Below are 44,204 nucleotides of genomic sequence, written 5' to 3' on the forward strand. Positions count from 1 at the left end.
GCCGGACCTGCTGCTGCTCAACGCGGGCCAGAAACGCCAGGCGAAGATCCGCGACGCCCTCCCCGACGCCCTCGACATGCTCACCGTGTGCGTGGAAGCGGGCCTGGGCTTCGACGCGGCGCTCGCCCAGGTGGCCCGCAACACCCGCGGCCCCCTGGCCGCCGAGTTCGCCCGCGTGCTCCAGGAGACCCAACTGGGCACGTCCCGCACCCAGGCCCTGCGCGCCACCGCCGAGCGGACCACCGTGGCCGAGCTGCGCACGTTCGTGTCAGCCCTCGTCCAAGCCGGCGAACTGGGCGTGCCCATCGGCCGGGTCCTGCGCGAACAGGCGAAGGGCATGCGCGTCCGCCGGCGGCAACGCGCCGAGGAACGCGCCCAGAAGGTCCCGGTGAAGATCCTGTTCCCGCTGGTCATCTGCCTGTTCCCGGCCATCTTCGTGGTCATCCTCGGGCCAGGGGCGATCAGCATCGCGCGGTCGCTGTTCTAACCCGGTCCAGCGAGGACTTTGGACCCCAATCGGGGCAGAGGTGTAACTCCGACCCGTACTCCGATCGACGTAGCGGTTGAACCTTCACATGGCGCGCTGTCACAGCGGCGACAGGAGGCATCATGACGATCCGCGTCGTCGTAGTAGACGGACACACCCTCTTCCGCTACGGCCTGACCACCCTCACCGCCACCGCGCCGGACATCAAGATCGTCGCCGAAGCGAAGACAGCAGCCACCGCGCCCGCCATCGTGGCCTCCTACAGCCCGGACGTGGTCACCATCGACGTGGCCCTCCCCGACGGCGACGGCCTGCGCCTGGCCCGGGAACTCCGCGATCGCCACGACGACCTGGGCATAGTCATGCTCACGTCCCTGGGCGAGGACGACGTCCTCTTCAGAGCCCTCGAAACAGGCACCTCGGCGTTCGTGGCCAAAACCGCCCCGGCCGACGAGGTCCTGGCGGCGATCCGCCACGCCTCGGTAGCCGCCGGCTCCTTCACGGCGGCCGGCCTGGCCGGCGCCCTGGCCCGCAAGCGCACGACGGCCGACCGCCTGGCCCTGAGCCCACGGGAACGCGAGGTCCTGCTGCTCCTGCGCGAGGGCACGTCGATCCCGTCGATCGCAAGATCCCTCTACGTGAGCCAGTCCACGGCCAAGACCTACGTCTCCCGCCTCTACGAGAAGCTGGGCGCCTCCAACCGAGCCCAAGCCCTGATGGCAGCCCTACGAGCCGGCCTGATCCGAACCGAACAAACCCACGCCTCCTAACCCCCACGCTTCGCTTTCGGCGCGCAGCGCCGGCAGGCAGTCCACCGGAGGGGACACAACCCAAGCCGGGCTTCTTGCTTGTGTCATCTCCGTATGGCCCGCCCGAAGGGCTACCACAGATTTCCCGGGTGCGGCCGAATTTTTTGTGAGGAACGAGCAAAAAATTTAGCGGCACCCGGGAAATCTGTGGTTGGCTTTGCCGGGTCATGCGGAGATGACACAAGCAAGAAGCCCCCGCTTTGGCAGTTGTGTCCATCTTCGGTGGCTCGCCCGCCGGCGAGGCTCTTTTACGCTTTGAACCGGCGCTTCGCTGCTCAAGCCCACGCTTCGCGGGTCCTAACAGGACGCGCTCCGCTCTCTTGACCTCGAACGCGCTTCGCGCTTGAGAGCGCTTCGCGCTTGAACGCGCTGGCGCGCTCTCAAGATCAAAAGCTCTAAAGCGAAAAGCGGCCGGGAGGCCTCCAGTGGGGGGAAGGGCCTGCGTGTTCCCCACCGCATGACCTGGCGGAGCCGACCACAGATTGCCGGGGTCGGTCGAAAAACTTTGCTCGTTCCTCGCAAACTTTTTGGCCCGACCCCGGCAATCTGTGGTAGCCCTTCGGGCAGGTCATACGGTGGGGAACACGAAGGCCCCTTGTGGCTGGGAGCCCAACCAAAAACACGCCGCTGCGCGGCGAAGAGCGCGCCGGCTCACGCCCACCAATAGACCCACAACACGACGGCCCCCACCACCAACACCCCGGCCCCAGCCGCCACGGCGGCCCACCGCCGGGCCCGGTCCGCCACGACCTGCCCCACCACGGCGACCACCCCGGCCACCACGTGCCCGATCACCATGTCCACCCCGGGCCCGGGCAGGTCGCGCGTTCCCGCGTACACCTGCACGCCGAGCAGCGCCAGGGCTAGCAGCACGAGACCCACGGCCACCGCGCCGCTGATGCCGCGCCACACCCTCAGCAGCCGCGGCTCGGTCTCCACCTGTGTCACGGGTCTCCTCTACGGCGCGAGCAGCGCCCACGGGTCCAAGGTCGGTGCCGCCTGCCGGCCTTCCGGGCAGCTGCGGCGGAAGTCGCACCAGGTGCACTGGTTTCCGGTCCGGGGTGGGAAGAGGATCTCCGGGTCGCCGCCCGCCGCGAGGGTGTCGCTCGCGAGGCCCAGCTCGTCCGCGGCTTCCTCGGCTCGGGAGACGTGCCGGGCGAGGCTCTCCTCCGTGTGCTCCCACACCGCCACCGTGCCGGTGGGCAGGTGGTGCAGCTCCACCCGTCGGCACGGCTTGCGCAAGGTACGTCGTGCGGCGAGCGCGTACAAGGCCAGGGCCTGCGAGCCTCGCGCGTCGTCGACCGTCAGCGCGTGCCGGCCGGTCTTGTAGTCGACGATCACCAACTCGCCGTCGCGCAGGTCGATCCGGTCGACCCGGCCCTCGGCGACGATCCGCTGCGTGGGCGTGGACACCCAGCGCTCGATCCCCACCGGCTCGATCGACGTGTCCAGCTCCGCCACGTAGTTCCGCACCCAGCCCTCGGCGCGCGTCCGGTAGACGGCGGCCTGCTCGGCGTCGCGGAAGCCCTCGTCCTTCCACTGCCGGTGCAGCAGGGCCACGGCCTGCTCCGGGGAGCGCTTCTCCACCGGCAGGTCGAACAGGGCCTTCAGGGCGTTGTGGACGACCGCGCCGAGCGTGTTGTGCGCCCAGGCGCCGCCGCGCGGCGGTGTGGGGCGGTCGAGGTAGGCCATGCGGAACCGGCGCGGGCAGTCGGCCCACGTGGCGAGCTTCGCCGGCGTCACCTTCACCAGCCGCTTCGGCATGACGCCGAAGTCGAACCCCAACTGATCCACGCCCCCAACGCTACCGAGGACCCCCGACACTCCCGGCACGGCATCACAGGCCCGGCCCAGCCGCCGACTCCACCGGACCCCGGGGGACGGTCAGCCGACCAGGACCTTGCACCCCGTGGCGCGGTCGGCCAGCGCGTCGAGGACCTCGGGCGAGGTCGTCTCCGCGCCGAGCCGCACCGTCTTGTTGGTGCCGTGGTAGTCCGACGACCCGGTCACCAGCAGCCCGAGTTCGCCCGCCAGGCCGCGCAACCGCGCCCGCGTCGCCGGGTCGTGGTCCGGGTGGTCCACCTCGACGCCGGCCAACCCCAGCGCCGCCAGGTCGGCCACCACCGCCTCGGACACGATCGGACCGCGCGACGCCGCGAAGGGGTGCGCCAGCACGGTCACCCCGCCCGCCTCGGCGATCATCTCGATCGCCCGCGCGACGGGCGTGTCCGTCCGCGGCACGTAGTAGCGCCCGCCGGTCAGGTAGCGGGCGAAGGCCTCGTCCACCGACGTCACCACCCCGGCCCGGATGAGCGCCATCGCGAGGTGCGGTCGCCCCGCCGGCGCGTCGGCCGGCATGGCCGCCATCAGCTCGTCCGGGTCGATGGGGAACCCGTCCTCCACCATGCGCAGGGCCATCTTGCGCAGCCGCTGCCGCCGTTCGAAGCGCAGCCGCAGCTGCTCCTCGACCAGGGCCCGGGAGGTCGGGTCGTACAGGTAGGCCAGCAGGTGGACGGTGATCGTCCGCCCGGAACCGTCGTCGGACGCGCAGGACAGCTCCGCGCCCCGCACCAGCTTCAGGCCCGGTGGCAGCGCGCCGGCCGCCTCGGTCCAGCCGGCCGCGGTGTCGTGGTCGGTCAGCGCCACCGCGGACAGGCCGGCCGCCGCCGCGGCGGCCACCAGCTGCGCGGGCGTGTCGGTCCCGTCGGACTCGGTCGAGTGGGTGTGCAGGTCGATGCGCACCCACCCAGTCTGACCTACGGGACCATCTTCTTCCCGCGCGCCGCCCGCTGAGCCTTGATCATCGAGAACCGCTCGGCCTGAGCCTTCTTGTCGCCGAAGGTCAGCTCCGAGATGGCGTCGTAGACCTCCTCGGGGTTCGGCAGGTACTCGATCCGGTTCAACGCCTGGATCTGACCGGCCGACTCCACGATCAGGGTGCCGAAGCCGAACATGCGCCCGAGCACCGAACGCTCGTAGGTGAGGTCGGTGACCTTGCTGATCGGCATCATGGCCACCTTGGTCTCGAAGACCCCCGAGGAGATCATGAACCGCTTGTCGGTGACGACGATGCGCTCCACCCACCACTCCATGACGAAGTAGGTCAGCCTGAGCAGCACGAACAGCGCCGCGTACCACAGGATGTTCTGCACCACGCCCAGGTTCTGGGGCAGCAGGTAGGAGATCATCATGCAGCCGGCGAGCAGCGCCGCCGCCTCCAGGAGATCCCAGAGCAGGCTGCTCCAGTGCCTGCGGACCCGGATGACCCGCCGCTCCGTGGGGAGCAGGTACTCGTCGGGGTCACGTGGTGCGAACATGCCTGTGGACCCTTCGCCGTGGGTGGAGGTGCCGGGCGCCTACCTCAGAACAATTGTTTCACGAAGGTGATGAGCGCCTCAGCGGCTTCCCGCAGCGTGCCCAGGATGTTCTGCACCAGCTGAGCCGCCTGGTTGGGCTCCGCGATGAGGAAGAACAGGAGCAAGCCGACCCCGGCGAAGGTGAGAATCTTCTTCAGATTCACGGTGATCAACCCCGTTCGCTACCGCACCCGTTTGGCGCCAGTGAAAACCGTTGTACCGCACCGCGCGGCACCTTGGGAGTTTTGTACCGCACTTGGGTCAGCGCTCTGCACCGCCGTTGAGGGGTGACTACACTGAGTCACCGTGACGGCCGATGGAGCCCCCTTGATCCGCTGTGTCGGCGGGATCGTGCATGACTCGAACGGGCGACTGCTACTCGTTCGAAGGGCCAATCCCCCAGGTGAGGGACTATGGTCGATACCGGGTGGACGAGTCGAGCCGGGCGAGGACGACCGGGCCGCCGTGATCCGCGAGATCCGCGAGGAGACGGGACTCTCCGTGACGGTCGGCGAGTTGATCGGCAGCGTCACCCGACCGGCCGTGCACGGGCTGTACGACATCCACGACTACGCCTGCCAGGTCCGATCGGGTGTGCTCCGAGCGGGGGACGACGCGGCCGAGGTGCGGTGGGTGACCGGTGCGATCTTGGACACACTTCCGCTTTCCGAAGGCCTGCACGAGACGCTCCAGGCCTGGGGACAGCTCCCCCGAGCCTGATCGACTTCGCCCGTTCGAGGGAAGTCGTCGCAGGTCGTCACGGCAACCAGGTCAGGCGCTGACCGTGCGGGGCGGTCTTGGCCAGGGCTTTTGCCGAGCGAACCTCACCTTCGTCGATCCGCACGAGCCCGAGCACCCCGAAGGCCGACTCCTCGGCCCGGAGGTCGTCCCGGCCGGGCAGCACGTGCTCCAGGCCGGCGGCGTAGCCCTCGTGGCTGACCCACCACGCGGGCCGGTCCAGGCCGCGCAGCGCCGCGACGAACTCCCCGCCCGGCACGTACGGCAGGACGTTGCTGGTGATCACCACCAGCGGCAGGTCGGCGGGCACCAGCGCGGCGGCCTTCCCGAGGTCCGCGACGGCGTCCCCGGCGACCAGGGTCGGCGGGGACTTGCGCTGCGCGGTGGCCGCCACGCCGAACATCCGCAGCCGCTCGGGCTGGTCCGCCCAGACGCACGCCTCCAGCCACGCGTAGGTGTCCTCGTCGGCCAGGTCGGCGGGCGCGCGGTCGAGGCCGACCTTCGCCCCCACCTTCACCGTCTTGGGGATCTTCGGCAACGCGGCCCCGGGCGCCAGTTCCAGCGCGCAGTGCACGCCCACGGTCGCCTTGGCCGGACCCGCGACGAGCTGGCCCGCCTCCCGCGTCTGGTACCGGTAGCCGTACTGGTCCAGGCCCAGCAGCAGGCCCGCGGAGCAGCCCACCTCCAGCAGCCCGACCGGCCCCTTGACCATCGCGACCGCCGGGTAGAGCAGCGCCGCGCGGCGGACCTCGTTGGTCTGGGTGGAGCGGGTGGAGATCAGCTCGCGCATCTTCTCGGCCCGGTCCAGCACGAAGGACCGGAACAGCGGCCACGTGCCCTCGTCGGGCCCGTACGTGCCGCCCAGCGACGGGTAGTAGTTCGACAGCTCGTGGAACGGCTCGGCCTGCACCAACCGGTGCGCCGCCGCCAGGAGCAGGGTCGCGTGGGCGAAGTGCTCCGGGGCGGCGGTCAGCAGGCCGGCGACCTCCGGGTCCTCGGCGGCACGCGTGGCCAGGTGCTCGTAGAGCGGCGAGACGCCGTGCGCCTCCCGCTGGGCGAACCGGGCCAGCCGCTGCCGCGCGAGGTCCACGGAGGTCATCTCACTCCTTCGGTTCGGGCCTGCCCGGCTGCTCGCCACCGCGGGCGTCGCCGTAGGACCGCTTGGGCACCATCACCTTGCGCCGGAACACGCAGACGACCGTGCCGTCCTGCTTGTACCCGCGCGTCTCCACGTAGACCACGCCGCGGTCGTCCTTGGACTTCGACGGGGTCTTGTCGAGCACCTCCGTCTCACCGTAGATGGTGTCGCCGTGGAAGGTCGGCTTGATGTGCCGCAGCGACTCGACCTCCAGGTTCGCGATCGCCTTGCCCGACACGTCCGGCACGGACATGCCCAGCAGCAGCGAGTAGATGTAGTTGCCGACCACGACGTTCTTGCCGAAGTCGGTGGTCTCCGCCGCGTAGTGCGCGTCCATGTGCAGCGGGTGGTGGTTCATGGTGAGCAGGCAGAACAGGTGGTCGTCGTACTCGGTGACCGTCTTGCCAGGCCAGTGCTTGTAGACCGCGCCGACCTCGAACTCCTCGTAGTAACGCCCGAACTGCACCGCTTGCCTCCGTTGGCTCTTGGGGCTTGTGATCGAGAACCCTCACGACCGGGACGACAGTGTGGACTTGGGAGGAGTACCCTCGGCAACTGGTCTGTGAGCGACTCCACCGCCGCGGACGACCGACCCGAGGAGGTGAGGGCTACCGATGAGTAACGACCCCCATCCTGCGAGTACCTCGCGCGTCCTCACCGAAGGGTCGATCTTCTAGGCCCGCAGCAGTGCCCGGTCGGGGACGTGCCGTCGCGTTTCGTCGTGCAGCCGACGCCCCCACCGGAGGACTCCGTGCCCAGCTTGCCCTCGCTCGGCGGCCTGAGAGGCCGCGTGCCCGCCCACGTCCGCCCTGCGGTGCCGATCCCGGTGCCGCTGTCGGCGTACGTCGTGGACTGCGGGGTCTACGTGGACGGCGAACGGCTGCCCGGCCGGTGGTCGCACACCGACGCCGTGGAAGAGGTGCGCAAGCGCGGCGACGGCTTCGTGTGGATCGGCCTGCACGAGCCCGACGAGGAGCAGATCCAGGGCGTGGCCGAGACCTTCGGCCTGCACGAGCTGGCCGTCGAGGACGCGGTGCACGCCCACCAGCGCCCGAAGCTGGAGCGCTACGACAACACGCTGTTCATGGTCCTCAAGACCGTTCGGTACGTGCAGAACGCGTCGCCCGACTCGGCCAACGAGATCGTGGAGAGCGGCGAGGTCATGGTCTTCCTGGGCCGCGACTTCGTGGTGACGGTCCGCCACGGCAACCACTCGGGCCTGGCCGTGGTGCGGCGCCAGCTGGAGGCGGAGCCGGAGCGGCTCAAGGTCGGGCCGGCGGCGGTCCTGTACTCGATCGCCGACCACGTGGTCGACAACTACCTCGACGTGACCGACCACATCGAGGACGACATCGACCAGATGGAGGCGCTGGTCTTCGCGCCGCGCAGCCGGGTCAGCGCCGACCAGATCTACCTGATGAAGCGCGAGGTCCTGGAGCTGCGCCGGGCGGTCATGCCGCTGGCGGTGCCGCTGCGGCGGCTGGCCGAGGGCTACACGCCGCTGATCCCCGAGCAGGTCCGGTCGTACTTCCGGGACGTGGACGACCACCTCACCGAGGTGTCGGAGCGCGTGATCAACTTCGACGAGCTGCTCACCACGCTGGTGAACGCGACGCTGGCGAAGATCACGCTCCAGCAGAACTCGGACATGCGCAAGATCTCGGCGTGGGTCGCGATCATCTCGGTCCCCACGATGGTGGTCGGCGTGTACGGCATGAACTTCGACTTCATGCCGGAACTGCATTGGAAGTACGGCTACCCCATGGTGATCGCCGTGATCCTGGTCGCCTGCCTCACGTTGTACCGAATATTCCGTCGGAACCGCTGGCTGTAGCCCCCGCCCACCCCGACCCCGACGGGATCCTCCGACATGACCCGGATGTTCACGAACCTGCGCTTTTGGATCGTCGCGTTCCTCATCGGCTGGCTGACCACGGTCACCGTGCTGATCGCCACCGGCCACTGACGCGCCCCCGGCCGGACGGGCCGCCGAGGTGGCACGTGCTCGTGCCACCTCGGAGCCTCCCGCCGGGGCGTTCCCCGACCTTCGGCCCGCGTGCGGGCGGTCACGTCCACGGTCGGGTGTGCCACTCGAACGGGATGCCGTGACCCGCTCCCGCGCCCAGCCGCAACGACACCCCGCCCGGCCACAGCTTGAGCAGCAGTTGGAACTCGTACTTCTCCGGCGCGTGCGTGCGGCGGGGTTCGAAGACGAGCAGGGCGAGCGGGGCCATCGGGGTGGCGCGGGCGGCGGCGTCGGCGAGGACCGCGCGGCCCATCGCGCGGTCGGACGGGGACGCGTACTGCCACACCACCGAGTGCCACACGACGGTCAGCACGTCGCGCTCCGGTCGGGCGAGGTGGTCGGCCAGCCACTCCGGGCCCGCCGCGCGCCGCACCGGCACCGGGTCCAGGGCGGCCAGGTCCAGGGCGGCTTGGAGGCGTTCCCAGCGCCACAGCTGGTCGGCCCACACGAACGACGACAGGTGCAGGCGACCGTCCCGCGTGGACACGTCGACCGGGTTGAGGTCGCAGCCCGCGCGGCCGACCAGGCGCAGGCCGGGCGCGAGGTCCACCGGCGGGCGGCCGGTCCAGCGGGTGTCCAGGACCAGCGGGCTGCCCGGGTCGCCCAGGACGGTGTCGCCGACGCGGTAGGCCACGCGGTGCGGGCGCAGGTTCAGGCCGCCGGACGCGCCCACCTCCAGCAGCTTCACGCAGAACGGCGTCCGCCTGCCCGCGTTCTCGGCGGCCAGCCGGGTGGCGGTGTGCAGGCCGCCGAAAAGGGGCGCGCTGCGGCCCGGCTCGTTGGTCTGCACGACGGTCGACGCGATCAGCGCGCGCAGCTCGTCGGTGTGCTCGTCGAGCACCGGCAGCGCGTCCTCCCACAGCGTCGGCGGGTGCGGCCGGCCGCCGGCGGTCGGGTAGTGCTTGGCCAGGGTCGGCGCGCGGCCCTCCAGGACCAGCCGGTGCAGCGCGCCCGCGAACCGCAGCCCCGGCACGGTCCCGCCGCGGTCGCACTCGCTGCCCGCCATGACCTTCGCCGTGACCCCGCCGCGCGTCAGGTCGTCCGCCGCCGACACCAGCAGGGTGTGGGTGAGCGGGCTGCGGTCGCGGCAGGAGGCGGCGGCGTCGAGGAACAGCTCGGCGAGCACGTCTCGAACGGTAGACCGGATTACCCCGTGCGGCACCGGGGGAAGCACCGGTTCGTCGGGACGCCGGTGCGCGCTTAGGCTCGACGGGTGCCGAAGGTGCTCGCGGTGGCGGACGAGGTGGTCGAGCGGCTGTGGACCGACCAGGTGCGGCGGCACGACGTCGACCTGGTCGTGGCGGCCGGCGACCTGCCGTTCGACTACCTGGAGTTCCTGTCCTCGGCGCTGGACCGGCCGTGCGTGTTCGTGCCGGGCAACCACGACGTGGACCTGTCCGGGTACGCCAACGTGCGGGGCCTGTGGACGCGGGCGGGGCTGCCGGCGCGCTGGCCCGGCCCGGCGGGCGGGGTGAACGCCGACGGCGCGGTGGTGGACGTGGCGGGCCTGCGGATCGCCGGCCTCGGCGGGTCCATCCGGTACAACGACGGGCCCAACCAGTGGACCGAGCGGCAGCAGGCCCGGCGGCTGCGGCGGGTGACCCGCCTCGCGGCGTGGCGCAGGCTGCGCGACGGGCGGGACGTCGACGTGCTGCTCACCCACTCCCCGCCGCTGGACTGCGGCGACGAGCCCGACGCCCCGCACCGCGGCTTCGCGTGCCTGCACGACGGCGTCCGCCGGCTGCGCCCGAAACTGCTCCTGCACGGCCACATCCACCCCCACGGGTCGCCGAAGCCGGACCGGGTGCTCGGCCGGACCCGGGTGGTGAACGTGGTGGGGTACAAGGTGGTGGAGGTTCCCTGATGCGCCGGGACACCGGTTTCCCGCAAGCCGACGCCGAGAACGACTTCCTGCGCGCCCGGCGGCGGCAGGTGCTGTCCCGCCTGGCGGCGTGGCTGCGCCGCGAACCCGACGACGTGAACATCATGCTGCCGTTCCACGAGGTCGTGGAGGCGTTGGGCGTGGTCAGCGAGCGCCGGTTGGGGGTGCAGACGATCCGGCTGGACTCGATCGTCGGCAGCGTGGACCGGACCCGCGACTTCGACCGCCGCTTCCGCCCCACCTCGGCCCGCACCCGGGAGCGCTGGCAGCGCCTGGCCCTGGCGACGCGGCGGGGCGAGGCCGTGCCGCCGATCGAGGTCTACCGGGTGGGCGACCTGCACTTCGTCCAGGACGGCCACCACCGCGTGTCGGTCGCGCACGCCCTGGGTCTGGAGACGATCGACGCGTACGTGACGGAGGTGGTGACCCGCATCGCGGCCCACGGCATCCGCCACCGGGGCGACCTGATCGTCAAGGACTACCGGCGGCTGTTCCTCGAACGGGTGCCGCTATCCGGCCAGGCCAGGGCGGAGGTCCTGCTCTCGGACCCGTGGGACTACGCCGAACTGGGCGAACACGTGGAGGCGTGGGGCTTCCGCCTGATGCAGGACGAGGGCGCGTTCCTGGACCGGGCGACGGTGGCGATGCGCTGGTACCGCGAGGAGTACGTGCCGGTGGTGGAGATGCTGCGCCAGGCCCACCTGGTGGGCGACCGGACGGAGACGGAGGCCTACATGTGGGTGGCGGCGGAACGCTACCGCCTCATTCGCACCCACCGCTGGGACCAGGACGTGATCGACGCCCTGCGGTCGCGGCGAGGCTAGCGCCGGCCGGCGAGAGGTCGCCCTCGGCACCAGGCCCGGCGCAGCGGTGCGCCAACGGTTCCTCGGCCTCGATCGCGCGGCCGGCCTGAGCGGTCGGTTGCGGGGTCAGCGTTGGCCTTCCAGTTTCGGCAGGGGGCGGGCCTGGTCCATGACGCGGTCGGTGTAGCTGTCGAGGAGGCGGGTCGCGATCTGTTGTGAGTAGCCCAGGATCACGGCCCACAGCAGCAACGCCGCCTGGGACGCCACGCCGATCAGGCCCGTCGTCACGCCGGCGCCCAGGGCCAGGATGCCGATCACCGCCAGCGCCGCCCCGAGCAGGATCTTGATCGTCGCCTGGTACCCGATCATCACGTACGGCGACAGGCTGGGCCGCCGCCGCAACAGCAGCACCACCGCCGACAGGATCGCCCCGAACGCACCGAGCACCTGGATCAGCCACACGTCCGCGCCCGCCGCCGTCCGCCCCGACGGGCACACCGTCGGCAGCCGCTCCGACCCCACGCACATCGGGATCAGCCCCGGGTTCACCAACCCGATGACGCCCAGCAACGTGTTCACGACGAACAACACGAGGGACGCCGCGATCAGCTTGTTCCGCAGCGCCCGCGAGCCGGCGTGCGCGAAGTCGGACTTGTCGAACGCCGCCCGCAACGCGTCCACCACGATCTCGCGCTCGATGGACAACGGGAACTCGCCCGGCCGCAGCTCCTCCAACGCGACCCGCCGGGGGTCGTCCTCGTCCAGGTTCTCCGCCACCCGGGCCCGCAACCCGGGCAGCCGCCCCAGGAACCCGTCCCCCGCCGCGACGACCGCGATCTCCGCCTCGTGCAACGACCGCCAGGCGCGCTCGATGTGCCACCCGGACCACCACGACGCCACGATCCGCAGCCGCGACTCCTCGCGGTTGATCATGTCCTCGACGACGGCCGCCTCCTGCTGGGCGACCTGCCGCCACTGCGAGCTCTCCGGGTCGAGCGGGTCCGGCGGGCCCAGTGCGGCGAGGTCGGCGCGCACGCGGTCCAACCGCGACTGGACCACCAGTCGCCAGTCCGTCACGCGTGGCTTGCGCGTCCCCACACCTCGATGGTGACACCGGCCGGTTGGCGTTTTGATCAGCCGTCCGAGTGATCAGCCGAACAGAGCACCGGCGCGGGCGTCCGACCGCACCCCCTGCAGGCGGTCGGCGCGCCCGTCGCCGGCCGGACCGGGCCACCGCGCGGTCCCGTCCGGAAGGGGTTCAGGCCGTGCGGCTCGGTTCGACCAGTTCGCGCAGGCGCGGGGGCATGCGCTTCTCCAGGCCGAACGGTTCGAGGTGGGCCTGGAGGACGCCGTCGAACGCGCGCTTCACCGAGGTCGTGTCCCAGGTGTCGCTCTCCAGGATCGGCTGCTTGAAGTACGGGTGGCCGACCAGGTGCAGCTGGCGGCCGTTGCAGCGCACGATCTGGCCCGTGATGCCCTCCGCCGCGTCGCTGAGCAGGAACAGCACCAGCGGCGCGACCTTGCCCGGGGTGCGGTCGGCCGGGATGGCCCGCAGGGACCGCTCGGACTTCCACACCATGCGCGTGTGGGCCACGGGGCACACGGCGTTCACGCGCACGCCCTCGCCTTCCAGGTCCAGCGCCCACGACCAGCTCAGCGAGGCGACCGCGCCCTTCGTCGCCGCGTACGTGGCGAGTTTGCGCTGACCGAAGAACGCGCCGGAGGAAATGTTCACGATGGAACCGCTGCCCTGTTCGCGCATCACGCGCATGGCGGCGATACCGGTGTATATGACACCCAGCAAGTTCACCTCGACCGTCCGGCGCACCGTTTCCGGGTCGTCATCCCACGGCTGGGTCTCGTAGTTCAGCCCGGCGTTGTTCACCAGGCCGTCGAGCCGACCGAACTCGGTGACGCACATTCCGACGATCTTCTCGGCCTCAGTCGGGTCGGTCACCGTGTGCGTGCTCGCCACCGCCCGCCCGCCGTAACCGCGGATGTGCTCCGCGACCTGTTCGGCCAGGTCGCTGTCCACGTCGTTGACCACGACCGCGGCGCCCGCCTGCGCGGCGTGCATCGCGTACGCTTCGCCCAGCCCCCGACCCGCACCGGTGACCACGACCGCTTTTCCGTCAAGAATCCCCATCGCGCGCTCTTCTCTGTGCTCGGCGGTCTCCCCTACCCCGACGCCCGTCGATCGGGGTTATCCCCGCCTTCGACCAGGGTGGTGACCGACAAGAGCGAAAGCCGCGCGAAAGCGGCGAGATGCGGTTTTGCTGCGCTGAATGGCCCACGGAGTTCGTCCCGACCGATGGTCTTGGCTGGTCAGTAACTCCCCGTGACAAGCGGCAAAAGGGGGCCACCCGCGCACGTCGGATGGCCCCCTCGCCCGATCACTGCCCGGAATACGTGAGGTTGCGCCCGGTGTCCGGGTCGAACAGCTGCACCTTGTCCGCGTCGAACCAGATCTCCGCCTGCTCACCCTCGGTGGCCGTGGAGGCCGCCGAGATGCGGGTGACCAGCGAGACGCCGCCGCCCGGCACGTCCGCCGACCCGGCGTCGGCGGCCAGCTCGGCCAGCTCCTGCGAGGTGGCCTGCTCGCCGGACAGGCTGAAGTAGGCGAACTTGTCCGAGCCCATCGACTCCAGCACGTCCACGTGGTCGGTGAAGGTCACCCCGCTGCCGCGCAGGTGCTCCTCGACCAGCCGCGCGTCCTCGAAGTGCTCGGGCCGCAGGCCCACGATCACCTCGCGGGGCACGTCGGCGCCCGCGAGCAGCCCGCGGACCCGGTCGGTGAGCGGGATGTCGCCCAGCGCCGAGCGCAGCGTGCCGTTCTCCAGTCCGGCGGGCACGAAGTTCATCGACGGCGAGCCGATGAACCCCGCGACGAACAGGTTCGCCGGGTGGTCGTAGAGGTACTGCGGCGCGCCGACCTGCTGCACGGCCCCGCCGCGCATCACCACGACCCGGTCGCCGAGGGTCATCGCCTCGGTCTGGTCGTGCGTGACGTACACGGTGGTGGTGCCCAGCTGCTTCTGCAGCCGCGACACCGACGTCCGCATCTGCACGCGCAGCTTGGCGTCCAGGTTGGACAGCGGCTCGTCCATGAGGAACGCCTTGGGGTTGCGCACGATCGCGCGCCCCATCGCCACGCGCTGCCGCTGGCCGCCGGACAGGTTCGACGGCTTGCGGTCCAGGTGCTGGGTCAGGTCCAGGATCTCGGCGGCGTCCCGGACCTTCTTCTCGACGGTCGCGTTGTCCACCTTCGCCAGCCGCAGCGGGAAGGCCATGTTCTCCTTCACCGTCATGTGCGGGTAGAGCGCGTAGGACTGGAACACCATCGCGATGTCCCGGTCCTTGGGCGCGCGCTCGTTGACCCGCTCGCCGCCGATGCGCAGCTCGCCGGACGTGATGTCCTCCAGCCCGGCGATCATGTTCAGGGTCGTGGACTTCCCGCAGCCCGACGGGCCGACCAGGATGATGAACTCGCCGTCGGCGATCTCGATGTCCACGTCCTTCACGGCCACGGCGCCGTCCGGGTACTGCTTGGTCACCTTGTCGAGCACGATCTCGGCCATTGCTTCACCCCTTGACGGCGCCGGAGGTCAGACCGGCGACGATCCGACGCTGGAAGAACAACACGAACAGGATGATCGGGATGGTGATGACCACCGCGGCGGCGGCGATCGACCCGGTCGGGTCCTCGAACTGGGAGCTGCCGGTGAAGAACGACAGCGCCACCGGGACCGTGCGCGAGCGCTCGGTGGAGGTCAGCGAGATCGCGAACAGGAAGTCGTTCCAGCAGAAGATGAACACCAGGATGGCCGTGGTGAACACGCCCGGCGCGGCCAGCGGCGCGATGACCCGGCGGAACGCCTGCCCGGGGGTCGCGCCGTCCATCTTCGCGGCCTTCTCCAGCTCCCACGGGATCTCGCGGAAGAACGCCGACAGCGTGTAGATCGCCAGCGGCAGCGCGAAGGTGATGTAGGGCAGGATCAGGCCGGGCCAGGTGTCGAACAGGCCCAGCGACCGCTCGATCTGGAACAGCGGCGAGATCAGCGAGATCTGCGGGAACATCGACACCAGCAGCGAGACGCCCACCAGGACCCGCTTGCCCGGGAAGTCCAGGCGCGCGATCGCGTAGGCGGCCATGGTGCCGAACACGACGGCGATGGCGGTGGCGATCAGCGCGATGCCGATCGAGTTCACCAGCGCCCGCACGAACTCCGTGGTGGAGAAGATCGACGCGTAGTTGTCCAGGGTCCACTCGCGCGGGATGAAGTTGCCGTCCGCGAGGGTGGCCTTGGTCTTGAACGACAGCGACACGATCCACAGCACGGGGAACAGCGCGTAGGCCACGACGAGGATGTTGAGCACCGCCCAGCGGGCCTTGCGGCCCGTGGTCTCGGCGCCGCCGATGCCGGCCATCAGCGCCTCCCGTTGTCGCTGCCCGGCGCCGCGGTGCCGAACAGCTTGATGAAGATGAACGCGATGATCGCCACGGCGATGAAGATCAGCACCGACATGGTCGAGCCGATGCCGAGGTTCAGGCCCTTGATCAGGTTGTTGTAGGTGATCATCGAGACCGACGACGTGCCCTGCGAACCGCCGGTGAGCACGAACAGGTTGTCGAAGATGCGGAACGCGTCCAGGGTGCGGAACAGCAGCGCGACCAGGATCGCGGGCTTCATCACCGGCACCATCACCTTGGTGAACCGCTGCCACGCGTTCGCGCCGTCCATCGCGGCGGCCTTGAGCAGGTCGTCGGGCACCAGGGCCAGGCCCGCCATCAGCAGCAGCGCCATGAACGGCGTGGTCTTCCAGATCTCGGCCAGGATCACGACCATGACCGCCGGGATCTTCTCGGTCAGCACGGGTTCGCCGCCGGCCACGATCTCGGCGAGGTAGCCGGTGCCCGGCGTCCACGCGTACCGCCACGAGAACGCGGCGACGACGGTGACGATGCCGTACGGGATGAGCGAGGACGTGCGGACGATGCCGCGCCCGACCAGCGTGCGGTGCATGATCAACGCCAGCGCCATGCCCAGCACCAGCTCGATCACGACGGACACCACGGTGATCACGATCGTGATCCACATGGCGTTCCACCAGTACGAGTTGGACAGGACGGTGACGTAGTTGTCCAGGCCGACGAACTCCACCCGGTCGGGGAACTTCAGGTCGTAGCGCTGGAGGGACAGCCAGACCGAGTAGATGATCGGCCACCCGGCGACCGCCGCCATGACGACGATCGCGGGTGCGCAGAGCAGGAGCCCGAGGCGGCGCTCGGCCTTCTTGCCCTCGGACAGCGCGGCCTTCGCCCCGGGCGAGGGCCGCGGCTGGTCCTTGGTCTCCGTGGTGAGTGCGTGGCTCACGGCAGCACCCCCTTCGAGTCGAGCGCGTCCTGCAACTCCTGCCGCAGCCGGTCCGCGGTCGCCTTCGGGTCGATGCTCGCGGGCGGCGACAGGATGGTGGAGATGACGGTCGAGACGTTCTGGTAGGCCGGGGTGCGCGGGCGGACGCTCGCGCCCTTCAGCGTCTCCAGGATCGCTTCCTTCATGGGGTAGGGCTTGGCCATCTCCGGGTCGTCGTAGACCGACTCGATGGTCGGCGGGACGCCGTCGTTGATGGCCGCGAACTTCTGGTTCTCCGCGCTGCGCAGGCACATGACCGCGTCGAAGGACTGCTCGGAGTGCCGGGTGAACGCGCTGACGGCGTAGTTGATGCCGCCGACGGTCACCTTGGCCGCGTCCCCGTTGACCGACGGGTACGGGGCCCACTTGAAGTTCGCCGCGAAATCGGGCTTCTTCTGCGCCGCGGCGTAGACGTAGGGCCAGTTGAGCATGAAGGCGGCCTTGCCGTTCTCCATGGCCAGGCGGGCGTCGTCCTCGGCGAAGTTGGAGAAGGACGGGTCGACGACCGGCGACGTGGCGAAGGTCTTGAGGACCTCCAGCGCCTTGACAGCGTTGTCGTCGACGATGGCCTTGGTGCCGTTCTCGTCCAGGATCTGCCCGCCGGCGGAGTTGACGAGCGTGTTGAACAGGACGACCAGGCCCTCGTACTGCTTGCCCTGGGCCTCGACCAGGCCGGGTTTGCCCTGGTTCTTGAGTTCGGTGCCCATCTTGATCATCTCGTCCCACGTCTTGGGCGGGGTGGGGACGAGGTCGCTGCGGTACCAGAGGAGCTGGACGTTGGTGTTGTCCGGAGCGCCGTAGAGGCGGCCCTCGTAACGGGCCGTGTTCAGCGGGGTCTCCAGCGTGCCGTTCTCGACCTGGGACTTCGCGGAGCCGGTGAACTCCTTGATCCAGCCGGCCTTGGCCAGTTCGGCGGTCCACGTGACGTCGAGGGCGAGGACGTCCATGCCGGTGTCCTCGGCGGCGAGCCGGCGGACCATCTGCTCGCGCTGGCCGTCGGCCTCGCGGGGCAGCTTGTGGTAGACGATCTCGTAGCCGTCGGCCTGCTCGTTGCAGCGGTCGACGATCTTCTGGAAGTTCTCCTGCGGGTACTTGTAGACGTTGATGGTGATCCCGCCGTCACCCGAGCCGCACCCCGCCAGCGCGGACGCCGCGACCAGCGCGGCACTCCCGGCGGCGGCCAACCGATGACGCCTCATCGGGCCTGCCTCCTTCCCGACAACTTCAAGGAGCCAGACCGCACTGCCCGGCACCTCGTCGTGCCCCACCCACCGGACCGCGGCACGGTGCGGCAGGTGGAACGAACGTAGGCCCGGTGATCAGGTGCCGCAACCACCGGAGCCCGGAACGGCACTACCCGGTGATCACGAGTGCCAAACCTGTGGTTCGCCGAGTGGCCGCGCGGTGGGGGCGCGGTGGGCGCGCGGTGGGCGCGCGGTGGGGGCCGAGTGGGTGGCCGCGGCGGTGGGCAACGGGCGGGTCGTCGCTCGCCGAACCCGCCGCGGTGGGCGCGGGGCCGGGTGGGCACCCGCCGAGCCGGCCGCAGCGGGCGTCGAGCGGGCCGGCCGCGGTGGTCCGGAATTGTCGGTGCCTCGTGCGACGATCGAGACGGGGGCCGGAGGCCGCGCCCGGTCAGTCCGGGTGGCCGGTCAGTCCACGTGACCGGTCAGTCCTTGTGGTTGGCGTCGGTGGGGCGCATGGCGAGCTTGGCCAGCAGGTCCCGGCCGCGCTCGGCGGACCGCGGTTGGCACAGCACGTCGTAGCGCCCGGCGACCAGCTGGCTGGCCGACTGGAAGTCCCGCTTGCCGCGCGCCGACCCGTACCCGACGGCGGCGAAGATGATGCCGAACGCGACACCCACGGTGAGCCCGACCAGGATCGGCCCGAACCCGGCGCTGGCGGTCGTGTTGAACAGCGACAGCAGCACACCCACGAACAGGCCGAACCACGCGCCCGACGCCGCACCCGTGCCCAGCACCCGTCCCCAGGTGAGGCGCCCGGTGACGCGCTCGACGAGCATCAGGTCCACCCCCACGATCGTGACCTCCTGGACGGGGAAGTCCCCGTCGGCGAGGAAGTCGACCGCCCGCTGCGCCTCCTCGTAGGTGGCGTAGGAGCCGATCGGCCACCCGGTGGGCGGCGTGGGCAGGCGCGGCGGCACACCCGGTCGGTTCTGGCCCTGGCCGGAGAACGAACTCGTCACGGTGACCACCTCTTCGCGGTGCTGATCACCCCATCCTGCCAACAGGGGGCGAACAGCGCGAAACGGGTGCGGCGGAACTCAACGCTACCGTGACCTGAGTGCCGATGCGTCCACCCACGGCCAACCCCGAGCTGCACCCGACCGACTGCGGCGGAGGTGCCCGGCTCGCTCACCGCGAACCGGGCACCCGACCCGTCACCCGCGCGACTGGTAGTCCCGCAGCAACCCGCGGCTGATGATCGTCTTCTGGATCTCGCTCGTCCCCTCGCCGATGAGCAGGAACGGCGCCTCCCGCATCAGCCGCTCGATCTCGTACTCCTTCGAGTACCCGTACCCGCCGTGGATCCGGAACGCCTCCTGCGTCACCTCGGCGCAGTACTCCGACGCGATCAGCTTCGCCATGCCCGCCTCGACGTCGTTGCGCGCGCCCGAGTCCTTCAGGCGGGCCGCGTTGACCATCATCAGGTGGGCCGCCTCGACCTTCGTCGCCATCTCGGCCAGCTTGAACGCGATGGCCTGGTGCTCGACGATCGGCTTGCCGAAGGTCTTGCGCTGCTGCGCGTACTCGATGGCCAGCTCGAACGACCGGATCGCGATGCCGCACGCCCGCGCCGCCACGTTCACCCGGCCGACCTCGACGCCGTCCATCATGTGCCGGAAGCCCTGGCCCGTGACACCGCCGAGCACCTGCTCCGGCGAGATGCGGAAGCCGTCGAAGACCATCTCGGTCGTGTCGACGCCCTTGTAGCCCATCTTGTCGATCTTGCCGGGGATGGTCAGGCCGGGACGGACCTCGCCGTAGCCCTCCGGCTTCTCGACCAGGAACGTCGTCAGGTTCTGGTGCGGCTTCTCGGCGCCCTCGTCGGTGCGCACGAGCACCGCGGTCAGGTTGGACGTGCCGCCGTTGGTCAGCCACATCTTCTGGCCGTTGACGACGTACTCGTCACCCTCGCGCACCGCCCGCGTGCGGATGGCGGCGACGTCGGAGCCCAGTTCCGGCTCGGACATGGAGAACGACCCGCGCACCTCGCCGGTGGCCATGCGCGGCAGGTAGCGGGCCTTCTGCTCGTCGGTGCCGTGCTGCTTGAGCATGTGCGCGACGATGAAGTGGGTGTTGATCACGCCGGACACCGACATCCAGCCGCGCGCGATCTGCTCCACCACGAGCGCGTAGGTCAGCAGCGACTCGCCGAGCCCGCCGAACTCCTCGGGGATGGTGAGCCCGAACAGGCCCATCTCCTTCATGCCCTCGACGATGTCCGCGGGGTAGGTGTCGCCGTGCTCCAGCGCCTGCGCGTGGGGGATGATCTCCTTGTCCACGAAGGTGCGGACCGTGGCGAGGATCTCCTCCTGGATGTCGGTCAGTCCAGCGGTCTGGGCCAGGCGCGCCATCGCACGTTTCCCTTCGTAGCTCCGGGGTTACCGGCGAGTATGGACCGGTTAACGCACGTTCGCGTCACGAAGGTGCTCATCGCCACGCGCTGAACCGAAACAGCGGCTACCCTTCCCCACCACCGCGGAACCCAGGAGCGCCCGATGACCTACTACCAGCAGCCCGGCTACTACGCGCCGCCGCCCAGGGGCACCAACGGCATGGCCATCGCGGCGTTGATCTGCGCGTTCGTCTTCGCGCCCGCGGGCATCGTGCTGGGGATCGTCGCGAAGAACCAGATCAAGCGGACCGGCGAGGACGGCCGCGGCCTGGCCACCGCGGGCATCGTGCTGGGCAGCGTTTTCACGGTCCTGGGCATCATCGCGATCATCCTGTGGGTGGTCGCGGTCTACTGGATCGTGCGCGAGGGCGGCGAGATCATCAGCACGCTCACCGTCACCCGCTGAGCCGGTTCAGGACGCGAACAGCTCCAGCTCGCCGCCGCAGTGCCGGCACACCTCGGCGAACACGTGCACGTCGGCCGCGCAGCCGGGGCAGGTGCGGAAGCTGCGCTCCAACAGGTCGTCGGCCGGGCGGCGGCGGAACAGGCGTAGCCGGGGCCTCGCGTTACGGGTCCGTGACATGGCAGCCACCATGCACACGCACCACCCCTTGATCGCCAATCAGGCGCGGGGTTTGTGGGAATGCTCACCGGTGGGACCAGCGCATCGTGGTCCCACCGGCACGCAAAGTCACTCCTCCGGCGGGGACCACACGTCGGTGCGGGACATGCCGGCGGCGCGGCCCTTGGACGAGATCACCAGGGCCATCTTGCGGGACGCCTCGTCGATCATCTCGTCGCCGAGCATGACCGCGCCGCGCTTGCCGCCCTTCTCCGAGGTGAAGTAGTCGTACGCGTCGAGGATGTTCTCGGCGTGGTCGTAGTCCTCCTGCTTGGGGCTGAAGACCTCGTTCGCCGCGTCGATCTGGCCGGGGTGCAGCACCCACTTGCCGTCGAAGCCCAGCGCCGCCGAGCGGCCGGCGACGCGCTTGAAGCCGTCCACGTCGCGGATCTGCAGGTACGGGCCGTCGATGGCCTGCTTGTCGTGGGCGCGGGCGGCCATCAGGATCTGCATGAGGATGTAGTGGTAGGCGTCGCCGACGTCGTAGCCGGGCGGCTGCTCGCCGACCACCAGGGACTTCATGTTGATCGACGCCATGAAGTCGGCCGGGCCGAAGATGATCGTCTCCACGCGCGGGGACGCGGTGGCGATCGCGTTGACGTTGATCAGGCCGAGGGCGTTCTCGATCTGGGCCTCGATGCCGATCCTGCCGACCTCGTAGCCCATGGTCTTCTCGATCTGGGTGAGCAGCAGGTCCAGCGCGTGCACCTGCTCCGCGGTCTGCACCTTGGGCAGCATGATGCAGTCCAGGTTCGCGCCCGCGCCCTCGACGACCTCGGTGACGTCGCGGTAGGTCCACTCGGTGGTCCAGTCGTTCACGCGGACCACGCGGGCCTTGTCGCCCCAGCCGCCCTCGTTGAGGGAGGCGACGATCGTCTTGCGCGCGTCCGGCTTGGCCAGCGGGGCGCAGGCGTCCTCCAGGTCGAGGAAGACCTGGTCCGCGGGCAGCGTGCGGGCCTTGTCGATCATCTTCTGGCTCGACCCGGGCACGGCCAGACACGAGCGACGGGGACGCTGCTGGTCGACCACTGGGGTACCTCCTCGTACCGGCCGGTAACTACCTTGTCGTGCGAAGGGTGGCACGCACGCCGGACGGCCGCTATTTCGTGAGTCCCGATTCACAGGTGTCTGGCAGGCTGAACCGGTGGAGATCACCCGGGTGCTGGACAACGCGCTGCGCAAGGCCGCCGCCGTGTGGGTCGCGCCGGACGGGCGCCCCGCCCGGCTGGTGTGGGCGCTGTGGCGGGACGAGTCGGTGCTGGTGGCCGTCGGCGGGACCGAGCAGCGGGTGCCGGGGCTGGCCGACGGGGTCGCGTGCGTGCTCACCGTGCGGTCCCCCTCGACCCACTCGCACCTGGTGGACGTCCCGGTGACCGCCCGCCTGGTGGACGTGGACGAGGAGACCGCCGCGGCCCTGCGGACGGCCCGCCTGAACACCACGCCGGCGTGGGAGTCGGTCTACCGCCTGGAGGTCTCGTGATCACGGTGCCGCCGGACTTCGCGTCCTGGCTGGGCGAGGAGGGCGCGGCGTGGAAGGCGTCGCTGCCCGCGCTGGCCACGCGGTTCTGCGCCCGCTGGGACCTCACGCCCGACGGGGACCTCATGCACGGCCACGTCGCCGTCGTGCTGCCCGTGCGGCGGGCCGACGGGCACCCGGCCGTGCTCAAGCTGACCTGGCTGGACGAGGAGACCCGCCAGGAACCCCTGGCGCTCAAGGCCTGGGACGGCGACGGCGTCGTCCGGCTGCTCGACCACGACGACGAGCACGGCGCGCTGCTGCTGGAACGCCTCGACCACACCCGCTCGCTGCTGGACACGTCGATGGAGGAGGCCCTCCAGGTCGCCGGCGGCCTGTTGCGCCGGCTGCGCCGGCCCGCCGGCCCCGGGTTCCGCCCGACCGAGACCGACGACCTGGTCGAGGAGAACGAGGACCTCGTCCCCGCGCGCTTCGCCGAACTGGCCACCGAACTGGGCGTCGAGCTGGCCCGGACCGCCGGGAACACGCTGGTCAACGAGGACCTGCACTACGAGAACGTGCTGCGCGGCACCCGCGAGCCGTGGCTGATGATCGACCCCAAGCCGCTGGCCGGCGACCGCGAGTACGGCGTCATCCCGCTGCTGTGGAACCGATGGTCGGAGGTGGACGGCGAACGCGGCCTGCGGGACCGGTTCGCGGCGCTGTGCGACATCGCCGAGCTGGACGTGGACCGGGCGCGGCGCTGGACGGTGTACCGGGCGGTGGACAACTGGCTGTGGTGCACCGACGAGGGCGAGGCGGAGCTGGCGGCCAAGTGCGAGGCGATCGCGCGGGCGTTCAGCCCGGGACTCTGATCTTCCCGTGCGCCACCGGCACCACCTTCCCACCCACCCGGACGTGCGTGGCCACACCGCCCACCGCGGTCACGTGAAGCTCCACAGTGGACGGTCTCCCGACTTCTTGCCCCTGCCGCACCACGACGAAGTGCTCACCCTCGGGCGCCAGCAACCCCCGGTCGACCAGCCACACCCCCAGGGCCAGCGCCGCCGCCCCGGTCGCCGCGTCCTCACCGCCGGCGGCCCGGAACATCCGGACGTGCGCCTCGCCACCGGCGAAGCACACCGGCACCAGCCCGCGCCCGACCACGTGGTCCGCGAACCCGACCTGCGGCCTGGCCCGCCCGATCGCGCCGTCGCGCACCGGCAGGAAGGTGAAGTCCATGCCCGCCCCCGCCACCCCGGCCTCGGCGTGGGGGTCCACATCGGACAGGAACAGCCCCAGCGCACCGGCCAGCGGCGCCGCGTCGAGGTAGTCGCCGACGACCGGCCGGTCCCCCGCCAGCGTCGCCCCGTCCTCCCGCACCACCACCTCGTGCAGCCCCTTCACGGTCTCCTGCACGCACCGCCCCGTCCCGAGCTTCCCGGCGGTCCGGAGCACCCAGGCGGTCCCCAGGCTGGGCAGCCCGGCGAAGGGCAGCTCGGACGACGGTGTGAAGATGCGCAGCCGGTAGTCCGCGCCCGAGCGCGTCGGCGGCAGCGGGAACGCCGTCTCGGACAGCCCGAACTCGCTCGCGATCGCCTGCAACTGCCCGTCGGACAGCTCCTCCGCCCCGTGGACGACCGCCAGCGGGTTCCCGGCGAAGGCCCGGTCGGTGAACACGTCGACCACGTCGTAGCTCAGCACGCACCCGACCTTAACCGTGATCGGCAAGCGCGCCCGGGCACGGCTAGCCTGGCGGCGTGGTCGCCGTGAACCGGGTTTTCGCCGCGCAGCTCGCCGGGCTGCCCGTCTTCGGGCCGGACGGCGAGTCGATCGGCAAGGTCCGCGACCTGGTCATCGGGTTGCGGGTGGACCGGCAGCCGCCGCGGGTGCTCGGGCTGGTCCTCGAACTGGCCACGCGGCGGCGGATCTTCGTGCCCATGCTGCGGGTCACCTCCATCGAGCCCAACGCCGTGACGCTGGCCACCGGGTCGGTCAACCTGCGCCAGTTCCACCAGCGCACCAACGAGGTCCTGGTGGTCGGCGAACTGCTCGACGCCCGCGTCCGCCTCGGCTCCGGCGCGTCCGCCGTCCTGGTCGACGCCGCCATGGAACCCACCCGCACCCGCGACTGGCGGATGAGCCGGGTCGCGGTCCGCGAGCGCACCGGCCGCCTGGCCCGCCGCGGACCGGTGCAGGTGCTGCGCTGGGAGGAGATCTCCGGCCTGTCGGTAACCGAGCTGGCGGGCCAGCCGCAGGGCGCGCAGCACCTGGTGGCGGTGTTCGAGACGATGCGCGCCGCCGACGTGGCGCTCGCCCTGCACAGCCTGCCCAGCAAGCGCCGGTACGAGGTGGCCGAGGCGCTGGACGACGAGCGGCTCGCCGACGTGATCGAGGAGCTGCCCGAGGAGGACCAGAAGGACCTGCTGGCCCACCTCGACGAGGAACGCGCCGCCGACGTGCTGGAGGCGATGAACCCCGACGACGCGGCCGACCTGCTGGGCGAGCTGCCCGAGACGGAGAAGGAGCGGCTCCTGGAACTGATGGAGCCCGAGGAGTCCGCCCCGGTCAAACGCCTGCTGGAGTACAGCTACGACACCGCGGGCGGCCTGATGACGCCCGAACCCGTCGTGCTCGCCCCGGACGCCACGGTCGCCGAGGCCCTGGCCCACGTGCGCAACCCGGACCTGACGCCCGCGCTGGCCAGCATGGTGTTCGTGTGCCGCCCGCCCACCGCCACCCCGACCGGCCGGTACCTGGGCTGCGTGCACATCCAGCGGCTGCTCCGGGAGCCGCCGTCCGACCTGGTCGCGGGCGTCCTGGACACCGACCTGACCACGCTCACCCCGCGCGCCACGCTCAGCGACGTCACCCGCTACTTCGCCACCTACAACCTGGTGTGCGGACCGGTCGTGGACGAGGACGACCACCTGCTCGGCGCGGTCACCGTGGACGACGTGCTGGACCACCTGCTGCCGGACAACTGGCGGGAAACGGGGCTCACCCATGCCTGAACTGCTGCCGCGCCGCCGGCTGGACCAGCCCCGCCGCCCCGGCTTCCGATTCGAGCTGGACCCCGAGGCGTTCGGCCGCTTCTCCGAGCGGCTGGCCCGGTTCCTCGGCACCGGGAAGTTCCTGTTCTGGCAGACCCTGATCGTGCTCGTGTGGATCACGCTGAACCTGGTCGCGGTCAACCTGCGCTGGGACCCGTACCCGTTCATCCTGCTCAACCTGGCGTTCTCCACCCAGGCCGCCTACGCCGCGCCGCTCATCCTGCTCGCCCAGAACCGGCAGGACGACCGCGACCGCGTGTCGCTGGAGGAGGACCGGGCCCGCGCCGCCCAGACCAAGGCCGACACCGAGTACCTCGCCCGCGAGCTGGCGGCGTTGCGCATCGCGATCGGCGAGGTGGCGACCCGCGACTACCTGCGCAGCGAACTGGACCGCGTCTTCCGCGAACGCAAGCGCCCGAACCTCAAGGACGACCCGCGCTGGGACGACGTCCCGTCCTAGGGCGTTCCCCCGCTAGGGCGTCCCGTCGGGGTCGGTCGCCAGGCGGTCGCAGGAGCGGCCGAACGCGTCCAGCTCCGCCCGGTCGAACACTTCGGCGAAATGGCGCACGACACCCGCGAGATGGGTGCCCGACGCTGTTCGGAGGCGCTCCAACCCCAACGGGGTCAGCACCGCCACCACGCCGCGGCCGTCGCCGTCGGCACGTTCGCGCAGCACCAGGCCCGCGCGCTCCAACCGGTCCACGAGCCTGGTCACCCCGGAGCGGGACAGCAGGACGGCGTCCGCCAGCTCCGTCATCCGCAGTCGGTACTGCGGCGCCTCGGCCAACTGCACGAGGACGTCGTAAGCCGCGAGCGAGAGTCGCTGCTCGGCGATCAGTTCGGCTTCCAGGATCCGAGTGAGCCGCGCATGGGCCCGGAGGAAGGATCGCCACACGCCGAGCTCGGATCGGGTGGGCAACCGGGCACTTCCGGTTTCCGGCACGGATAGCAATGTTACGGAAAGCACGCAACCGGCTGCGCCCAGCCCCGTTGAAGCAGGTGACCAACCGGTAGCTTGGAGGGACGCGGCCCCGCCGTAGCATGGCGTTCTACCCCGATCGAAGGCGATCCAGTGACGACGCAGACCCTCCCCACCGTTGACGACGTGCACAAGGCGCTGGCCGGCGTGCAGGACCCGGAGATCCGGCGACCCATCACCGAACTGGGCATGGTGAAGTCGGTCACCATCACCGACGGGGTCGTCGACGTCGCCGTGTACCTGACCGTCGCCGGCTGCCCGCTGCGCGACAAGATCACCGCCGACGTGACCACCGCCGTCTCGGCGCTGGAGGGCGTCCGCCAGGTCCGCGTGGAGCTGGACGTGATGAGCGACGCCCAGCGCACCGAGCTGCGCAAGACGCTGCGCGGCGGCGTCGAGGAGCCGGTCATCCCGTTCGCCCAGCCGGGTTCGCTGACCCGCGTCTACTGCGTGGCGTCGGGCAAGGGCGGCGTCGGCAAGTCCAGCGTCACGGTGAACCTCGCCGTGGCGATGGCCCAGCGCGGTCTCTCGGTCGGCGTGGTCGACGCCGACATCTACGGCCACTCGATCCCCCGCATGCTGGGCACCGAGGCCCGCCCGACCCAGGTCGAGAAGATGATCATGCCGCCGCAGTCGCACGGCGTGAAGCTCATCTCCATCGGCATGTTCACGCCCGGCAACACCCCGGTCGTGTGGCGCGGCCCGATGCTGCACCGTGCGTTGCAGCAGTTCCTGGCGGACGTGTTCTGGGGCGACCTGGACGTGCTGCTGATGGACCTGCCCCCCGGCACCGGCGATGTCGCCATCTCGGTGGCACAGCTGGTCCCGAACGCGGAGATCCTGGTCGTGACGACGCCCCAGCAGGCGGCGGCCGAGGTGGCCGAGCGCGCGGGGTCGATCGCCCTCCAGACGCGGCAGCGCGTGGCGGGCGTCATCGAGAACATGTCGTGGCTGGAACTCCCGGACGGGACGCGCATGGACGTGTTCGGCGAGGGTGGCGGCCAGGCGGTGGCGGAGTCGCTGACCCAGGCCGTCGGCGCCGAGGTGCCACTGTTGGGCCAGGTGCCGTTGGACCCGCGCTTGCGGGAGCAGGGCGACGCCGGCACCCCGATCGTGCTCGCCGAGCCTTCTTCCACCGCCGCTCAGGTTTTGACTTCTGTCGCCGGCAAGCTTTCTGTCCGTTCTCGTGGTTTGGCCGGCCGTTTGCTCAACGTTTCTCCCGCTGGTCGCTGACCTCTTTCACGCGCTTCTCGCTGGATCTTGGGACGCGCTTCGCGCTCTCGGGATTTCGCGCTGGCGCGCTCTCAAGCGTGGTCGCGCTGGCGCGCTCTCAGGATTAAAAGCGCCTCGCCGGCGGGCAGGCCCCCGGGGGTGGAAGGGCGTCGGTTCGTCCCCCGCACGACCTGCCGGAGGCAACCACCCTTTGGTCTATTCCGCAACCGGAAAAGCTGGTTGCGGAATAGACCAAAGCGCGGTTGGGCTGCGCCCAGGCCGTACGGGGGACGAACCGAGGCCCTTCCTGTGGCTAAATAGCCAAAAAGGGCGCCTTCGGCGCCGAAGGGCCGGGTCGCTGTGCCCACCACCGGCGGTCCCCCGGCCTCCGTGCCCACCTCGCACACCCAGGCGCTCCGCGCGAAGCGCGGCTTTCCTTTGGGCTATTTAGCCAGAGAAAGGGCCTCGGTTCGTTCCCCGTACGGCCTGGGCGCAGCCCAACCGCGCTTCAGCCTCCTTTGCAACCACGCTTCACCGGTTGCAAAGGAGGCTGAAGGGTGGTTGCCTCCGGCAGGTCGTGCGGGGGACGAACCGACGCCCTTCCACCCCCGGGGGCCTGCCCGCCGGCGAGGCGCCTTTATCCTGAGAGCGCGCCAGCGCGTCACGCTTGAGAGCGCGCCAGCGCGAAAGCCCGAGAGCGCAAAGCGCGTGGAAGAAGCGAAGCGTGAAAGAGACTAAGTAGCGTCAGGGTCAAAAGGAGGACGCTCCCCGTGCTGCAAAGGCCGCTCCTGAGCAACAGAAGGCCCCTGCCCGGCAGCGGGATACCCGTTCGGCTTGGAACCGCCTGACCCGCCACCAAGAGAACCGTTGATGGGCACGTCGTCCCACAGGTGCTTGGTGATGGCCCGCTTCGGGTCGAAGTTGCGGAGTTCGCGCAAGTCCTCCAAGGGCTTGCGCAGCGACTCGAACTCCGGCCCCATCTCCTGCTTGAGCTGGTCCCGCGCGCCGGTCGCGTACTCGCGGACCTGGCGGATGGTGCGGCCGACCCAGGCCGCCGCCGACGGGAGTCGTTCCGGGCCCAGGATGAACAGGCCCGCGACGATGATGATGAGCAGCTCAACCCAGCCGATGCTGTCAAACACAGTGCCCGCCTTCGCTCCGCACCACCCACGCCGACGCCCACGAATGAGCCACCAGCCAGCCTAGCCGTCAGTCGGACCGCAGCGTCACCTGCACGGTCAGCTCCCGGCCCTGCCTGGCCAGCACGACCGGAACCGTTTCCCCGATTTCGTGGTCCCGTACCGCGACCGTCAACTCCGCGGCGTTGCGCACCAGGCGGTCGCCGACGCGGGTGATCACGTCGCCCTCCTCGATGCCGGCCGCGTCCGCCGCGCCGCCGTCGGGGACGTTCTGCACCCGCGCGCCTTCCGCGGTCTCGGCGGCCACCGAGCTGACGTTGATGTTCATGTCCGCGTGCTTCACCTGGCCGTCGCGGATGAGGGCCTGGGCGATCTTGCGCGCGTAGTTGCCGGTGATCGCGAAGCCGAGGCCCACGGAACCGCCGGTCTCCGTCCGGATGGACGAGTTGATGCCGACCAGCGCGCCGGACGAGTCGACCAGCGCGCCGCCGGAGTTGCCGGGGTTGATCGCCGCGTCGGTCTGGATGGCGTCGTAGGTGACCTGGGGGCCGCCGTTCTCGCCGGCCGCGGTCACGGGGCGGTGCAGGGCGCTGACGATGCCCTCGGTCACGGTGTTGGACAGCGACAGCGGCGAGCCGATGGCCAGCACCGTGTCGCCCACCGCCAGGTCGTCGGAGTTGCCGAACTGGAGCACGGTCGCGCCGTCCACCTGGACCTTGATCACCGCGAGGTCGGTCTTGGAGTCGCGCCCGACGATCTGGGCCACGGCCCGCTTGCCGTCGGTGAACACCACGGTCAGCTTGGCCGACGTGTCCTGCACGGCCGGCGCGACCACGTGGTCGTTGGTGAGCACGTACCCGGCGCCGTCGATGACGACGCCCGAGCCGACGCCCGCCACGTTCGCGCCCTTGAACTCGATCGACACCACGCTCGGGGTCACGCGCTTGGCGATGTCGGCGACCGACCCGACGGGCCGCTCCTTGCCCGGCTGGACCTCGGCCAGCGTCACCCCGCTGTCGGTCAACGGGTTGCCCGCGCGCCCGAACAGCCAGCCGACGACGCCACCGGCCGCGCCCACCAGCAGCGCCACCACCAGCAGCAACCCCAGCGCGGTCGGCTTCACGCGCCGGCCGAACAGCAGCTCCGGGACGCTCAGCTGCGGCCCCGGCTCGGCGACGGCCTTCTTCTCGACCTCGGGCTCCTCGGTCACCGCGGGCGGTCCGATGACCGCGCTGGCGCCGGGATCGCGCCACGAGTCGCCCGCCGGCTTGCCCTCCCAGAACACGGGCTCGACCTCGGGCTCGCCGTTCAGGTCCACGGGAGGCCGCTGGAGCAGCTCCTCCGTCCCGCGCGGGCGGCCGAACGCGGTGCTCAACGCCTCGGGCGGCGGCGGAGCGAGCTGGACGCCGCCGTTCAACACGGGCCGGTCGGCGGAGAACGCGCCGTCCACACCCTGGGGACGGCCGAAGACGAACGCCTGACCGGGGTCGACGGCCGGCCGCTGGAGGGGACGCGGCGCGAGCCTGCGGTGCGCCCCGTCGTCCACGCCGGACCTGGGGGTCCCGTTGCCCTGCTCCGGCCCGGCCTGTTGTGGCTCGCTCATCGCTCCCCGCACGTCGGTGATGCCCGGTGTTGCGGGGCCCATCGTGCCCGGTGACCGGTGAAGTTGTCGTCAGCGAGCCGGCAGGTGGTCCGCGGCGGGACCGGTGCCGCTCAGCAGCCCCACGCGCTCCTCCACGAGCGGCGCCACGGCGGGCGGCGGGGGCGGGTTGCCGGCGGCGGGTGAGGGCGAGGGCTCCTCACTGCCCGGCACGACCAGTGCCAGAGCGCCGAGCATCAGGCCCGACACGACCACGCCGGCGCCTTGCCGGGCCCGCCGGCTGCCGAACCGGCTGCCCGTGCCGAAAGGGCGGCTCGACCCCAGCACGGGTCCGCTGCCGAACGCCACGCGGTCGGGCCGCTGCACGGCGACCAACTGGCCGTCCTCGGTGACCGCGAGGCCGTCGGGCGCGCTGGGCAGCTCGACCTCCTGCGGGATCGCGCCCAGGCGGGCCAACAGGCCCTCGGGCGCGCACGGGGTCGCCGCGGCGCGCACGGCGGAGCGCGCCTGCTGCTGCGAGTAGGCCTCCGCGGCGCAGAACGGGCAGCGCGCCAGGTGCGCCGCCGCGCGGCTGTGGGCCGAGGACGACAGCTCGCCGTCGACGAAGGCGACGACCGCGTCGGGCAGCAGGTGCTGCTCGGGCAGTCCCCAACCTCGCAGGTCGGTCATGCAGAGTCCTCCCGAACGAGACCCCGACGGCGTTCCAGTGCGGCACGCAGGGCCTGGCGGCCCCGGTGGATCCTGCTCCTCACCGTACCCAGTTTCACGCCGAGGGTGGCGCCGATCTCCTCGTAGGACAGCCCTTCGACGTCGCACAGCACCACGGCGGCCCGGAAGTCCGGCGGCAGCTCGTCCAGCGCCGCCTGCAGGTCGGGGTCGAGGTGGGTGTCGTGGTAGACCTGCTCGGGGCTCGGGTCGTCGCCCGCGAGCCGGTCGGTGTCCTCGGGCAGGCCCTCCATGCGGAACTTGGAGCGGCGGCGGGCCATGTCGAGGAACAGGTTCGTGGTGATGCGGTGCAGCCAGCCTTCGAACGTGCCCGGCTGGTAGGACGCGAGGGACCGGAAGACGCGGATGAACGTCTCCTGGGTCAGGTCCTCGGCGTCGTGCTGGTTGCCGGTCAGGCGGTAGGCCAGCCGGTAGACCCGGTCGGCGTGGTCACGGACGACCTGGTCCCACGTCGGCACGATCCATTCCGTGTCGTCGATGGGCGCGGTGGCGGTGTACGGCTGCGTTGGCATCGTGCGGTGAAGCACCTCCAGTGGGCCGGGCTGCCCTGCTGCACGGTTCAACGCTTCCTGCGGCGAGCGTGTTCCCGTGTGTCCTGCTCTGCGAGGGCCGGGCCAACACCCGCCCTCGCGTGCCCCAAGCATGCTGGGCTCGCTTATAACCATCGTGAGAGTCGCCTGAGAGCACGCTGAGAATTCCGGTTCACGGGACATTCACCCGCTCAGCCGCGTCCGGCGTTAACCTCCGTGCTGTGGATGCGCCGCTGCGCGAGTACGTGGAGCGTTACCTGCCCGAGGACGCCGTCGTCACGGCCGCCCGGGCGCGTGGCGAACAGCTGGGTTGCGTGCCCATCGGCGCCGGTGGCGGCGCGGCGCTGCGGTTCCTGGCGACCGCCTTGCGGGCGAAGGCCGTGGTCGAGGTCGGCACGGGTGCCGGCGTGGGCGCGTTGTACCTGCTCAGCGGCATGCCCGCGGCGGGGGTCCTGACGTCGATCGACGTGGAGCCCGAGCACCAGCGGGCGGCGCGCAAGGCGTTCGCCGAGGCCGGTGTGGGCGCGTCCCGGACTCGGTTGATCATGGGCCAGGCGCTGGACGTGCTGCCGCGGCTCACCGACGGCGCGTACGACCTGGTGTTCGTGGACGCGGCGAAGACCGAGTACCCGAAGTACCTGGAAGAGGCCGTGCGGCTGCTGCGGCCGGGCGGGGTCGTGGCGTTCGACAACATCCTGTGGAGCGGGCGGGTGGCCGATCCGTCGCACCGCGACCCGGACACGGTGGCCCTGCGGGAGGTGGCCCGGTCGGTGCGCGAGGACGACCGCCTGGTGCCGGTCATCCTGCCGCTGGGTGACGGCCTGCTGGTCGCGGCGAAGGCCTAGCCGCCGAACCGCGCCCGGTACTCCGACGGGCTCAGCCCGGTCCGCCGCCGCACCTGCGCCCGCAGGTTGGACGGCGACCCCAGCCCGGACCGCCGCGCGACCACGTCCAGCCGGGTCTCGCCGCGTTCGAGCAGGGCGCAGGCGAGGTCCACCCGGGCGGCGGTCAGCCAGGCGAGTGGTGTCGTGCCGACCTCCTGCTGGAACCTCCGGTGCAGGGTGGCCGGGCTGAGCGCGGCCCGGCCGGCCAGCGCCGCGACGGTCAGCGGCTCGGCCAGGCGCTCGCGCGCCCAGTCCAGCAGGGGTGTCAGCGACGTGTCCGGGACGGCCGGCACCGGCTGCTTGACGAACTGCCGCTGCCCGCCGTCGCGGTGGGCGGCGAACACCAGCCGCCGCGCCACGGTGTTGACGACCTCCGCGCCGTGGTCGATGCGGATGAGGTGCAGGCCGAGGTCCAGCGCCGCCGCGCTGCCGGCGGCCGTGTACACGCGCCCGTCCTCCACGTACAGCACGTCCGGCACGAGCGTGACCTGCGGGAACAGCGATTCGAAGACGTCCGCCCACCGCCAGTGCGTGGTCGCCGACCGCCCGTCGAGCACCCCCGCGTAGGCCAGGGTGAACGCGCCGGTGCAGAAGCTGACCATCCGAGCGCCGCGCAGCGCCGCCGCCCGCACGGCCTCCAGCACCACCTCGGGCGGCCGGACCTCGGGGTCCGGCCGGTTCGGCACGATCACCGTGTCGGCGGTCTCCACGGCCTCCAGCCCCGGCACCCCGGCCAGCGTGAAGAACCCGTTGTGCATGGTCACGGGCCCGGGGGCGCACAGCGTGAACGAGTACCAGGGCCGGCCGCCCAGCTCCGGCCGGTCCAGGCCGAACAGCTCCGTCGCCACGCCCATCTCGAACGGGTTCGAACCGGCGTCGACGACCATCACCACGCGGTGCGAGGAACCAGGCGACATGTGCGATTCCTAGCACTCACACCGCCGCGCGCACCACCACGAGCATGAACGGCATGAACATCGACAAGGCCCTGGCGAGCTTCGAGGAGCTGTGGAGCCCCCGCATCCTGGCCACCGTCAACGACTACGACGTCCGCGTGGCGAAGGTGAAGGGCGAGCACGTGTGGCACGCGCACGCCGACACGGACGAGTTCTTCCTCGTCCTGGCCGGTGAACTCGACATCGCCCTGCGCGACCGGACCGTGCACCTGGGGAAGGGCGACACGTTCGTCGTGCCGAAGGACGTCGAGCACAAGCCGTCGTCGGCGGAGGGCGCGCACATCCTGGTGATCGAACCGTCCGGGACGGTGAGCGTCGGGGACCGCCACGAGGAGGTCCCCGACCACGTCGACGTGACCACCGGTCACGCGCTCACGACGCCGTGACGCCCTTGCCCAGCACGGTCACCCCGCCCGCCGACACGGTGTAGCGCTGCCGGTCGGTGGCGTGGTCCACGCCGATCAACGCGCCGTCCGGCACGACCACGTTCTTGTCCAGGATCGCCCGCCGCACCACCGCGCCGCGCCCGATCCGAACGCCCGGAAGCAGCACGCTGCCCTGCACCACCGAACCGCTCTCCACCACCACGTCCGACGACACCACGGACCCGTGGATGGTGCCGGAGATGATCGACCCGGGACCCACCATGGAGTCCTCCGCGCTGCCGCCCGCGATGAACTTCGCCGGCGGCAGCGGCGGGGTCGCGGTCCGGATCGGCCAGGCCTGGTTGTAGAGGTTGAACACCGGCCGCACCGACACCAGGTCCATGTGCGCCTCGTAGTAGGCGTCGATGGTCCCCACGTCGCGCCAGTAGCCGCGGTCGCGCTCGGTCTCGCCGGGCACGACGTTGTCGGAGAAGTCGTAGACGTGCGCCTGTCCCTGGTCGACCAGCATGGGGATGATGTCGCCGCCCATGTCGTGGTCGGAGTCGGGGTTGGCCGCGTCCGCGCGCAACGCCTCGATCAGGGCCTCCGTGGTGAACACGTAATTGCCCATCGAGGCGAAGGTGACCTCCGGGTCGCCGGGCACGTGCGGCGGCTCGGCGGGCTTCTCCAGGAACCGGGTGATCTGCCCGAACTCGTCGGAATCGATGCACCCGAACGCCTTGGCCTCCGCGCGCGGCACCCGGATGCCCGCGACCGTCACGCCCGCGCCGGACTGGACGTGCTGGTCCACCATCTGGCCCGGGTCCATCCGGTACACGTGGTCCGCGCCGAAGATGACGACGTGGTCGGGCTTCTCGTCGTTGACGAGGTTCAGGCTCTGGAAGATCGCGTCGGCCGAGCCGGTGTACCAGCGGGGGCCCAGGCGCTGCTGGGCGGGCACCGGCGTCACGTACTGGCCGAGCACATTGGACAGCCGCCACGTGGTCGAGATGTGGCGGTCCAGTGAATGGGATTTGTACTGGGTGAGCACGCACAGCCGGACGAAACCGGCGTTGACGAGGTTGGACAGCACGAAGTCGACGAGCCGGTAGTTACCGCCGAAGGGCACCGCGGGCTTTGCCCGGTCGGCGGTCAACGGCCACAACCGTTTGCCTTCGCCACCGGCGAGGACAATTCCTAGTACATGCGGTTGCCCTTTCACGACAACGACCCTAACCGGGCGGGCACCGGGCCACCACGGCGAAGCGACGGAGACCCGCGCTGTTCACCCGGACGTCCGGCGGGCCGGGGTTACGGTGGGCGGCGTGCGAATTGGACTGCTGACACGGGAGTACCCGCCGGAGGTCTACGGCGGCGCCGGGGTGCACGTCGGTTTCCTCGTGCCGAGGTTGCGGGAGCTGGTGGAGGTGGACGTGCACGCGTTCGGCGCGCCGCGCCCGGACGCGTTCGCCCACAACCCGGCGGCGTCGCTGGCGGGCGCGAACGCGGCCCTGGGCGTGCTGTCGGCGGACCTGGAGATCGCCGCCGCGCTGGGTGGCGTGCAGGTGGCGCACTCGCACACCTGGTACGCCAACATGGCCGGTCACCTGGCGAAGTTGCTGCACGGCGTCCCGCACGTGGTCACCGCGCACTCGCTGGAGCCGCGCCGGCCGTGGAAGGCCGAGCAGCTCGGGGGCGGGTACCGGATCTCGTCGTGGGTGGAGCGCACGGCGTACGAGGCGGCGGACGCGATCATCGCGGTCAGCGACGGGATGCGCGCGGACGTGCTGGACTGCTACCCGGCGCTGGACCCGGCGCGGGTGCACGTGGTCCGCAACGGCATCGACACCGCCGAGTACCACCCGGTGAGCGAGACGGACGCGTTGGCGCGGCACGGGATCGACCCCGCCAAGCCGATCGTCGCGTTCGTCGGGCGGATCACGCGGCAGAAGGGCGTCGGGCACCTCGTGGCGGCGGCGCACCGGATCTCGCCGGAGGCCCAGGTCGTGCTGTGCGCGGGCGCGCCGGACACGCCGGAGATCGCCGAGGAGACCCGGCTCGCGGTGGCCGAGCTGGCGGCGGCGCGGCCGGGCGTGGTGTGGATCCAGCAGATGCTGCCGCAGGCGGACGTGCGGCAGATCCTGAGCCACGCGGCGGTGTTCGTGTGCCCGTCGGTGTACGAGCCGCTGGGGATCGTGAACCTGGAGGCGATGGCGTGCGGCACCGCCGTGGTGGCCTCCGACGTCGGTGGCATCCCCGAGGTGGTGGACCACGGCCGGACCGGGCTGCTGGTGCACTACTCGGCCGACGACGAGCCGGCGTTCCGGACCGGGCTGGCGGACGCGGTCAACGCGTTGTTGGCGGACCCGGCGAAGGCTCGGGCGTTCGGCGCGGCCGGGCGGGAGCGGGCGGTGCGGGAGTTCTCCTGGTCGACGGTGGCCGAGGAGACCGTGGCGGTGTACGAGGCAGCCCTGTCACATCCCATGTGATGTGGGTCACAGCAACAAAACGCAACCTGCGAGCGTTCCGACCACCTTTAACCAGTAGGGGATCGACTACTGGGGGTCATCATGAGGTGGGTCGTGCTCGCCTGCCTTCTTCTGGCGGGCTGCGGCGCCGCGCCGGCGCGGACGACGGCGTCGCAGGTGCCGCTCACCATCGGCGGCAAGCCGGTGGTGGACGCGCAGGGGTTGCAGATGCAGGCCGAGGCGGAGCTGAGCTACACGCTCAGCTTCGGCTACGTGGCGCGCGCCGGTGACGCGGTGAGCTGCTGGTTCGCCCGCACCGGGGCGCAGGCGGAGGTGGACCGGCGGCTGTGGTGCGGGCCGGTCCAGGTGCCCGGCACGGCCGCGGCCACGGACTGGGTGCCGGTGCCGTTGAAGGAGGTCGAGCAGAACGACGGCGGCGTGCGGCTGGAGGTCCAGCCGCCGCAGGTGCCCGACCCGGGCAGCCGCAGCACACCGGTGGGCAAGCTCGTGCGCACCGACGGGCGTGAGGCGGACGCGGACCAGGGCGGGAAGCTCGCGGGGCCGGACTTCCTGGCCGTGCAGCCCGACGACGGCCGGGCGCTGCCCGAGGCGGCGGGCCTGGTCCGGGACGACCAGTTGGCGCTGAGGATCACCGGGTACGGCAGCCCGGAGGCGTGGTCCACCGAGAAGGGCGAGCTGCGCGCCGAGCACGGGGTCCGGCTGCGGGTGCTGCGGCTGTCGGTGGAGCGCCTGCGCGAGACGGACACGGCGTTCCGCCAGGCGCCGTGGAGCGGGTGGCTGCCGCAACCGCCGGAGGCGGCGCTACAGGTGCCGGGCAAGCGGCACCCGCTGCCGATGGACCGGTTGCCGGAGACAGGGTCGGTGTTCGTGGTCTACACCGTGCCCGACGCCGGCGGTCAGGAGGCGCTGGCGCTGTCCACGGTGGGCGCGAAGTCGTTGGAGCAGCGGGTGGAGGTGCCCTCGGGGGTCGCGCTGGGCGAGGTGTTCCCGGCGCTGCGCCGCCCGCCGGGTCCGGCGTCGCCGACACCCGTGGCGCACAAGCTGAAGGTCGGCGGCGCGGAGGGCGCGCTGGAGGTGCAGCGGGTGCGCCTGGGCAGGCAGCGGCCGGTGAACGTGGACGGCCAGCAGTACGGCCTGGCCACCGCGTCCGCACCGGACAGGGCCCTGCTCGAACTGCGCCTTCAAGGCCGGGACCTGCCCCAGACGGCGGGGGCGGCGCTGACCAAGGACCTGGTGGCGGTGACCCTGCCGGACGGCTCCCGCGCGCCGCTGGTGGGGGCGCGCTACGGCGGTGACACGTTCCCGGTGGCCGTGGTGGTGGAGGTGCCGGCGGACGCGCGGTCGGTGTCCGTGGCGGTGACGGCGGGCACGGTGGACCTGCCGATCCTGGGCGCGACACCGATCGAACCCGGCGACCCGGTGGCGGTGCCGCTGGACTTCTGACCGACGGACCCCCGGCCGGCAGGCTCGCGGCCGGCGCTTTCCCGGCCGGCGCGCTCCGGATCGGCGGATTCACGGCCGGCGCGCTCCTGGCCCGCAGAGCCACGCGCGGCAGGCTCGCGGCGCGCAGGACCACGCCCGGCGGGCTCATGGCCCGCAGAACCACGCCCGGCGGGCTCATGGCCCGCAGAACCACGCCCGGCGGGCTCATGGCGCGCAGGGCCACGCCCGGCGGGCTCGCCGCCCGCAGGACCACGCGCGGCGGGCTCCTGGCCCGCAGAACCATGCGCGCCTGGCTCGCGGCGGGCGGAGCCACGGCCGGCCGACACCACCGCCACCGCCGCGAGGGCGAGCCAGCCGACCACCAGCACCACCAAGCCGGTCCACCCCCACCCCTGGTACGCGGTGCTGCCCGCCGTACCACCGGCGCTGCTCCCCAGGTAGAAGGCGAACAGGTACGCGCCCGACGCCGGCCCCTTCGCGGTCGCCCGCGCGCCCACCCACGCGCTGGCCACCGCGTGCACCGCGAAGAACCCGCCGGTGAACACGGCCAGCCCCAGCCCCACCGCCACGAGGCTGTCCGGCACGGTCACCAACGCCCCCGAGGCGGTGACCGCCAGCGCGGCCAAGGCGATCACCGCCCGGCCGTGCCGGTCGGCCAACCGGCCCGCCACCGCCGAGCACGCACCGCCCGCCGCGTACGCCAGGAACACCAGGGAGGCCAGGCCCGGTGGCAGCGCCAGCCGGAACGCGACCACGTTGAACAGCGAGACGAACGCCGACACCCCCAGCACCGCCACGGCGTACAGCGCGAGCAACACCGGGTCGGTCAACGCCGAGCGCAAGCCGGCCTCGCGGCGCGACGTCGGCTTGCCCGCCGGCAGGTACGCGGCCGTCACCAGGGCGCAGGCCAGCGCGAACCCCGCCACCACGGCCAGCGCGCCGCGCCAACCGATCCAGTCCGTCCCGATCCCCGCGACCAGCCGCCCGATCATGCCGCCCGCGCTGTTGCCCGCGATCAACGCGCCGATCGCCGCACCGATCGCGGCGGCCTCGTCGGCGAGGAACGCCATGGCCACCGCCGGGATGCCGGCCGTCGCCACGCCCTGCAGCACCCGCAGCCCGAGGAACGCCGGGTAGCTGGGCGCGAGCGGCAGGACCAGGCCGATCACGGCCGCGAGCAGCACCGACCACACGATCACCCGCCGCCGCCCGACCCGTTCCGCCAGCACCGCGCACGGCACCACGGCCAGCGCCAACGCGCCCGTCGCCGCGCTCACCGCCAACGACGCCGTGCCCGGCCGCAACCCGAACTCGGCCGCGATCTGCGGCAGGACCGGCTGCGGCGCGTACAGGACCGCGAACGTCGCCAAGCCGGTCGAAACGGTGGCCACGGTGAGACGACTGGGCATGTTTCCGACGCTAAGCCATGCGTCCAATACGAGATTTGAGCACAATCAATACCGTGATGGATGAATTGGCCCCGAAACTCGCCGTGCTGCGCGCCCTCGCCGAGGACGAGCACGTGACGCGCGCGGCGGCGGCCGTCGGGGTGCCGCAGCCCACGGTCAGCCGGTGGCTGGCGGCGATGGGCGAGTCGCTCGGGGCGCCGCTGGTCGTGCGCAGCGGCCGGCGGGTGCGGCTCACGCGGGCCGGGCGGCTGCTCGCGTCGGCGGCGGACCGGGCGCTCGCGGTGTTCGAGGCCGGGCACCGGGCGGCGGTCGAGGAGGTGGACCCGTCGCGCGGCCTGGTCGCGCTGGGGTTCCTGCACCTGCTCGGGCGGTCGCTGGTGCCGGAGTTCGTGCGCGGGTTCCGGGAGGAGCACCCGCACGTGCGGTTCCGGCTGGTGCAGGACTCGCGGCAGGTCCTGCTGTCCCACCTGGAGGACGGGGTGGTCGACCTCGCCCTGGTCGCGCCGCCGCCGCACGACGCCGCCCACGAGCACGCCGTCGTGCGCACCCAGGAACTGGTCCTGGTGCTGCCGCCCGGCCACCGGCTGGCCGGCCGGGACGCCGTCGAGGTCGCCGAACTGGCCGACGAGGAGTTCGTCGGGCTGGAACGCGGCTACGGGCTGCGCCAGATCACCGACGACCTGTGCGCGGCGGCCGGGTTCGCGCCCCGGCTGGCCTTCGAGGGCCAGGAGACGGACACCGTCCGGGGGCTGGTCGCCGCCGGCCTGGGCGTCGCGCTGCTGCCGCACGCGGAGGGCCCGACCGGGCTGGTCGAGCTGCCGCTGGCGCCCGGCGCGCGCCGGGAGATCGCCCTGGTGTGGCTCGCGGGCGTGCCGCTGCCACCGGCCGTGCGGGCGTTCCGGGACCACGTCCGGAACGCCTGAACGGGGTGCGCGAACGCGCGGCGTGAATTCGACAACCAGTAAATTCTCCCGATCGAGGGATACGCGACACGATCGCGTGCAGCCGAATGCGGCGCTCTTCGCGCCGGGCCACGATGGGCGGGCAGGTCCGAATCCACGAGGAGGAATCCGTGCGCAACCTCGTCCGCCTGGTCGCGGCCACAGCGTTGTCCCTGCCCGTCGTCGTCGGCGCCGCCGGCCTCGCGTCCGCGGAATCCGCGGGCTACCACGGCGACCACGTCGGCGTCGGCCCGCTGGGTTTCCACGTCGACTACACGGACGCCCACTCCGGCGACGGCGAAGCCTTCTACCACAACGAACACCTGTACGCGGGCGACCTCGGGTTCCACTACCACCACATCGCGTCGTTCGCCGACGACGGCAGCGACCACCACGACGACGGCGCCGAGGCGGGCCACGCCCACGAATCGGTCGACGTGCACCCGCTCGGCTTCGCCTACGATTCCGGCGCGAGTTACGCCGAGAACGACTGAGAATCCACTCGTTCGGGCGGAATCGGCGTCGCCCGCGCCGATTCCGCTCAGCGGCCGTGGTGTTCCGCGAACTCCACGAGAGTGCGCGCGGCGAATCCGGTGGCGCCCGCCACCACTTCGTCGTAGTTCTTGTCCGACCGCGCCGGGCCCGCGATGTCCAGGTGCGCCCACGGCAGCCCGCCGGTGAACTCGCGCAGGAACAGCGCCGCCGTGATGCCGCCCGGACCGGGCGGGCACTGCCGCAGGTCGGCGATGTCGCTCTTGACGTCCTCGGCGTGGTCCTCCAGCAGCGGCATCCGCCACCAGGCCTCGCCGACCCGCGCGCCGGCGTCCGCGATCGCCGCCGCCACCGCGTCGTCGGAGGCGAACAGGCCGCCGGTCCGCACGCCCAGGCTGACCTTCATCGCGCCGGTCAGGGTGGCGACGTCCACCAGGACGTCCGCGCCCAGCTCGTCCACCGCGTAGGCGAGGGCGTCGGCCATCACCATCCGGCCCTCGGCGTCGGTGTTGCTCACCTCGGTGGTCAGGCCGCCGAAGTGCCGCACGACGTCGCCGGGCCGGTAGGAGTCGCCGGACACGTGGTTCTCCGCGCACGGCACCAGACCGGTCACCCGGACGGGGAGGCTGCGCCGGGCGATGGCGATCATGGCGGCGATGACGGCCGCGCCGCCGGCCATGTCCGTGCGCATCAGGTGCATGCCCTCGGCGGGCTTGACGGAGATGCCGCCGGTGTCGAACGTGATGCCCTTGCCGACCAGCGCGAGGTGCGGTCCGGTCGTCGCGCCCTCCCAGGTCAGGTGCACCATCCGGGGCGGGCGGGACGAGCCCGCGCCGACCGCCAGCACGCCGCCGAACCCGTTGTTCGCCAGCCACTTCTCGTCGCGCACCCGCACGCCCAGGCCGGGCACCGCGCCGGCCAGCCTGGCGGCGGTCGCGGCCAGCCACGCCGGGTCCTTGACGTTGGACGGGGCGTTCGCGAGGTCCCGGGTCAGGGCGGTGGCGGCGGCCAGGTCCGCGGCGACCCGCACCTCGTCGGCGTCCGCGCCCACCAGGCGCAGCGACTTGACGCGCTTGGGCGCGTCCTGCCCGGTCACCTTGAACCGGTAGCCGCCCAGCACCAGGCCGAGCACGAGGGACCGCACGTCGGCGTCGGGCGTGAGCAGCACGTCGAACGTGGTCGCGCCGCCGGCCTCGACGTCGCTGTTCAGGGCGCGGACCAGGCCCGCGCCCGCCGTGCGCCAGTCGGCCGGGGTGCCCGAGCCGACGCCCAGCACCCAGCGGCCGGACAGCTTCGCGGTGCTGCCCGCCTTGCCGGTGACCTCGGAGGTCACCTCGACGTCGGCGCCGCCCGGACCCAGGACGACGGGCTCGCCGGGCGTCGCCAGCACGACCGCGCCCACGCCGCGGCGGACCGTTTCGGCCGCCTCGACGGCGACCAGGGGGGTGGGCAGGGGCAGGCGCACGGCAGGGTCCTCCAGGGCTTCGGGTCGGGGTCACGACGTAGCGATGCCCCGGTTCCACTGTGGAACCGGGGCGTCGACGATTCTCGCTCCGGCTAGGGTCAGCCAGCGGCTGCCTTGAGGGCTTCACCCAGGGCGTTGGCCTCGTCCGCCGACATCTCGACGACGAGGCGCCCCCCACCCTCCAGTGGAACGCGCATCACGATGCCACGCCCCTCCTTGGTGACCTCAAGGGGACCGTCGCCGGTCCGGGGCTTCATGGCCGCCATCGCGTGCTCCCTCCGTCAACTTCTTCCCCGTCCGACCAGGGCCGGATACCGACCCATTCTCCCCTATGCGGACTCGGCGGCGAAACCGAACCGATCTTCTCGGGGTGGCGGAGAGTGGTTGACGATCTTGGTCAACGCCCAGTTCAGCGCCAGGATCGCCGTGCCACAACGATTTTCGGCGTGCTTTTTCCGCTGTCACCTGGTTGTGACCAATTCGCGGGCTGTGGCGTGTCGCGGGGTCGCCCTGACAGACTCGGAACCCGTGCGGGCACGTTCGGCGCTCTTCGACGTCTACGGCGGCCACCTGCGGGAGCGGGGTGGCGCCGCGACCATCGCCGCCCTCGTCCGGCTGCTCGAACCGCTGGACTTCGCGGCGCCCGCCGTGCGCACCGCCGTGTCCCGGACCGTGCGGCAGGGCTGGCTGGAGCCGGTCCGCCTGCCGTCGGGCCCCGGCTACGCGATGACCCCCCGGGCGGAACGCCGGCTCGACGAGGCCGCCGCCCGCATCTACCGGACCCGGCCGTCCACGTGGGACGGACGCTGGCACGTGGTCGTGCTGGAGGAGCTGCCCGCGCGGGAGGCGCGCGACCGGCTGGCGTCCCCGCTGCAACTGCTCGGCTACGGCGCGCTGGGCCCGGTGACCTGGATCGCACCGCGCCCCTCCCCCGAGCTGGCCGACGTGCTGGCGGCGGAGGGTGTGGCGGCGAGCACGTTCCACGGGGAGCACGAGGGCTCGCCGGCGGCGCTGGCGGCGCGGGCGTGGGACCTGGAGACGCTGGGCCGCGACTACACCCGGTTCGTCGCCGAGTGGGAGCCGGTGGTGTCCGCAGTGGACGGTTCGTCGCCGGCCGAGGCGTTCGCGGCGTCCCAGCGCTTCCTGCACGCGTGGCGGAAGTTCCTGTTCCGCGACCCCGGACTGCCCCGCGACCTGCTGCCGGAGGACTGGCCGGGCACCGCGGCGGCCGAGTTCTTCGACAAGCACACCGCACGGCTCGCGCCCGCGGTGCGCAAGTTCGTGGACGACAGCCTCGACTAGCCCGCATGGAGGTCCCACCAGTGTCCGAACTCCTCGTCGACGACGCCGACGGCGTTCGCACCTTCACCCTGAACCGGCCCGAGTCGTACAACTCGTTCACGGTCGCCCTGAAGGAGCGCCTGCTGGCGGCCGTCCAGGAGACCGCCGAGGACGAGGCGGTCCGAGCGGTGGTCATCACCGGGGCCGGCAAGGCGTTCTGCGCGGGCCAGGACCTGAAGGAGCACGTCGCCCTGCTGGAAGCGGGTGACCCGGCCCCGCTGCACACGGTCGAGCAGCACTACAACCCGCTGGTCAAGGCCATCGTGGCGATGCCGAAGCCGGTGATCGCGGCGGTCAACGGCATGGCGGCGGGGGCCGGCGCGTCCCTGGCGTACGCGTCGGACCTGCGGGTGGCGGCGGCGTCGGCGAAGTTCCTGATGGCGTTCGCGAACGTGGGACTGACGGCGGACTCCGGGGCGTCGTGGACCCTGCCGAGGCTGATCGGGCACGGGCGGGCGATGGAGATGATGCTGCTGGCCCAGCCGGTGGACGCGGAGGAGGCGCTGCGCATCGGCATGGTGAACCAGGTCGTGCCGGACGGCGAGGCCCTGTCGACGGCCCAGGCGCTGGCGCGGAAGCTGGCGGCCGGGCCGACGGTGGCCTACGCCAAGATCAAGGAGGCGATGGCCTTCTCGGGCGAGCTGGCGGCGGCGCTGGAGGTGGAGGCGCGGACGCAGGCGGAGGCCGGGGCGACGGCCGACCACCGGGAGGCGGTGGCGGCTTTCGTGGAGAAGCGGCAGGCCCACTTCAAGGGCCGCTGACGGGCGCGGGCTGGGCAGCACGGGGTCGGCGGCGCGCGCTCAGCGGCGCAGG

At 71.6% G+C, this 44,204-nt stretch carries 48 protein-coding genes (1 of these 48 running past the window's edge); 19 read left to right on the forward strand and 29 right to left on the reverse strand.

The window, feature by feature from the left end; genetic code table 11:
* On the forward strand, positions 1 to 487 hold the 3' portion of the coding sequence (locus ABD126_RS05100) for a type II secretion system F family protein (protein WP_343932449.1). The gene continues 413 nt to the left of window position 1, outside the view; 487 of the gene's 900 nt are visible here — the last part of the coding sequence; its start codon lies beyond the left edge, outside the window; the stop codon is at positions 485 to 487.
* 122 nt (positions 488 to 609) lie between these two features.
* Positions 610 to 1,257: a response regulator gene (locus tag ABD126_RS05105; protein ID WP_343932450.1), complete on the forward strand. Its 648-nt coding sequence runs from the start codon at positions 610 to 612 to the stop codon at positions 1,255 to 1,257.
* 690 nt (positions 1,258 to 1,947) lie between these two features.
* Here ABD126_RS05105 and ABD126_RS05110 read toward each other — a convergent pair.
* The 5 genes from ABD126_RS05110 to ABD126_RS05130 all read right to left on the reverse strand — a co-directional run bounded on the left by ABD126_RS05110 (position 1,948) and on the right by ABD126_RS05130 (position 4,816).
* Positions 1,948 to 2,244 (reverse strand): hypothetical protein, encoded by a 297-nt coding sequence (locus ABD126_RS05110; protein WP_343932451.1) that lies wholly within the window; start codon positions 2,242 to 2,244, stop codon positions 1,948 to 1,950.
* Between the two features lie 9 nt (positions 2,245 to 2,253).
* Positions 2,254 to 3,090 (reverse strand): RecB family exonuclease, encoded by an 837-nt coding sequence (locus ABD126_RS05115; protein WP_343932452.1) that lies wholly within the window; start codon positions 3,088 to 3,090, stop codon positions 2,254 to 2,256.
* A gap of 90 nt (positions 3,091 to 3,180) precedes the next feature.
* Positions 3,181 to 4,038 carry a PHP domain-containing protein gene (locus tag ABD126_RS05120; RefSeq protein ID WP_343932453.1) on the reverse strand — a complete coding sequence of 286 codons (858 nt, stop codon included), beginning with the start codon at positions 4,036 to 4,038 and terminating at the stop codon, positions 3,181 to 3,183.
* 14 nt (positions 4,039 to 4,052) lie between these two features.
* Positions 4,053 to 4,613: a PH domain-containing protein gene (locus tag ABD126_RS05125; RefSeq protein ID WP_309116803.1), complete on the reverse strand. Its 561-nt coding sequence runs from the start codon at positions 4,611 to 4,613 to the stop codon at positions 4,053 to 4,055.
* Positions 4,614 to 4,657: 44 nt separating this feature from the next.
* The gene (locus ABD126_RS05130) at positions 4,658 to 4,816 is read right to left on the reverse strand and encodes a hypothetical protein (RefSeq protein WP_309116804.1); all 159 of its coding nucleotides are present in this window, start codon (positions 4,814 to 4,816) and stop codon (positions 4,658 to 4,660) included.
* A 142-nt stretch (positions 4,817 to 4,958) separates the two neighbouring features.
* Between ABD126_RS05130 and ABD126_RS05135 the strand changes: the two genes are divergently transcribed.
* On the forward strand, positions 4,959 to 5,372 hold the full coding sequence (locus ABD126_RS05135) for an NUDIX hydrolase (protein ID WP_343932454.1): 414 nt from the start codon (positions 4,959 to 4,961) through the stop codon (positions 5,370 to 5,372).
* Between the two features lie 37 nt (positions 5,373 to 5,409).
* On the opposite strand, the gene ABD126_RS05140 is transcribed toward ABD126_RS05135, so the two are convergent.
* Positions 5,410 to 6,489, reverse strand: coding sequence for a DUF2332 domain-containing protein (locus ABD126_RS05140; RefSeq protein ID WP_343932455.1), 1,080 nt, complete (start codon positions 6,487 to 6,489; stop codon positions 5,410 to 5,412).
* Between the two features lies 1 nt (position 6,490).
* Positions 6,491 to 6,994, reverse strand: a complete 504-nt coding sequence (locus ABD126_RS05145) for a MaoC family dehydratase (protein ID WP_337725166.1) — start codon at positions 6,992 to 6,994, stop codon at positions 6,491 to 6,493.
* A gap of 285 nt (positions 6,995 to 7,279) precedes the next feature.
* Between ABD126_RS05145 and corA the strand changes: the two genes are divergently transcribed.
* Positions 7,280 to 8,362 carry a magnesium/cobalt transporter CorA gene (gene corA / locus ABD126_RS05150; protein ID WP_343932456.1) on the forward strand — a complete coding sequence of 361 codons (1,083 nt, stop codon included), beginning with the start codon at positions 7,280 to 7,282 and terminating at the stop codon, positions 8,360 to 8,362.
* Positions 8,363 to 8,594: 232 nt separating this feature from the next.
* Here the strand turns inward: corA and ABD126_RS05155 are convergent, their stop codons facing one another.
* Positions 8,595 to 9,680, reverse strand: coding sequence for a DUF2332 domain-containing protein (locus ABD126_RS05155; RefSeq protein ID WP_343932457.1), 1,086 nt, complete (start codon positions 9,678 to 9,680; stop codon positions 8,595 to 8,597).
* An 87-nt stretch (positions 9,681 to 9,767) separates the two neighbouring features.
* On the opposite strand from ABD126_RS05155, the gene ABD126_RS05160 reads away from it, so the two are divergent.
* Together ABD126_RS05160 and ABD126_RS05165 are read left to right on the forward strand one after the other, a co-directional pair.
* Positions 9,768 to 10,418, forward strand: a complete 651-nt coding sequence (locus ABD126_RS05160) for a metallophosphoesterase family protein (RefSeq protein ID WP_343932458.1) — start codon at positions 9,768 to 9,770, stop codon at positions 10,416 to 10,418.
* Complete coding sequence (locus ABD126_RS05165; RefSeq protein ID WP_343932459.1) at positions 10,418 to 11,260, forward strand: chromosome partitioning protein ParB; 843 nt, start codon at positions 10,418 to 10,420, stop codon at positions 11,258 to 11,260. Before ABD126_RS05160 ends, ABD126_RS05165 begins: the two co-directional genes overlap by 1 nt.
* Before the next feature lie 105 nt (positions 11,261 to 11,365).
* On the opposite strand, the gene ABD126_RS05170 is transcribed toward ABD126_RS05165, so the two are convergent.
* The 8 genes from ABD126_RS05170 to ABD126_RS05205 form a co-directional block, all read right to left on the reverse strand.
* Positions 11,366 to 12,337, reverse strand: a complete 972-nt coding sequence (locus tag ABD126_RS05170; protein ID WP_343932460.1) for a hypothetical protein — start codon at positions 12,335 to 12,337, stop codon at positions 11,366 to 11,368.
* A gap of 160 nt (positions 12,338 to 12,497) precedes the next feature.
* Positions 12,498 to 13,385 carry an SDR family NAD(P)-dependent oxidoreductase gene (locus ABD126_RS05175; RefSeq protein ID WP_343932461.1) on the reverse strand — a complete coding sequence of 296 codons (888 nt, stop codon included), beginning with the start codon at positions 13,383 to 13,385 and terminating at the stop codon, positions 12,498 to 12,500.
* A 247-nt stretch (positions 13,386 to 13,632) separates the two neighbouring features.
* Complete coding sequence (locus ABD126_RS05180; RefSeq protein WP_343932462.1) at positions 13,633 to 14,817, reverse strand: ABC transporter ATP-binding protein; 1,185 nt, start codon at positions 14,815 to 14,817, stop codon at positions 13,633 to 13,635.
* 4 nt (positions 14,818 to 14,821) lie between these two features.
* Complete coding sequence (locus tag ABD126_RS05185; protein WP_343932463.1) at positions 14,822 to 15,667, reverse strand: carbohydrate ABC transporter permease; 846 nt, start codon at positions 15,665 to 15,667, stop codon at positions 14,822 to 14,824.
* A complete protein-coding gene (locus tag ABD126_RS05190; protein WP_343932464.1) occupies positions 15,667 to 16,614 on the reverse strand; it encodes a carbohydrate ABC transporter permease in 948 nt (315 codons plus the stop codon). The genes ABD126_RS05185 and ABD126_RS05190 overlap by 1 nt, the downstream gene beginning before the upstream one ends.
* Positions 16,611 to 17,852 carry an ABC transporter substrate-binding protein gene (locus tag ABD126_RS05195; protein WP_343932465.1) on the reverse strand — a complete coding sequence of 414 codons (1,242 nt, stop codon included), beginning with the start codon at positions 17,850 to 17,852 and terminating at the stop codon, positions 16,611 to 16,613. The genes ABD126_RS05190 and ABD126_RS05195 overlap by 4 nt, the downstream gene beginning before the upstream one ends.
* Positions 17,853 to 18,319: 467 nt before the next feature.
* Entirely contained in the window at positions 18,320 to 18,856 is a 537-nt protein-coding gene (locus tag ABD126_RS05200) for a general stress protein (RefSeq protein ID WP_343932466.1), read from the reverse strand.
* A gap of 195 nt (positions 18,857 to 19,051) precedes the next feature.
* Complete coding sequence (locus ABD126_RS05205; protein WP_343932467.1) at positions 19,052 to 20,248, reverse strand: acyl-CoA dehydrogenase family protein; 1,197 nt, start codon at positions 20,246 to 20,248, stop codon at positions 19,052 to 19,054.
* A gap of 144 nt (positions 20,249 to 20,392) precedes the next feature.
* Between ABD126_RS05205 and ABD126_RS05210 the strand changes: the two genes are divergently transcribed.
* Positions 20,393 to 20,695: a DUF4190 domain-containing protein gene (locus ABD126_RS05210; RefSeq protein WP_343932468.1), complete on the forward strand. Its 303-nt coding sequence runs from the start codon at positions 20,393 to 20,395 to the stop codon at positions 20,693 to 20,695.
* A gap of 6 nt (positions 20,696 to 20,701) precedes the next feature.
* Here the strand turns inward: ABD126_RS05210 and ABD126_RS05215 are convergent, their stop codons facing one another.
* Entirely contained in the window at positions 20,702 to 20,872 is a 171-nt protein-coding gene (locus ABD126_RS05215; RefSeq protein ID WP_343932469.1) for a hypothetical protein, read from the reverse strand.
* A gap of 108 nt (positions 20,873 to 20,980) precedes the next feature.
* Positions 20,981 to 21,940: an HpcH/HpaI aldolase/citrate lyase family protein gene (locus ABD126_RS05220; RefSeq protein WP_343932470.1), complete on the reverse strand. Its 960-nt coding sequence runs from the start codon at positions 21,938 to 21,940 to the stop codon at positions 20,981 to 20,983.
* A gap of 115 nt (positions 21,941 to 22,055) precedes the next feature.
* On the opposite strand from ABD126_RS05220, the gene ABD126_RS05225 reads away from it, so the two are divergent.
* Together ABD126_RS05225 and ABD126_RS05230 are read left to right on the forward strand one after the other, a co-directional pair.
* Positions 22,056 to 22,391 carry a hypothetical protein gene (locus ABD126_RS05225; RefSeq protein WP_343932471.1) on the forward strand — a complete coding sequence of 112 codons (336 nt, stop codon included), beginning with the start codon at positions 22,056 to 22,058 and terminating at the stop codon, positions 22,389 to 22,391.
* The gene (locus tag ABD126_RS05230; RefSeq protein ID WP_343932472.1) at positions 22,388 to 23,242 is read left to right on the forward strand and encodes an aminoglycoside phosphotransferase family protein; all 855 of its coding nucleotides are present in this window, start codon (positions 22,388 to 22,390) and stop codon (positions 23,240 to 23,242) included. Before ABD126_RS05225 ends, ABD126_RS05230 begins: the two co-directional genes overlap by 4 nt.
* Here ABD126_RS05230 and ABD126_RS05235 read toward each other — a convergent pair.
* On the reverse strand, positions 23,226 to 24,071 hold the full coding sequence (locus tag ABD126_RS05235) for a PhzF family phenazine biosynthesis protein (RefSeq protein ID WP_343932473.1): 846 nt from the start codon (positions 24,069 to 24,071) through the stop codon (positions 23,226 to 23,228). The two genes, ABD126_RS05230 and ABD126_RS05235, sit on opposite strands and share 17 nt — an antisense overlap.
* A gap of 56 nt (positions 24,072 to 24,127) precedes the next feature.
* Here ABD126_RS05235 and ABD126_RS05240 point away from each other — a divergent pair, with 56 nt between their 5' ends.
* Together ABD126_RS05240 and ABD126_RS05245 are read left to right on the forward strand one after the other, a co-directional pair.
* Positions 24,128 to 25,381 carry a magnesium transporter MgtE N-terminal domain-containing protein gene (locus ABD126_RS05240; RefSeq protein WP_343932474.1) on the forward strand — a complete coding sequence of 418 codons (1,254 nt, stop codon included), beginning with the start codon at positions 24,128 to 24,130 and terminating at the stop codon, positions 25,379 to 25,381.
* Positions 25,374 to 25,880 (forward strand): DUF1003 domain-containing protein, encoded by a 507-nt coding sequence (locus ABD126_RS05245; RefSeq protein ID WP_343932475.1) that lies wholly within the window; start codon positions 25,374 to 25,376, stop codon positions 25,878 to 25,880. Before ABD126_RS05240 ends, ABD126_RS05245 begins: the two co-directional genes overlap by 8 nt.
* Before the next feature lie 12 nt (positions 25,881 to 25,892).
* On the opposite strand, the gene ABD126_RS05250 is transcribed toward ABD126_RS05245, so the two are convergent.
* Positions 25,893 to 26,363: a MarR family winged helix-turn-helix transcriptional regulator gene (locus tag ABD126_RS05250; protein ID WP_343932476.1), complete on the reverse strand. Its 471-nt coding sequence runs from the start codon at positions 26,361 to 26,363 to the stop codon at positions 25,893 to 25,895.
* Positions 26,364 to 26,492: 129 nt separating this feature from the next.
* On the opposite strand from ABD126_RS05250, the gene ABD126_RS05255 reads away from it, so the two are divergent.
* The gene (locus ABD126_RS05255) at positions 26,493 to 27,632 is read left to right on the forward strand and encodes an Mrp/NBP35 family ATP-binding protein (RefSeq protein ID WP_343932477.1); all 1,140 of its coding nucleotides are present in this window, start codon (positions 26,493 to 26,495) and stop codon (positions 27,630 to 27,632) included.
* Positions 27,633 to 28,345: 713 nt separating this feature from the next.
* On the opposite strand, the gene tatB is transcribed toward ABD126_RS05255, so the two are convergent.
* From tatB to sigE, 4 genes are all read right to left on the reverse strand, one after another.
* Positions 28,346 to 28,753, reverse strand: coding sequence for a Sec-independent protein translocase protein TatB (gene tatB / locus ABD126_RS05260; protein ID WP_343932478.1), 408 nt, complete (start codon positions 28,751 to 28,753; stop codon positions 28,346 to 28,348).
* A 67-nt stretch (positions 28,754 to 28,820) separates the two neighbouring features.
* Positions 28,821 to 30,353 (reverse strand): S1C family serine protease, encoded by a 1,533-nt coding sequence (locus ABD126_RS05265; protein ID WP_343932479.1) that lies wholly within the window; start codon positions 30,351 to 30,353, stop codon positions 28,821 to 28,823.
* Between the two features lie 69 nt (positions 30,354 to 30,422).
* A complete protein-coding gene (locus ABD126_RS05270) occupies positions 30,423 to 31,019 on the reverse strand; it encodes an anti-sigma factor (protein ID WP_343932480.1) in 597 nt (198 codons plus the stop codon).
* Complete coding sequence (gene sigE / locus ABD126_RS05275; RefSeq protein ID WP_343932481.1) at positions 31,016 to 31,588, reverse strand: RNA polymerase sigma factor SigE; 573 nt, start codon at positions 31,586 to 31,588, stop codon at positions 31,016 to 31,018. The genes ABD126_RS05270 and sigE overlap by 4 nt, the downstream gene beginning before the upstream one ends.
* Before the next feature lie 239 nt (positions 31,589 to 31,827).
* On the opposite strand from sigE, the gene ABD126_RS05280 reads away from it, so the two are divergent.
* Entirely contained in the window at positions 31,828 to 32,451 is a 624-nt protein-coding gene (locus ABD126_RS05280; protein WP_343932482.1) for an O-methyltransferase, read from the forward strand.
* On the opposite strand, the gene ABD126_RS05285 is transcribed toward ABD126_RS05280, so the two are convergent.
* Entirely contained in the window at positions 32,448 to 33,407 is a 960-nt protein-coding gene (locus ABD126_RS05285) for a helix-turn-helix domain-containing protein (RefSeq protein WP_343932483.1), read from the reverse strand. The two genes, ABD126_RS05280 and ABD126_RS05285, sit on opposite strands and share 4 nt — an antisense overlap.
* 53 nt (positions 33,408 to 33,460) lie before the next feature.
* Between ABD126_RS05285 and ABD126_RS05290 the strand changes: the two genes are divergently transcribed.
* Positions 33,461 to 33,832, forward strand: a complete 372-nt coding sequence (locus tag ABD126_RS05290; protein WP_343932484.1) for a cupin domain-containing protein — start codon at positions 33,461 to 33,463, stop codon at positions 33,830 to 33,832.
* On the opposite strand, the gene glgC is transcribed toward ABD126_RS05290, so the two are convergent.
* The gene (gene glgC, locus ABD126_RS05295; protein WP_343932485.1) at positions 33,819 to 35,033 is read right to left on the reverse strand and encodes a glucose-1-phosphate adenylyltransferase; all 1,215 of its coding nucleotides are present in this window, start codon (positions 35,031 to 35,033) and stop codon (positions 33,819 to 33,821) included. The genes ABD126_RS05290 and glgC overlap by 14 nt on opposite strands.
* A 103-nt stretch (positions 35,034 to 35,136) precedes the next feature.
* Between glgC and glgA the strand changes: the two genes are divergently transcribed.
* A complete protein-coding gene (glgA, locus tag ABD126_RS05300) occupies positions 35,137 to 36,300 on the forward strand; it encodes a glycogen synthase (RefSeq protein WP_343932486.1) in 1,164 nt (387 codons plus the stop codon).
* 1,283 nt (positions 36,301 to 37,583) lie between these two features.
* Here glgA and ABD126_RS05305 read toward each other — a convergent pair.
* Complete coding sequence (locus tag ABD126_RS05305; RefSeq protein ID WP_343932487.1) at positions 37,584 to 39,152, reverse strand: MFS transporter; 1,569 nt, start codon at positions 39,150 to 39,152, stop codon at positions 37,584 to 37,586.
* 56 nt (positions 39,153 to 39,208) lie between these two features.
* Here ABD126_RS05305 and ABD126_RS05310 point away from each other — a divergent pair, with 56 nt between their 5' ends.
* Together ABD126_RS05310 and ABD126_RS05315 are read left to right on the forward strand one after the other, a co-directional pair.
* Entirely contained in the window at positions 39,209 to 40,075 is an 867-nt protein-coding gene (locus tag ABD126_RS05310; protein ID WP_343932956.1) for a LysR family transcriptional regulator, read from the forward strand.
* 149 nt (positions 40,076 to 40,224) lie between these two features.
* Complete coding sequence (locus tag ABD126_RS05315) at positions 40,225 to 40,587, forward strand: hypothetical protein (RefSeq protein WP_343932488.1); 363 nt, start codon at positions 40,225 to 40,227, stop codon at positions 40,585 to 40,587.
* A 47-nt stretch (positions 40,588 to 40,634) separates the two neighbouring features.
* Here the strand turns inward: ABD126_RS05315 and ABD126_RS05320 are convergent, their stop codons facing one another.
* Entirely contained in the window at positions 40,635 to 42,050 is a 1,416-nt protein-coding gene (locus tag ABD126_RS05320; protein ID WP_343932489.1) for a leucyl aminopeptidase family protein, read from the reverse strand.
* A 98-nt stretch (positions 42,051 to 42,148) separates the two neighbouring features.
* On the reverse strand, positions 42,149 to 42,316 hold the full coding sequence (locus ABD126_RS05325) for a DUF3117 domain-containing protein (protein ID WP_343932490.1): 168 nt from the start codon (positions 42,314 to 42,316) through the stop codon (positions 42,149 to 42,151).
* Between the two features lie 262 nt (positions 42,317 to 42,578).
* On the opposite strand from ABD126_RS05325, the gene ABD126_RS05330 reads away from it, so the two are divergent.
* Both ABD126_RS05330 and ABD126_RS05335 read left to right on the forward strand, forming a co-directional pair.
* On the forward strand, positions 42,579 to 43,352 hold the full coding sequence (locus ABD126_RS05330) for a PaaX family transcriptional regulator (RefSeq protein ID WP_343932491.1): 774 nt from the start codon (positions 42,579 to 42,581) through the stop codon (positions 43,350 to 43,352).
* A 5-nt stretch (positions 43,353 to 43,357) separates the two neighbouring features.
* The gene (locus tag ABD126_RS05335) at positions 43,358 to 44,152 is read left to right on the forward strand and encodes an enoyl-CoA hydratase-related protein (protein ID WP_343932492.1); all 795 of its coding nucleotides are present in this window, start codon (positions 43,358 to 43,360) and stop codon (positions 44,150 to 44,152) included.
* Positions 44,153 to 44,204: the final 52 nt, after the last annotated feature.

Source organism: Saccharothrix mutabilis subsp. mutabilis (genome assembly GCF_039521145.1).
Classification (GTDB): domain Bacteria; phylum Actinomycetota; class Actinomycetes; order Mycobacteriales; family Pseudonocardiaceae; genus Actinosynnema; species Actinosynnema mutabilis.

What these genes read in the sequence shown, in the direction of transcription:
- ABD126_RS05125 (WP_309116803.1), bottom strand. Translation starts at nt 4,613, where the DNA reads ATGTTCGCACCACGTGACCCCGACGAGTACCTGCTCCCCACGGAGCGG.
- ABD126_RS05185 (WP_343932463.1), bottom strand. Translation starts at nt 15,667, where the DNA reads ATGGCCGGCATCGGCGGCGCCGAGACCACGGGCCGCAAGGCCCGCTGG.
- ABD126_RS05205 (WP_343932467.1), bottom strand. Translation starts at nt 20,248, where the DNA reads ATGGCGCGCCTGGCCCAGACCGCTGGACTGACCGACATCCAGGAGGAG.
- ABD126_RS05210 (WP_343932468.1), top strand. Translation starts at nt 20,393, where the DNA reads ATGACCTACTACCAGCAGCCCGGCTACTACGCGCCGCCGCCCAGGGGC.
- ABD126_RS05290 (WP_343932484.1), top strand. Translation starts at nt 33,461, where the DNA reads ATGAACATCGACAAGGCCCTGGCGAGCTTCGAGGAGCTGTGGAGCCCC.
- sigE (WP_343932481.1), bottom strand. Translation starts at nt 31,588, where the DNA reads ATGCCAACGCAGCCGTACACCGCCACCGCGCCCATCGACGACACGGAA.
- ABD126_RS05215 (WP_343932469.1), bottom strand. Translation starts at nt 20,872, where the DNA reads ATGTCACGGACCCGTAACGCGAGGCCCCGGCTACGCCTGTTCCGCCGC.
- ABD126_RS05335 (WP_343932492.1), top strand. Translation starts at nt 43,358, where the DNA reads ATGGAGGTCCCACCAGTGTCCGAACTCCTCGTCGACGACGCCGACGGC.
- ABD126_RS05175 (WP_343932461.1), bottom strand. Translation starts at nt 13,385, where the DNA reads ATGGGGATTCTTGACGGAAAAGCGGTCGTGGTCACCGGTGCGGGTCGG.
- ABD126_RS05265 (WP_343932479.1), bottom strand. Translation starts at nt 30,353, where the DNA reads ATGAGCGAGCCACAACAGGCCGGGCCGGAGCAGGGCAACGGGACCCCC.
- ABD126_RS05245 (WP_343932475.1), top strand. Translation starts at nt 25,374, where the DNA reads ATGCCTGAACTGCTGCCGCGCCGCCGGCTGGACCAGCCCCGCCGCCCC.
- ABD126_RS05180 (WP_343932462.1), bottom strand. Translation starts at nt 14,817, where the DNA reads ATGGCCGAGATCGTGCTCGACAAGGTGACCAAGCAGTACCCGGACGGC.
- ABD126_RS05105 (WP_343932450.1), top strand. Translation starts at nt 610, where the DNA reads ATGACGATCCGCGTCGTCGTAGTAGACGGACACACCCTCTTCCGCTAC.
- ABD126_RS05165 (WP_343932459.1), top strand. Translation starts at nt 10,418, where the DNA reads ATGCGCCGGGACACCGGTTTCCCGCAAGCCGACGCCGAGAACGACTTC.
- ABD126_RS05195 (WP_343932465.1), bottom strand. Translation starts at nt 17,852, where the DNA reads ATGAGGCGTCATCGGTTGGCCGCCGCCGGGAGTGCCGCGCTGGTCGCG.
- ABD126_RS05305 (WP_343932487.1), bottom strand. Translation starts at nt 39,152, where the DNA reads ATGCCCAGTCGTCTCACCGTGGCCACCGTTTCGACCGGCTTGGCGACG.
- ABD126_RS05310 (WP_343932956.1), top strand. Translation starts at nt 39,209, where the DNA reads ATGGATGAATTGGCCCCGAAACTCGCCGTGCTGCGCGCCCTCGCCGAG.
- ABD126_RS05270 (WP_343932480.1), bottom strand. Translation starts at nt 31,019, where the DNA reads ATGACCGACCTGCGAGGTTGGGGACTGCCCGAGCAGCACCTGCTGCCC.
- ABD126_RS05325 (WP_343932490.1), bottom strand. Translation starts at nt 42,316, where the DNA reads ATGGCGGCCATGAAGCCCCGGACCGGCGACGGTCCCCTTGAGGTCACC.
- ABD126_RS05285 (WP_343932483.1), bottom strand. Translation starts at nt 33,407, where the DNA reads ATGTCGCCTGGTTCCTCGCACCGCGTGGTGATGGTCGTCGACGCCGGT.
- ABD126_RS05140 (WP_343932455.1), bottom strand. Translation starts at nt 6,489, where the DNA reads ATGACCTCCGTGGACCTCGCGCGGCAGCGGCTGGCCCGGTTCGCCCAG.